53 protein-coding genes (2 of these 53 running past the window's edge) are annotated in these 57671 nt (G+C 63.5%); 27 read left to right on the top strand and 26 right to left on the bottom strand.

Annotation, left to right across the window (positions count from 1 at the left end):
• The 4 genes from MESCI_RS10045 to MESCI_RS10030 form a co-directional block, all read right to left on the bottom strand.
• On the bottom strand, positions 1-4283 hold the 5' portion of the coding sequence (locus tag MESCI_RS10045; RefSeq protein WP_013529839.1) for a YadA-like family protein. It extends 430 nt beyond the left edge of the window; the window shows 4283 of its 4713 coding nt (coding positions 1-4283); it begins with the start codon at positions 4281-4283; the stop codon falls past the left edge of the window.
• Positions 4284-4478: 195 nt separating this feature from the next.
• A complete protein-coding gene (locus tag MESCI_RS10040) occupies positions 4479-4994 on the bottom strand; it encodes a helix-turn-helix transcriptional regulator (protein ID WP_064995671.1) in 516 nt (171 codons plus the stop codon).
• 12 nt (positions 4995-5006) lie between these two features.
• Positions 5007-5594: a hypothetical protein gene (locus MESCI_RS10035; protein WP_013529837.1), complete on the bottom strand. Its 588-nt coding sequence runs from the start codon at positions 5592-5594 to the stop codon at positions 5007-5009.
• A 389-nt stretch (positions 5595-5983) separates the two neighbouring features.
• Positions 5984-6184 carry a hypothetical protein gene (locus MESCI_RS10030; protein WP_013529836.1) on the bottom strand — a complete coding sequence of 67 codons (201 nt, stop codon included), beginning with the start codon at positions 6182-6184 and terminating at the stop codon, positions 5984-5986.
• A gap of 308 nt (positions 6185-6492) precedes the next feature.
• Here MESCI_RS10030 and MESCI_RS10025 point away from each other — a divergent pair, with 308 nt between their 5' ends.
• The 4 genes from MESCI_RS10025 (at position 6493) to MESCI_RS10010 (ending at position 10558) form a co-directional block, all read left to right on the top strand.
• Positions 6493-7956, top strand: coding sequence for a phospholipase D-like domain-containing protein (locus MESCI_RS10025; RefSeq protein WP_013529835.1), 1464 nt, complete (start codon positions 6493-6495; stop codon positions 7954-7956).
• 108 nt (positions 7957-8064) lie between these two features.
• Entirely contained in the window at positions 8065-8913 is an 849-nt protein-coding gene (locus MESCI_RS10020; RefSeq protein ID WP_013529834.1) for an endonuclease/exonuclease/phosphatase family protein, read from the top strand.
• A gap of 62 nt (positions 8914-8975) precedes the next feature.
• Complete coding sequence (locus MESCI_RS10015) at positions 8976-9311, top strand: hypothetical protein (protein WP_013529833.1); 336 nt, start codon at positions 8976-8978, stop codon at positions 9309-9311.
• A 386-nt stretch (positions 9312-9697) separates the two neighbouring features.
• Positions 9698-10558 (top strand): hypothetical protein, encoded by an 861-nt coding sequence (locus MESCI_RS10010; RefSeq protein ID WP_164919874.1) that lies wholly within the window; start codon positions 9698-9700, stop codon positions 10556-10558.
• Between the two features lie 62 nt (positions 10559-10620).
• Here the strand turns inward: MESCI_RS10010 and amaB are convergent, their stop codons facing one another.
• The 8 genes from amaB to MESCI_RS09970 form a co-directional block, all read right to left on the bottom strand.
• Positions 10621-12135, bottom strand: coding sequence for an L-piperidine-6-carboxylate dehydrogenase (gene amaB, locus MESCI_RS10005; RefSeq protein ID WP_013529831.1), 1515 nt, complete (start codon positions 12133-12135; stop codon positions 10621-10623).
• Between the two features lie 185 nt (positions 12136-12320).
• Positions 12321-13595 carry an RNA polymerase sigma factor gene (locus tag MESCI_RS10000; protein WP_013529830.1) on the bottom strand — a complete coding sequence of 425 codons (1275 nt, stop codon included), beginning with the start codon at positions 13593-13595 and terminating at the stop codon, positions 12321-12323.
• Positions 13592-13966: a YciI family protein gene (locus tag MESCI_RS09995; protein ID WP_013529829.1), complete on the bottom strand. Its 375-nt coding sequence runs from the start codon at positions 13964-13966 to the stop codon at positions 13592-13594. The genes MESCI_RS10000 and MESCI_RS09995 overlap by 4 nt, the downstream gene beginning before the upstream one ends.
• A 107-nt stretch (positions 13967-14073) precedes the next feature.
• On the bottom strand, positions 14074-15180 hold the full coding sequence (locus MESCI_RS09990) for a DNA topoisomerase IB (RefSeq protein WP_013529828.1): 1107 nt from the start codon (positions 15178-15180) through the stop codon (positions 14074-14076).
• Positions 15181-15264: 84 nt separating this feature from the next.
• Positions 15265-16149, bottom strand: coding sequence for a transglutaminase family protein (locus MESCI_RS09985; RefSeq protein WP_013529827.1), 885 nt, complete (start codon positions 16147-16149; stop codon positions 15265-15267).
• A gap of 3 nt (positions 16150-16152) precedes the next feature.
• On the bottom strand, positions 16153-18564 hold the full coding sequence (locus MESCI_RS09980; RefSeq protein WP_013529826.1) for a circularly permuted type 2 ATP-grasp protein: 2412 nt from the start codon (positions 18562-18564) through the stop codon (positions 16153-16155).
• A gap of 6 nt (positions 18565-18570) precedes the next feature.
• The gene (locus tag MESCI_RS09975) at positions 18571-21930 is read right to left on the bottom strand and encodes a transglutaminase family protein (protein WP_013529825.1); all 3360 of its coding nucleotides are present in this window, start codon (positions 21928-21930) and stop codon (positions 18571-18573) included.
• A gap of 112 nt (positions 21931-22042) precedes the next feature.
• Positions 22043-23239, bottom strand: coding sequence for an acyl-CoA dehydrogenase (locus MESCI_RS09970; RefSeq protein WP_013529824.1), 1197 nt, complete (start codon positions 23237-23239; stop codon positions 22043-22045).
• A 137-nt stretch (positions 23240-23376) separates the two neighbouring features.
• Between MESCI_RS09970 and MESCI_RS09965 the strand changes: the two genes are divergently transcribed.
• From MESCI_RS09965 to MESCI_RS09955, 3 genes are read left to right on the top strand one after another with little or no spacing between them, the layout of a single operon-like run.
• The gene (locus MESCI_RS09965; RefSeq protein ID WP_013529823.1) at positions 23377-24273 is read left to right on the top strand and encodes a LysR family transcriptional regulator; all 897 of its coding nucleotides are present in this window, start codon (positions 23377-23379) and stop codon (positions 24271-24273) included.
• Between the two features lie 53 nt (positions 24274-24326).
• Positions 24327-24581 (top strand): type II toxin-antitoxin system ParD family antitoxin, encoded by a 255-nt coding sequence (locus tag MESCI_RS09960; RefSeq protein WP_013529822.1) that lies wholly within the window; start codon positions 24327-24329, stop codon positions 24579-24581.
• Between the two features lie 3 nt (positions 24582-24584).
• Complete coding sequence (locus tag MESCI_RS09955; protein WP_013529821.1) at positions 24585-24908, top strand: type II toxin-antitoxin system RelE/ParE family toxin; 324 nt, start codon at positions 24585-24587, stop codon at positions 24906-24908.
• A gap of 17 nt (positions 24909-24925) precedes the next feature.
• Here MESCI_RS09955 and MESCI_RS09950 read toward each other — a convergent pair whose 3' ends face one another.
• The 8 genes from MESCI_RS09950 to MESCI_RS09915 all read right to left on the bottom strand — a co-directional run bounded on the left by MESCI_RS09950 (position 24926) and on the right by MESCI_RS09915 (position 35548).
• Entirely contained in the window at positions 24926-27253 is a 2328-nt protein-coding gene (locus MESCI_RS09950; protein WP_013529820.1) for a Tex family protein, read from the bottom strand.
• A 126-nt stretch (positions 27254-27379) separates the two neighbouring features.
• Entirely contained in the window at positions 27380-28561 is a 1182-nt protein-coding gene (locus MESCI_RS09945; protein WP_013529819.1) for a serine hydrolase domain-containing protein, read from the bottom strand.
• Between the two features lie 37 nt (positions 28562-28598).
• Entirely contained in the window at positions 28599-29795 is a 1197-nt protein-coding gene (locus MESCI_RS09940) for a serine hydrolase domain-containing protein (protein WP_013529818.1), read from the bottom strand.
• A 63-nt stretch (positions 29796-29858) separates the two neighbouring features.
• Positions 29859-30893: an extracellular solute-binding protein gene (locus MESCI_RS09935; RefSeq protein ID WP_013529817.1), complete on the bottom strand. Its 1035-nt coding sequence runs from the start codon at positions 30891-30893 to the stop codon at positions 29859-29861.
• A 23-nt stretch (positions 30894-30916) separates the two neighbouring features.
• Positions 30917-31717: an ABC transporter permease gene (locus tag MESCI_RS09930; protein WP_013529816.1), complete on the bottom strand. Its 801-nt coding sequence runs from the start codon at positions 31715-31717 to the stop codon at positions 30917-30919.
• Complete coding sequence (locus tag MESCI_RS09925; protein WP_013529815.1) at positions 31710-32630, bottom strand: ABC transporter permease; 921 nt, start codon at positions 32628-32630, stop codon at positions 31710-31712. The genes MESCI_RS09930 and MESCI_RS09925 overlap by 8 nt, the downstream gene beginning before the upstream one ends.
• 2 nt (positions 32631-32632) lie before the next feature.
• A complete protein-coding gene (locus MESCI_RS09920; protein WP_013529814.1) occupies positions 32633-33727 on the bottom strand; it encodes an ABC transporter ATP-binding protein in 1095 nt (364 codons plus the stop codon).
• A gap of 141 nt (positions 33728-33868) precedes the next feature.
• Positions 33869-35548, bottom strand: a complete 1680-nt coding sequence (locus tag MESCI_RS09915) for an amidohydrolase (protein ID WP_013529813.1) — start codon at positions 35546-35548, stop codon at positions 33869-33871.
• A gap of 154 nt (positions 35549-35702) precedes the next feature.
• Here MESCI_RS09915 and MESCI_RS09910 point away from each other — a divergent pair, with 154 nt between their 5' ends.
• The 4 genes from MESCI_RS09910 (at position 35703) to MESCI_RS09895 (ending at position 39551) form a co-directional block, all read left to right on the top strand.
• Entirely contained in the window at positions 35703-36464 is a 762-nt protein-coding gene (locus tag MESCI_RS09910; RefSeq protein WP_245265318.1) for a TetR/AcrR family transcriptional regulator, read from the top strand.
• Between the two features lie 26 nt (positions 36465-36490).
• The gene (locus tag MESCI_RS09905) at positions 36491-37522 is read left to right on the top strand and encodes a histone deacetylase family protein (protein WP_013529811.1); all 1032 of its coding nucleotides are present in this window, start codon (positions 36491-36493) and stop codon (positions 37520-37522) included.
• Positions 37523-38073: 551 nt separating this feature from the next.
• The gene (locus MESCI_RS09900; protein ID WP_013529810.1) at positions 38074-38784 is read left to right on the top strand and encodes a helix-turn-helix transcriptional regulator; all 711 of its coding nucleotides are present in this window, start codon (positions 38074-38076) and stop codon (positions 38782-38784) included.
• Positions 38781-39551, top strand: a complete 771-nt coding sequence (locus tag MESCI_RS09895; RefSeq protein WP_013529809.1) for a response regulator transcription factor — start codon at positions 38781-38783, stop codon at positions 39549-39551. The genes MESCI_RS09900 and MESCI_RS09895 overlap by 4 nt, the downstream gene beginning before the upstream one ends.
• Positions 39552-39585: 34 nt before the next feature.
• Here MESCI_RS09895 and MESCI_RS09890 read toward each other — a convergent pair whose 3' ends face one another.
• The 6 genes from MESCI_RS09890 to motA are packed head-to-tail and all read right to left on the bottom strand — an operon-like array spanning position 39586 to position 44424.
• On the bottom strand, positions 39586-40023 hold the full coding sequence (locus MESCI_RS09890) for a hypothetical protein (protein ID WP_013529808.1): 438 nt from the start codon (positions 40021-40023) through the stop codon (positions 39586-39588).
• Positions 40020-41102, bottom strand: a complete 1083-nt coding sequence (flhB, locus tag MESCI_RS09885) for a flagellar biosynthesis protein FlhB (RefSeq protein ID WP_013529807.1) — start codon at positions 41100-41102, stop codon at positions 40020-40022. The genes MESCI_RS09890 and flhB overlap by 4 nt, the downstream gene beginning before the upstream one ends.
• Positions 41103-41111: 9 nt before the next feature.
• Positions 41112-42122 carry a flagellar motor switch protein FliG gene (locus MESCI_RS09880; RefSeq protein ID WP_013529806.1) on the bottom strand — a complete coding sequence of 337 codons (1011 nt, stop codon included), beginning with the start codon at positions 42120-42122 and terminating at the stop codon, positions 41112-41114.
• Between the two features lie 43 nt (positions 42123-42165).
• Positions 42166-42552: a flagellar motor switch protein FliN gene (gene fliN / locus MESCI_RS09875; protein WP_013529805.1), complete on the bottom strand. Its 387-nt coding sequence runs from the start codon at positions 42550-42552 to the stop codon at positions 42166-42168.
• 16 nt (positions 42553-42568) lie between these two features.
• Entirely contained in the window at positions 42569-43516 is a 948-nt protein-coding gene (locus tag MESCI_RS09870) for a FliM/FliN family flagellar motor switch protein (protein WP_013529804.1), read from the bottom strand.
• A 32-nt stretch (positions 43517-43548) separates the two neighbouring features.
• A complete protein-coding gene (gene motA, locus MESCI_RS09865) occupies positions 43549-44424 on the bottom strand; it encodes a flagellar motor stator protein MotA (protein ID WP_013529803.1) in 876 nt (291 codons plus the stop codon).
• Positions 44425-44571: 147 nt separating this feature from the next.
• Here motA and MESCI_RS09860 point away from each other — a divergent pair, with 147 nt between their 5' ends.
• The 16 genes from MESCI_RS09860 to MESCI_RS09785 form a co-directional block, all read left to right on the top strand.
• Complete coding sequence (locus MESCI_RS09860) at positions 44572-46383, top strand: DUF1217 domain-containing protein (protein WP_013529802.1); 1812 nt, start codon at positions 44572-44574, stop codon at positions 46381-46383.
• A gap of 7 nt (positions 46384-46390) precedes the next feature.
• Positions 46391-47113, top strand: coding sequence for a flagellar basal-body rod protein FlgF (gene flgF, locus MESCI_RS09855; protein WP_013529801.1), 723 nt, complete (start codon positions 46391-46393; stop codon positions 47111-47113).
• Positions 47114-47116: 3 nt separating this feature from the next.
• A complete protein-coding gene (gene fliI / locus MESCI_RS09850) occupies positions 47117-48520 on the top strand; it encodes a flagellar protein export ATPase FliI (RefSeq protein ID WP_013529800.1) in 1404 nt (467 codons plus the stop codon).
• A complete protein-coding gene (locus MESCI_RS09845; RefSeq protein ID WP_013529799.1) occupies positions 48507-49346 on the top strand; it encodes a hypothetical protein in 840 nt (279 codons plus the stop codon). Before fliI ends, MESCI_RS09845 begins: the two co-directional genes overlap by 14 nt.
• 80 nt (positions 49347-49426) lie before the next feature.
• Positions 49427-49807, top strand: a complete 381-nt coding sequence (flgB, locus tag MESCI_RS09840; RefSeq protein WP_013529798.1) for a flagellar basal body rod protein FlgB — start codon at positions 49427-49429, stop codon at positions 49805-49807.
• A 2-nt stretch (positions 49808-49809) separates the two neighbouring features.
• Complete coding sequence (gene flgC, locus MESCI_RS09835; RefSeq protein WP_013529797.1) at positions 49810-50226, top strand: flagellar basal body rod protein FlgC; 417 nt, start codon at positions 49810-49812, stop codon at positions 50224-50226.
• Positions 50226-50552 carry a flagellar hook-basal body complex protein FliE gene (gene fliE, locus MESCI_RS09830; protein ID WP_013529796.1) on the top strand — a complete coding sequence of 109 codons (327 nt, stop codon included), beginning with the start codon at positions 50226-50228 and terminating at the stop codon, positions 50550-50552. The genes flgC and fliE overlap by 1 nt, the downstream gene beginning before the upstream one ends.
• A gap of 11 nt (positions 50553-50563) precedes the next feature.
• The gene (gene flgG, locus MESCI_RS09825; RefSeq protein ID WP_013529795.1) at positions 50564-51352 is read left to right on the top strand and encodes a flagellar basal-body rod protein FlgG; all 789 of its coding nucleotides are present in this window, start codon (positions 50564-50566) and stop codon (positions 51350-51352) included.
• A gap of 3 nt (positions 51353-51355) precedes the next feature.
• A complete protein-coding gene (gene flgA, locus MESCI_RS09820) occupies positions 51356-51883 on the top strand; it encodes a flagellar basal body P-ring formation chaperone FlgA (protein WP_013529794.1) in 528 nt (175 codons plus the stop codon).
• The gene (locus tag MESCI_RS09815) at positions 51880-53121 is read left to right on the top strand and encodes a flagellar basal body P-ring protein FlgI (protein WP_013529793.1); all 1242 of its coding nucleotides are present in this window, start codon (positions 51880-51882) and stop codon (positions 53119-53121) included. Before flgA ends, MESCI_RS09815 begins: the two co-directional genes overlap by 4 nt.
• A gap of 9 nt (positions 53122-53130) precedes the next feature.
• Positions 53131-53712 carry a MotE family protein gene (locus tag MESCI_RS09810; protein ID WP_013529792.1) on the top strand — a complete coding sequence of 194 codons (582 nt, stop codon included), beginning with the start codon at positions 53131-53133 and terminating at the stop codon, positions 53710-53712.
• The gene (gene flgH / locus MESCI_RS09805) at positions 53709-54416 is read left to right on the top strand and encodes a flagellar basal body L-ring protein FlgH (RefSeq protein ID WP_013529791.1); all 708 of its coding nucleotides are present in this window, start codon (positions 53709-53711) and stop codon (positions 54414-54416) included. The genes MESCI_RS09810 and flgH overlap by 4 nt, the downstream gene beginning before the upstream one ends.
• Before the next feature lie 17 nt (positions 54417-54433).
• Complete coding sequence (locus tag MESCI_RS09800; RefSeq protein ID WP_013529790.1) at positions 54434-54928, top strand: flagellar basal body-associated FliL family protein; 495 nt, start codon at positions 54434-54436, stop codon at positions 54926-54928.
• Complete coding sequence (gene fliP / locus MESCI_RS09795) at positions 54925-55656, top strand: flagellar type III secretion system pore protein FliP (RefSeq protein ID WP_013529789.1); 732 nt, start codon at positions 54925-54927, stop codon at positions 55654-55656. The genes MESCI_RS09800 and fliP overlap by 4 nt, the downstream gene beginning before the upstream one ends.
• 200 nt (positions 55657-55856) lie before the next feature.
• Positions 55857-56858: a flagellin N-terminal helical domain-containing protein gene (locus MESCI_RS09790; protein WP_013529788.1), complete on the top strand. Its 1002-nt coding sequence runs from the start codon at positions 55857-55859 to the stop codon at positions 56856-56858.
• A gap of 267 nt (positions 56859-57125) precedes the next feature.
• Positions 57126-57671: the 5' portion of a flagellin N-terminal helical domain-containing protein gene (locus MESCI_RS09785; RefSeq protein WP_013529787.1), read on the top strand. It continues 519 nt past the right edge of the window; the window shows 546 of its 1065 coding nt (coding positions 1-546); its start codon is at positions 57126-57128; its stop codon lies off the right edge, out of view.

Here is a 57671-nt window from a genome sequence, read left to right as displayed (position 1 = left end):
CCTTTGACGCCGGGGCCTACATTGGAGATGACGACCGGCGCGTTGACGTCGCCACCCTGCAGCGTGATGGTGTTCGACTTGACGCCGCCCGGGGCGTCATAGGTCACCGCGTTCTGGGTGAGGTTTCCGACGCCGGCTTTCAAATCCTCGATCGCCGTGTTGGTGGCGTAGAGCTGCGAGCCGTTGATCGCATCCGTGCTGCCGGCATCGACGCGCCCGGCGGCGACGTTGGTGATCGTCCGCTCGGCGCCGGCATCGCCGACGCTGACGGTTCCGGTCGGAGTCGTTCCGGCGAAGGTGTAGGTCTTGCCGCCGATGACGGTGCTGGAGGTGCCGACGGCTGTCTGCGTCACCGAGCCGGAGCCGAGCGCCACATCGTTGGCGTTGTTGGCATGCGCACCCTGGCCGAGCGCGACGGCGCCCGCCCCGGTAGCCGTCGAGCCATGGCCCGCAGCCACGCTCTCGGCGCCGCTCGCCACGCTTTCCGGCCCGATCGCCACCGCGTTGGTGCCGCCGGCGATGCTGTCGGCCAGCGTCGAATTGGCGTGGAAGTATTTGATGCCGCCGCCATTGCTGATGGTGGTCAGGGCATTGTCGACGGCCGTCAGGCCGTCATAGACGGTCGAGTAGTTGTTGCCCTGGATAGTGTAGGTCGGGCCGGTGATCGAGCCGTCGGGATTGATCGTGGTAACGCCGCCGAACAGGTCGGTGACGTTTTTCGTCACGCCGCGCAACTGCGAGACGTTGACGCCGTCGGTGTCGGCCGAGCCCGCCGCGACATTGGTCAGCTTGCGTTCGGCCCCGGCGGCGCCGATCGACACCTCGCCGACCGAGGTCTGCGGACCGGCGAGCGCGAAGGCCGTGTAGCCGGCCTGCGCGCCGACCGTGGTGATGGATTGCGCACCGAGCGCCACGCTGTTGATGAAGGTGCTCTGGGCGCCGGCGCCGAGCGCCACCGACTGGACCCCGGACGCCAGCGAATTGGTGCCGAGCGCCAGGCCGTCGGCCAGCAACACATGGGCGTTCTGGCCGATGGCCGTTCCGCCGGGCGCTGTCAGGTCGACGATGGCGCCATTGCCGATGCCGATGCCATTGTCGCCGTTGACGACAGTCGTTGGGCCGACCGCGACCGATTCCGCGCCGACCGCGAGCGAGTCGCCCGCCGCCGAATTGGCGTGGAAGTATTTCGTCGAGGTAACCGATACGGCAGCGATGGCGCCGGCGAGCTGGCGCACCGTCACTGCGTCTTGGTCCTGCGTGCCGTCGGCCACGTTGGTGATCTGCCGGTAGGAGTTGACATCGCCGACCGAAACGGCGCCGAGCAGCGTCTTGTCGCTCGTGTTGTACTGGATGAAGTTGGACGGACCGGCCGCGATCTGGCCGGTGGCCGGAGCGATCGCGCGATCGGAGATCGAACCCGAGCCCAGCGCCACGCTGCCGTCGATGCTGGCCTTGCTGTCGCGGCCGAGCGACAGCGCGCTGATGCCGGTCGCGGTCGCATTGTAACCGACCGCTGTGGACCCGACGCCTTGGGCGAAGGAATCGGTCTGCGCCAGCCCGGCCTCGTTGGTGCGGGCGTAGCGGATGCCTATGCCGTTGGCATCGGTATAGGCCGTCGAGGTGTCGCCGGCGATGTTGTTGAACGTGTTGCCGAGATTGGTGACGCCACTGCCAATATTGGCGATATCGGTGGTGTTCTGCGTCACCTGCTGGTTGGTGGCGAAGAGCTGCGAGCCGTTGACCGCGTCCGTCGAGCCGCCGTTCAACTGTCCGGCCGCGACGTTCTGGATCTGGCGCTCGGCTCCCGCCGACCCGACAGAGAAAGCGCCGGCCGGCGTGGTGCCAGCAAAGGTGTAGTTGACACCGCCGATCGTCGTTCCGGCGACATTTGTCGTTGCGCCAGACGTGGAATTCAGGCCGATCGCCACATCGCCGGCATTGTTGGCCACCGCATTCGGGCCGACGGCGACGGAATCGGTTCCCAGTGCCTGGGAATCCGCCAGCGTCGAGTTGGCGTGGAAGTACTTGATGCCGCCGCCGACATTGATGTTGTTGAGCGTGACGCCGATGGCGTCCACCGCCTGGTTGGTGGCGAAGAGCTGCGAGCCGTTGATGGCGTCGGTCGAGAGCGCGCTGATCCGCCCCGCCGCCAGATTGGTAATGGTGCGCTCCGCGCCTGGTGCACCGATGCTGACCGTCGAGGTCGGATTGGTGCCCTGGAAGGCGTAGGTCGTTCCGTTGACCACACCGCTGGCCGTGCCGACCGCCGTAGTGGTGACCGAGCCCGAACCAAGCGCGACATCGCCGGAGCTTGCCGCCGCTGTCGCGCCATCGCCCAGTGCGACGTTCCCGGCGAGGCCGGCTGCGCCCGCCGTCGAGCCGTTGCCCAGCGCCACCGAGCCTTGCCCGATCGCCTTGTTGCTGTTGCCGATGGCGACAGCGCCGTTGGCCATATTGGCCGCGGTGGCGGTTGCCGTGCCATCGCTGTTGGCGATGTTGTTGGCGCCGCCGGTGAAGGCGCCGGTACCGCTGGCGTAGCTCGGATCGCCGATAGAGACGGCGCCGTCGCCAAAGGCGGTGTTGCCGGACCCGATCGAGACCGCCTTGCCGCCGGTCGCCACCGCATTGGTGCCCATGGCCACCGCCTCGGCGGAATCGGCCTTGGCGCTCGTGCCCATGGCGATGGCGTCCTGCGCGCTCGCATTGGCCGACTTACCAACCGCGGTGCTGTTTATGCCGCTTGCCGTGGCGCCCAGGCCCAGCGCGCTCGCGCTCGCGGCGGTCGCGGCGGCGTTGTTGCCGAGCGCCGTGGCCGAGACGTCAGTGGCCTTGGCTCCCGAACCGGCAGCGACCGAGCCTACGCCGCTCGACGTGGCCGAATTACCCATGGCCAGCGCGAAATTGCCTGAAGCCACGGCGACGTTGCCGAGTGCTGCCGAGTTTTGCGCCGTTGCATTTGCCTGGGGACCAATGGCGACTGCATTAGCCGCTGTGGCTTGGGCCTGGAAGCCGACGGCGGCCGAGCTGGCGCCGCCAGCCGAGGTGCCAATGCCGAGTGCGGTGCTGCCGACACCGCCGGAACTGGCATTGACACCAGCAGCGAGAGAATTGTCTCCTGCCGCATTCGCCCCGGATCCGAGCGAGGAGGCGTTTGCGCCGCTGGCAACGGCCGTATTGCCAACCGCCGTGCTGGCGTCGCCACTCGCAACCGTGGTAGCGCCCACGGCAGTGGCGAAAGCGCCGGAAGAGAGCGAATTGGTGCCGATGGCGATGCTGTTGGGCAGGGCCGTATTGGCTTGCACGCCCGCCTGCGCACCCAGGCCGAATGCGATGGACTGGTTGCCCCAGGCGCTGGCGTTCCGACCCATCGCCGTGGCGCCCGTCCCCGTTGCCTTACTTTGGCGTCCGATCGCAGTGGCATCAACCTGAGAAGCTGTAACATCGGTGCCGATGCCGATGGCGCTCTGGGCCAGCGCTCCCGTTCCGGCGGCGGTGCGCGAGCCGAGATAGACGGCGTTTATCGCGGTTGCGGTCGCCTGGAAGCCGACGGCGACGGCGTTCTGCTGGCTAGCAACAGTGCTGGTGCCTTGTGCAACAGTATCCAGCCCGGACGCCGCTGCGAACTGTCCAATCGCAGTGCTGCGCAGCCCGCTGGCTACGGATCCGTAGCCGGCGGCAAACGCATAGTTGTTGTTGGCTGTAGCCGAGACGCCGACTGCGGTGGAATTCCCGCCCGAAGCGTTGGCGTTGGTGCCCAGCGCGCTAGCCCCGGCTCCAGTGGCACTGGCGGCAACACCGATCGCTACCGTATTGATGTTGTTCGAGATCGTGCCGGACCCGATCGCCACCGCGCCGCCAGTGCCCGTGGCCGACGCAGTCCGGCCGATTGCGATCGAGTATTGAGCCGTTGATTGGGCTTGGAAGCCGAGCGCTACCGCCCAGTTAAGGCTGGCGGTTGAGCCATTTCCGATCGCTACGGCCTCAGGCGCGGTCGCGGACCCACCACCGGCTTGATATTGTGCCAGAGCCGGCGTCGCGGCCATGCCGATCGCGAAGGCGCCCAGGGTTGCGGCCGCCGCCGACATCCCGCCGACGCCCAGCGTTCCCAGCCCCAGGCGCTTGCGCCCCATGCCGAGCGCACGATGCGCCATCCGCAACACCGCCATCAGGCGGCGGCGAACCGAGCGGGAGCGAGCATCGGCATTCGCGATCCAGTGCTTGGCGAAATGCGCCGCGCGACGCTGAACAAGAAGCGAGCCGTTCGAAATCTGATTGTCGGTCATGGTCCCTCTCCGCTGGCCGGCACGAAATGTCTGACAATTCCGCTCCATCGCAGGAAGACATGATTCCTGCGTGCGGTATTTCACGATATTGCTGTCTTGTGAGAAAAGAGGCGAGCAAACCGGCATAGGTTAACGGCTCGTTACCCCTGCCAATGCTTTAGAATCAAGTAATCAAGCAACTCCCTAAGCGCCGTCTCATCTAAACTTCGCGCTAAGCTTTCCCATCCGCGCCTGCAGCGGCGTCATCTGCCGGTATTTCTTCATCACGGTGGTAAAATGGCTCTGGCTCGAAAATCCGCTGGAGTGAGCGATGTCGGCGATCGTCATGCCGCTGTCGGCAAGCAACCTTTCAGCGAAATCAAGCCGCAGACCGAGCACGTACTGATGCGGCGGCATCCCGAACGTCCTCGAGAAAGCCCGCACAAAATGATAGGGTGAAAGACCGCAAACCGCGGCCATCTCGGCAAGCGCTAGCTTGCGCGTAAAGTTCTCGTCCAGGAATTGCCGCACGCGGCTCGCGGCGCGGACGGAAAGCCCGCCTTTTGCGTTGAGCGTCGGTTGTCGCGAATTGGGTCCGGAAACCGGTCCGGGGACACCATCCTCACCCGGCATTTCTTGGCCTCCTGATTCGTCCCGGATGAGGTTCAACCCTAGGCTTCCTTCCGCGTTCCCCTGAAAAACAATTCGTGATTGATCGAAGCCGACCGGCATCGCCAACCCCATTCATGAGAGCGTTCCGGCCGGACGGCGTACAACGCGCGGACTGCATGACATTCCAGACGATTCCTGCGGAGCTTGGGGCGGATTTGCAGCAAGATGTATTTTGGAAAACGCCGCAAGGCGCCTGTTGCGGCCTGGGTGGGTGCGCAGCAGATCGGCCGGGTCGACCGTGCCGAAAGCAGGCGGATCGAGTTCGGCGAGATCGAATTCATGCGCGGCCAATTGCGCCAGCGCTTCGGGAGCGATGGAAACGACGGCGTTCTCCCGGGTCAGGGACCAGGCCGGCTTGCTGTCCACACCCGCCGGATTGACGACGCGACATCCGGTCGGCGTATTGCACCGCGTGATCCGGTCGCTGCCGAGCAAGGCTCTCGATCGGCGTGCGGGCCGCAGCGCAATTCCAGTGGAATGCTCTTTGGCCGGGAATGTCTGCGAGACGGGATCGCGGGCGGAGTCTATGACACTCCGCGCCGCGGTGGGCCTCCAGGGGCCTGCGCTTTCAGGAATTATGTCCAGGACATATCGAGCTGTCCGTTCTCGATTGACGCCCTGGGAATTGCCGCTTTCCCGAGCATCGTCCGCATTTTCCATTGCCTGGCCTCAGCCGCTTGTCTGCCGCCTGAAATCCCCCTTAGCCCGACCCGGATCCAACGTAACGCACATGCTGCGGATAGTGAATAACATCCGTACGCAAACAAAAAATTTTGTTCGGGATAAAAGCCCCTCGGGGCGAGGAACCCAGGCCTTTAGGTCGCGACTACGGGTCAACAGGTCCCTTTGGACCCTTCGGCGCATTGGCTGACGGAGCATCAAACGAAAAACCCGCCTGCTCGGCGGGTCACTGGCGCAAATCAGCACCATGCACGAATATATACCTTAGCTGAGATCACCGTGTCAAGAAAAAATTCCTATCGCGAAAAGCTGCCGACGCAAAAGCCGCGACACAGCCAGCAATGCAGAGCTACCAGATTGGCTACCGGTCATTGCAGATCGTCGCGACGATTCTCATACAAATCCCATGCAAGTTCGACAAACCCCAGAAGAACGTCCTCCTCGCTCCATCCGGCAGCGACGGCCGCCTGGACGATCTCGCGGACGAGAGGCAGCAATTGGCGTTGGCATTCTGCCGACGTGTCGGCAACTACGTCATCGCCGGGAGGTTCATCGAAGTTGAATTTCATCGTTAGGCGCCCCCCTCGCCATCAATCAAAGTGTTCATATCATTAAGTTCATTCATCCTGATATACAATAGAGGTCGCACCAAAGCATAAGAGGCTTCGGAGGCTCTGAGCAGAACAGGATGATGCCAGGCTCTATGCTTCCGCTAGGTCAGGTTTGTCCTTCTGAACAGGGTCCGTTGGGAAGCTTCTACCCATCAATCTCTGCGGCTGGTCGAAACCTTCGGCCAGGGCCGCATGCCACCATCCGGCGAATGCGCGGCAGGACCGGCCGCATTGCCTTCTGCAACCGCTCGCTGGATAGTCTCGGCATGTTGGCGACCCTGGCGACTCACTGGCCGCAAATTCTGGCGATCATCTCCGTGGTGATGGCGACGGTCGGCATCGTCCATGCCGTCATGACCAAGGAAGATGTGCGCGCCGCCACCGGCTGGGTCGGCGTGATGGTGCTGTCCCCGATCCTCGGCGTGCTGATCTACGCCGTCGCCGGCATCAATCGCATCCGCCGTGCCACGATCACCGCCCAGCGCCCGTTTGCCGACGGCGTGGTGTCCGCCAAGCATGAGCGCGACGTCGCTGTCGAAGAGGCCCTGATCGTCGAGCGATACGGGCAACGGTTCACGGGCTTGCGGACACTCGGCGACAGGGTGGCGCGGCGCGCGCTCAACCCTGGAAACGCAATCGATGTGCTGGAGACCGGCGACGAGGCCTATGCCGCCATGTGCGCGGCGATCGACGGCGCCGAGCGCAGCGTCCTGCTCGAGACCTATATTTTCGACAATGACGCCGTCGGCCTGCTCTTCGTCGAGGCGCTGGCCGGCGCCGTCCGGCGCGGCGTCACCGTCCGCGTGCTGATCGATGCCGTCGGCGCCCGCTACTCGGTGCCGAGCATCCTGGGGCATTTGCGCGAGGCCAACATCCCCGCCGACCTCTTCAACGGCAACATCGTCATGGGCCTGCGCCTGCCCTACGCCAATCTGAGGACCCACCGGAAGATCCTGGTGGTGGACGGCATCGCCGCCTTCACCGGCGGCATGAACATCCGAAAAGGCTTCTCCGCCGAATTCGCCGGCTCCAACAGCGCCAGGGACACACATTTCCGGGTGACCGGCCCGATCGTCGCCGACCTCTTTTCGGTCGCCGCCGAAGACTGGCGCTTCGCCACCAACGAGGCGCTGAAGGGCGACGCCTGGCGCATTGCCCCGCTGTCGCCATCGCCAGGCGCACCGATGATGGTGCGGGCAGTCGCTTCCGGCCCGGATGCCAGCAACGAGACCAACCACAAGCTGCTGATCGGTGCGTTCTCGGTCGCCCGCAAGTCCATACGCGTGATGTCGCCCTATTTCCTGCCGGATCGGGAACTGATCAGCGCCCTGATCACCGCCGGCAGGCGCGGGGTCGAGATAGACATCGTGGTGCCGGCGGTGAACAATCTCTTCCTCGTCGACCGCGCGATGATGGCGCAGTTCGATCAGGTGCTCAAACACTATTGCCGTGTCTGGCGAACCGAGGGACCATTCGACCATTCGAAGCTGCTTTCGATCGACGGCGTGTGGGCCTATGTCGGATCTTCCAATCTTGACGCCCGATCGCTGCGGCTCAATTTCGAGATCGACTTGGAGGTGCTCGATGCCGGCTTTGCCAGCGAGATCGAGGCGCGGATCGGGTCGGCGATTGCCTCCGCCGTGCCGGTAACGCTGGAAGCCTTGCGAGCCCGGCCGTTCCTTATCAGGCTGTTCGACCGGGCATTGTGGCTCGGTTCACCCTATCTCTAAGGCGGAGGTGCGCTTGAGGAACTCGTCTGTCATGGAACATACGCCGAAATTGCCTATTTTGACTGTATCCGGCTTCTGAATTGAAGCCAGCGAGAACGAGCAGCACAGATGCACAGAATTGGACGCAGCCTCCCGGCAAGCATGCTTCTGTCCCTTCGTGACCGCCGGATGCAGAAAGCTAACGCCGCCGCACTCAAGACGACAGCCACCACCGGCACGCTGGTTGCCTCCTACAATGTCCACAAATGCATCGGCGTCGACAGGAAGTTCGATCCGGACCGGACCATCCGCGTCATCCGCGAAATCGATCCGGATGTCATTGCCCTGCAGGAAGCCGACAACCGCTTCGGCGACCGTGATGGTCTTCTCGACCTGCCGCGGCTCGAACGGGAAACCGGACTGGTTCCGGTGCCGATTTCCGCCACCGGCAAGGGCCATGGCTGGCATGGCAACGTCTTGCTGTTCAAGAAGGGCGTCGTTCGCGACGTGCACCAGATCAAGCTTCCGGGGCTGGAGCCGCGCGGCGCGGTGGTGGCGGAGATCGACCTCGATGGAAGCCGGACGCTGCGCATCATCGCCGCCCATCTTGGCCTGCTGCGCCGCTCGCGCTCCCAGCAGGCGCGCGTCGTGCTCGACCTGATGAACAGCCCGGACGAAAGACCGACCCTGCTGCTCGGCGACCTCAACGAATGGCGGCTTGGCAACCGCTCCGCTCTCAACACGCTGCATGCGACGTTCGGCCCGCAGCCGCCGGCGGTCCCCACCTTCCCGTCGAACCTGCCGCTGCTGGCGCTCGACCGGATCATGGCCAACCGGCATGGCATGATTGCCGCCATCGACGCGCATGACACGCCGCTTTCACGCGTTGCCTCCGACCACCTGCCGCTGACAGCTTTCGTGCGACTGGAGCGGGTGGACGATAACGCCTTGATGTCTCCCGCGTCGCAAAGAGTGTAAAATTAGTCGGAACGCCCAGTTCTTCCGCGAGTTACCATGTCTTGAACGTGTAGGAGGACGAGATGAAGAAGTTGATTCTGGCTTCCCTGTTGGCATTGGCCGCGACAGCGGCGATCACTGCGCCGACGCGAGCGGCAAGCGTGACCATCCAGTCCGACGACGACGACAGATATCTGCCGGATGACGATTCCGACAGTGGGATCGTTATTCGCCGTCACCACCGGGATCGCTATTCCGACAATCAGTATGATGGCGACCGGAACGTTCAGTATGACGATGGCGGATACCGGTACGGCGAATATCGCCGCCACCACAGGCATCATCGCTGCCATATCGAACTGGTCAAGCACTGGCGCCACCACCACAGGGTGATCGAAGAGGTCCGCGTCTGCGGCTGATCCCGATCGTACCAACCGGCCGGCCAAAGCCGGTCGGTTTGGTCGCGTATGGTGGCGAGAGATGCCGCCATCGACCAGTTGGAAACGCTACTGCAGACGACTGACGCGCGGCGCGGTTCGCGCAGCTGGATTACCTGGCTGATCTTGTCGCGATTGCGCTTGGCACGGTAACTCACTCTCCACCATCCTCGTCAAGCCGCAGATCACCGGCGCGCTTCCCAGGGCATGGCAATCGGCTAGCCGATCCCACCATGGACCGGTCGTTGCCCGACCCGTGTTCGGGTTGGGCTTGCTCTTCGCATTTGGTGCCTCTGGACACAGCCGTGGAAGGCTGAAAAATGTGGAGCGCAACTCGGCTTTTGGAGTTGAACCGGAACACCAGGAGGATGGCGCTGAAATTGGAAGATATTGCCGGCCATCCGGCGTTGCATCGCTACGTTCAGGAACAGTCCCTGGCGCTGATCCGAATCTATGAGGAGAGCCCTCGCCTGGCTTCCATTTTCGCCACGCAGCAGCGTTGGCTGATGGGTCATGTCGGCCTCGCCATGCATTTCAGGCGCGATCCGCACGACCGCCGCAAGGAACTGACGGTATCGCGGTTCATCGAGTTCGTGCACCAGCATGCGGTCGCCAGCCGCAACACGGCGGACGCCTTCATCAAGGAGATGCTGCACTACCACATCGCCGAGTATGTGTCGGGTGGCGACGGCCGTACGCACCCTTTGCAGCCGACGGCGGCAACCGTGCAGACCTTTACCGGCTGGGTCCTTGCCCATCTGCGGACGCTGGATCGCCTCGACGGCGCTGACCGCTTGACCAGGTTCCTCGAACACCCCGAGATGGTTGCCGGGCTGCAGCCTCTGGTGGCGGACGGCCTGCTTGCCTCCAAGCCGGTGCGCGAACCCAACCAGACCTTTTCCCTGTTCATCTGGCTCAACAATGGCGGCATCGTCATGGACTGGCTGATGTCGGGCATCGACCCCGATCACGCCGGCCTGGACCAGATTCCGACCAGCGTGGTTTCGATCGGAGATTTCGCCAAATGGCTCAAGCTCTCGCGGACCCATCTGGCCCGCAAGCTGCGCGCTGCCGAGAATCTCGGCAGCATCGGCTGGCTCGGCCAGCGCGGCCATTCGGTGATGTGGGTGTCGAATACATTCTACCAGGAATACATGACAGTCCAGGCGGCCAAACTGGCCATCGTCGACACCGCTTTCAATGCCTGTTTTCCGCCGGCTGGAAGCTGATCGGTGCGGCATCCCCGTAACGGGGATGCCTTTCAATGCGGGCGATCAAAATCCCGAAGTTCTCAGTCGATGTCGAACGACACGCCCTGGGCGAGCGGCAGCGCCTTGGAATAGTTCACCGTGTTGGTGGCGCGCCGCATATAGGCCTTCCATGCGTCGGAGCCGCTCTCGCGGCCGCCGCCGGTTTCCTTTTCGCCGCCAAAGGCACCGCCGATCTCAGCGCCCGAGGTACCGATGTTGACATTGGCAATGCCGCAATCCGATCCGTCGACACCCAGGAAACGCTCGGATTCCTGCAGGTCGCGGGTGAAGATCGACGACGACAGGCCTGCGCCCACGGCATTGTGCTCGTCGAGCACGGCGTCGAAATCCGAATATTTCATCACATAGAGGATCGGCGCGAAGGTCTCTTCCGTGACAGGGGCCACCTGCTTGGGCATCTCGACCAGCGCCGGGTGCACGTAATAGGCATCCGGGTGCCCGTTCTCGACCCGTGCGCCGCCGGTCACCTTGCCACCATGGGCGGCGGCTTCCTTCAGCGCCTTCTGCATGGCCTCGTATGCCGCCTTGTCGATCAGTGGCCCGACCAGCGAGGAGGTCTCCAGCGGATTGCCGACAGACACACTCTCGTAAGCCTTCTTGAGGCGCGGAACCAGGGCGTCGTAGACGCTGTCATGCACGAACAGGCGCCGCAGCGTCGTGCAGCGCTGGCCGGCCGTGCCCATCGCTCCAAAGGCAATCGCGCGCAGCGCCATGTCGAGATCGGCGCTCGGGCAGACGATGCCGGCATTGTTGCCACCGAGTTCGAGCACTGCGCGGGCAAAGCGCTTGGCCAGCCGCGGGCCGACGTCGCGGCCCATGCGGGTCGAGCCGGTCGCCGAAACCAACGGCACTTTGGGGTGATCGACCAGGATCTCGCCGACGGCGCGGTCGCCGATCAGCACCGGCGCCAGGCCATCAGGTGCGTCCGCGCCGAAGCGCTTGACCGCACGCTTGAAGATGGCCTCGCAGGCAAGTGCGGTCAGCGGCGTCTTTTCCGACGGCTTCCACACCACCGCGTCGCCGCAGACCAGCGCCAGGGCGGCATTCCAGGACCACACAGCGACCGGGAAATTGAAGGCGGAAATGACGCCGACGACGCCGAGCGGATGCCAGGTTTCCATCATCCGATGGCCCGGGCGCTCGGTGGCGATGGTCAGGCCGTACAATTGCCGGGAGAGGCCTACGGCGAAATCGCAGATGTCGATCATCTCCTGCACTTCGCCGAGCCCCTCGGACGGGATCTTGCCGACCTCGATCGATACCAGCCGGCCAAGCTCGGCCTTGTGCGCGCGCAGTTCCTCGCCGAGCAGCCGCACCAGTTCGCCACGCCGCGGGCCCGGCACCATGCGCCAGGCCTGGAAGGCCTTGTGCGCGGCATCGATCACCTTGGCCGCGTCAGCCGGCGAGATCGTCTTCAGCGCCGCGATCTGCTCGCCCGTCACCGGGCTGCGCACGATCAGGTCGCCGCCGACGAGCGCCTCCTTGGTCACGCCCAGTTTCGCCAGCAGTTCGGTCGTTTCCTTGCCTATCGTCATTCTTGTCCCTTTCAGATCCCGTCGCCATCATATGGCGCTGGGTTAAGCCTTCGCCGTGTCGCCCGTGTGCCGAAAGGCACTTCAGGCGCAGTCATGGCGTGGCATTACTCGTTTCAGGGGAAAATCGCCACCCCGGCATGGTCCAAGCCCAAACTACACGATTGAGCCAGATGGGGAGGTGACGCTCAGTTTGCCTTTTTCGCCGGCGGGCGCACCGCACCGTCCTTGATCAACCGGTCGATATGCATGCGGATATGGGCAGCCTCTGCCGCCGTGTTCGCAAGCGCTATGGCGCGGTCGAAGGCGACGCGCGCCTCGTCGCCCCGGTCGAGCTGCATCAAGAGGCCCCCCTTGAGCCCGAAAAAGTGGAAATAGCCGGAAAGCCGTTCTTCCAGCGGCTCGATCATGGCCAGCGCCTCCCCCGGTCCACGCACCTTCGAGACCGCGACGGCCCGGTTGAGCGTGACCACCGGCGACGGCTGCATCTGCTCCAGCAAGCGGTAGAGCAGGTCGATCTCGTTCCAGTCGGTATCCTCGGCCTTTTCGGCCCGCGCATGCAGCGCGGCAATCGCCGCCTGCACTTGGTAAGGGCCGGGCTTGCGATGGCGCAGCGCCTTGTCCACCAGTGCCAGCCCCTCATCGATCATCTTGCGGCTCCACAGGCTGCGATCCTGGTCTTCGAGCAGCACGATCTCGCCGCTCTCGTCGAAACGGGCCGGTGCGCGCGCATGCTGCAGAAGCAACAGCGCCGTCAGCCCCATGATCTCCGGCTCGGTCTGGAACAGCCGCAGCAACAGCCGTGCCAGCCGGATCGCTTCCTCGCACAGCGGCGCGCGCGCCGGCGCCTCGCCGCTGTTGGTCGAATAGCCCTCGTTGAAGACCAGGTAGACCATGGCGGCGACGGCGGCGAGCCGTTCCGAGCGCTCGACCGCGCCAGGCGTCTCGAACGGCACGCCGGCGTCCGCAATGCGCGCCTTGGCGCGAGTGATGCGCTGCTCCATGGCGCTTTCGCCAACCAGGAAGGCGCGCGCGATCTGCTTGACGGTGAGACCGGAGACGATGCGCAGCGCCACCGCGATCTGCTGTGTTGCCGGAAGATCGGGATGGCAGCAGATGAACAGCAGCCGCAATATGTCGTCGCGGTAGTGCGCCCCGTCCAGCCGCTCGGCGATATCGCTCTCGGCGTCTTCCAGATCGGAAACCTGGTCTTCCTCCGGCATCGGCGCCTGCTTGGCGCGCTTGCGCACCGCATCGATGCCGCTGTTGCGGCCGACAAAGATCAGCCAGGCCGCCGGGTCGCGCGGCGGCCCGTTCTGCGGCCAGTTCTTCAACGCCCTGAGGCACGCGTCCTGGAAAGCTTCCTCCGCCGTATCGAGATCGCGGAAATAACGCAGCAGCGCGCCCATCGCCTGCGGGCGGGCGGCGCTGATCGCGGAGCTGATCCAGGCCATTTCGGTCATGCGGAAACCGTTGTTGGGTTGAAGACCGAAACCGGCCGGATTTCATAGGAGCCGCCGCTCGGGTTGACCTCGGAAAGCTCGCGGGCGAACTCCACCGCCTCGTCGAGATCGGCGCATTCGAGCGTGTAGAAGCCGAGAAACTGTTCCTTGGTCTCGGCGAACGGCCCGTCGATGACGACCGATTCGCCTTTGACCTTCCTCAACGTCGTCGCGGCCGTGGTCGGCAGAAGCCGTGCCACCGGGCCGAGCCGACCAGCCTTGGCGTACTTGTCCTGAACGTCGAGGAGATTGGCCATGACCTCGTCGTCCTGTGCCTTGCTCCAGGAGCAGACGACATCTTCGGAGGCATAGCAGAGGATTGCGTAGAGCATGGCTGGTCCTTTTCTCTGTCAAAGGACGAAACAGTAAGACCGATCCCGACATGACGTCGATAAAAAAATCCAGATGTGACGGATTTGGCCCCCGTCGGCCGCGTCGGTCAGCTTTCTCCCAGTTTCAGCCATCGCAGCACGAGAGCTTCCTCGTCATCGAGACCGGCAATCGCCCGTTTGCGCTTGTTGGCCTGCGCCATTTCATCCAGCAACCGTCCCTCGGACCACGCTTCGAAGACCCGCGGATGGATATAGCATTTGCGGCAGACGGCACGCGTATTACCCAGCCGTTCGGCAACCTTGTCGATGACGCTGTTCATCGCCCTGTTTCGCTGCGTCTGGCTTTGCGGCAGTTCCGTTTGCGCAAACAGTGACGCGGCGTGAATGGTGCCGCCCCAGGTGCGGAAATGCTTCGAACTGAAGGCGTCACCGACCGCCTCACGGATATAGCGGTTGACGTCCTCGGAGCGGACCGGCCGCCTGTCGCCGTCCTCATCGAGATACTGGAACAGCTTCTGGCCTGGCAGGTCCTGCGCGCCACGCACAATCCTGGCGATGCGGCGGTCGGCCAGCTTCAGCTTCCACTCCTTGCCCGACTTGCCCTTGAAGGCAAAGCGCAGGCTTGAACCGACAATATCGACATGCCGGTCGCGCAACGTGGTCAGCCCGAAGCTCTTGTTGTCGCGGGCGTAGGCGGCATTGCCGACGCGGATCATCGTGTTGTCGAGCAGCCAGACAACCGCGGCGACGACCCGCTCGAACGGCAAGCCACGACGGCGCAGATCGCTATCGACCCTGTGCCGCAGGTCCGGCAGGCTCTCGGCGAATGCGACAAGGCTCGAATATTTGGCACCATCGCGCTCTTCGGCCCATTGCGGATGATAACGATATTGCTTGCGTCCCCGCTGGTCCCTGCCGGTTGCCTGGATATGGCCGTCCGCGTCGGGCGAAATCCACACATCCGTCCAGGCCGGCGGAATGACGATCGCCTCGATGCGGGCCTTGGTGGCGTCCGAAACCGTCCGTCCGTCCGGTCCCTTGTAGGAAAACCCCTTGCCTGTCTTCAGCCGCCGGATACCAGGCTCGGCATCGCTGACATAACTAAGCGACGCATGATCGGCCGAGCTTTGTGCCCCGTTTTTGAACACGCCATCTGGCGATACAGCGTCCTCGCCAGCCAGTCGGCCGGGCGACATTCCGGATTTCTGCAACATGTCGGCTCCACGCGAATTCCGTAGATAAGCCACTGGCCGACCGCTGGTTCCACGCGCCGTCCGAAAACGGTGTCGAGCCTGCCTTCAGGCTTTCTCGAGCACAACCGGAATGACATCGACAGCCTGCTCGCCGACCTGTCCCCCCGTGGTCTTGAGCACGCCGACGATCGGCGCCACGTCCGAATAGTCGCGGCCGTAGCCGACGGTGATATGGTCGTTGCTGGCCCGCATGCCGTTGGTCGGATCGAATTCCTGCCAGCCTGCGTCGCGCCCGCACCAGACCTTGACCCAGGCATGCATGGCATCGGCGCCTTCCAGCCGGGGCTTGCCCTTCGGCGGGATGGTGCGCAGGAAGCCGCTGACATAGCCAGCGGGAATGCCGAGCCCGCGCAGGCCGGCGATCATGATATGCGAAAAGTCCTGGCAGACACCGCGCTTCAGCCTGAAGGCATCGCTGGCCCGGGTCCGCACCGTCGTCGCCTCGCCGTCATAGGTGAAATCACGATGAATGCGATGGCACAGGTTCATGGCCGTGCTGGCGGCGGAACCGGCGATGCTGCTGCGTGCGTAGGCAGTGATCGCATCGTCGATGCCGGCATGGGTGCTGGCCGTCAGGAAATGGTGCGGTGCATCAGGTGCCAGAGACCGCACCGCGGCGAGTTCCTGCCTGAGCCGGGCGATATCGGGCGACACGTCGAGCCCGGGCTCGGGCCGAGACACCGACACGCGGGCGCTCATCCTGATGTCGAGCGCATCATGCGCATCGCGAAAGGCGATCGAGGTGACGTTGTTGCCGAAGAAATCGGAAAAGTCGGAACGCTCGTTGGGCGCCGGCGCAAAGGACAGTGATGCGGCGATGACGCGCTGCACGCCTGATATCGTCGACGGCAGCACGCGCACCTGATGACGACCGCCGCCGGCAGCGGAAGCGTAATCATAGTGGAGATGAAGCCTGATATCGTAGAGCATGATTTATCCGAAATAGGCTTTGGCGAGGCTGTTGTAGAGGCCGCCGATTTCGTGGGCGAGCTCGTCCAGCGCCTTTGCCGTCATATCCGAAGGCTCCTTGATGGCGATCTGGGTGTTGAGCTGCAGGATTTCCTTCGCCGCCGGCGACATTTGCCCCTCCCCGCCGAGCGACGGCAACAGGCCGATTTCGGCCTTCAGCCTTTCGAGCTGGAACAGGATGGAGCGCGGGTTAAGCGGATCGAGCGCCAGCAGGTCGATCACCGTGCGCCGGCCGGCCTGCACCGGATATTGGCGGCGATGGGTCATCACGCTGTCGCCGATCTCCAGCATCATGTCTAGCGCGCCGTCCGGCGCCTTGGCGCTGGTCAGCCGCGACAGCGTGCGGGAGATCTGGATGCCGCGCTCCAGCCGGCGGCCGATCTCGAGGAAACGCCAGCCGGCGAAGCGGTACATGTTCTCGTGCAGCAGGCCGGAAAAGCCGGCGAGCTTACGCAGGATGACTGTCATCGCCCGGGTCGCGTCGTCGCCGGGCGCGACCGTCGTTGCGAACTGATGGATGGTTTTCGACAGGTCCTTCAGCGCCAGCCAGCCGTCGGGCGAGAAGCGGTCGCGGATTTGCCCGGCGCTGTAGACCGCGCTATCCAGCGTGCCGATCAGCCCTGACGGGATCGCCGTCTCGACGTCGATGCCGAAAGGTTCGAGATAATCCCTGATGTCGGCGAGCAGCGGCATGTCCGGGTCGGACGTTTCGGCGAGCCGCACATGGTAGGCGCGCAGGATGCGCACCGTGTCTTCCGAGCGCTCGATATAGCGGCCGAGCCAGGTCAGGTTCTCCGCCGCGCGACTGGGCAGGCTGCCGGGCCTGGTGCGGCTGAAACTGTCGCCTTCCTGCGGCAGCAGCGTCTCGCGCTCCACCGGTTTGTCGCTGACAACCCAGACATCCGCTGCCTGGCCGCCACGCTGCATGGCGATCGCCGTCGGGTCGAGCGACAGGCCGATGCGGGCAAAACCGCCCGGCATCACCGTCCAGCCCTCCGGCGTTCGCGCCAGGTAGACGCGCAGGCTCGCTGGCCGCGGCTCCAGCCACCCGCCGACATAGACCGGCGTCGTCGAAAGCGTCACCGCTTCCTGGCCGACGAAATCGCCGCCATCGCGTTCGATGCGCGCCACCAGCTCCGCCCGCTCTCCGGCCGACAGCGCCGAGCCGAGCTTCGTTGAATCGTCATCCTCGAAGGCAAGTCTCGTCGACAGCGCCGGCCCGATCACCATGCGATCGATGTTGGCCAGCACATGCGCGCGTTCGGTTGCTTGCCCGCACCACCATGTCGCGACGCTTGGCAGCAGCAATTCCTCGCCCCGCAAAGCCCGTGAAATCTTGGGCAGGAAGGCTAGCAGCGCACGCGTCTCCATCAGGCCGGAGCCAAGCGCATTGACGGTAGCAACCGCGCCCTGGCGGATCGCCTCGACCAGGCCCGGCGTGCCGATCTGCGAATCCGGGCGCAGTTCGAGCGGGTCGGCGAAGGCGGCATCGAGCCGCCGCCACAACACGCTGATCGGCATCAGGCCGGAAACCGTGCGCACCATGAGCCGGCCGCCTGAAACGGTCAAATCCTCGCCTTCGAGCAGCATGATGCCAAGGTAGCGGGCGATGTAGGCGTGTTCGTAATAGGTTTCGTTGAGCGGCCCCGGCGTGAGGATGGCGACGCGGCCGTCGGTCTCCTTGGCCATGCCGATCAGCGCGTCGCGAAAACGGCGGAAAAAGCCGGCAAGACGGTGCACATGCATCTCGCCATAGATGTCGGACAGCGCGCGTGTGGTGGCGACGCGGTTTTCCAGTGCGAAACCGGCGCCGGACGGCGCCTGCGTGCGATCGCCAAGCACCCACCACTGGCCGTCAGGTCCACGGCCGAGCTCGAAGGCGCAGAAATGCAGGAAGTGGCCGCCGGCCGGCTTGGTGCCGACGACAGGCCGCAAATATTCGGGGCTGGCGGCGATCAATCCCGCCGGCAGGATGCCTTTTTCGACCAGCCGGTTCGGCCCGTATATATCGGCGATGGTTTCCTCGAACAGTTCGGCGCGCTGCACGAGGCCGGCGCTGATCGCCGCCCACTCGCTCTCTTCGATGAGAACCGGGACATGCGCCAGCGGCCATTCGCGTTCATTGGCGCCGGCCTTGTCATAGACGCGGTAATAAACGCCGGCATCGCGCAGATACTGGTCGGCGCGGGCAAAGCGCTGGCCGAGCTTTTCAGCACCGAGTTCCTCGAGCGCCTCGACAAAATGCTTCCAGGCCGGGCGAGGATTGCCCGATGCGTCGACCATCTCGTCGACGACGCCGTCGATAGGCTGGTAGTGCTCCAGCAGTCTGTGGGTCTGCGGCTTGCCGCGTCCCCTCTTGTGATTCCCCTTTGCCATTGCTGATCAGAGTCTTGCCGGCCGCCGAAGGTCAAGGGTCATCGGGAAATCTTCCGCCGGTTGTTCTTCACGGATCACATAGGCGGATGGCGTATGACCACGCGGTTCGAAGCGGGCGAGCCGCCGAGCTTCCGCCTCGTTGCCATTGACCGGAAAGGTGTCGTAATTGCGCCCGCCGGGATGGGCGACATGGTAGACGCAGCCGCCGACCGCACGGCCCGACCATCGGTCATAGATGTCGAAGACCAGCGGCGTGTTGACCGGCAGCGCCGGATGCAGGCCCGATGCCGGCTGCCAGGCCTTGAAGCGCACGCCTGCCACCGCCACTTCGCGATTGTCAGTGACCTTCATCGGCACGATGCGGCCGTTGCAGACGACTGCGTGGCGCTCCGGGTTCAGCCCTTCGGTCTTGACCTGCAGCCGTTCGACCGAGGAATCGACGAAGCGCACGGTGCCGCCGATCGCGCCTTGCTCGCCCATGACATGCCACGGTTCCAGCGCCTGGCGCAGTTCCAGCTTGATGCCGGCATGCTGAACCTCGCCGCAGAACGGAAAGCGGAATTCGAGCTGGGCGTCGAACCATTCGGGACGGAACTCAAAACCGTTGAGCTTGAGGTCGTCGAGCACGTCGAGGAAATCGGCCCAGACATGATGCGGCAGCATGAAACGATCGTGCAGAGAAGTGCCCCATCGCACGAAGCGGCCGTCGAGCGGGTTCTTCCACGCACGTGCGATGATGGCGCGCACCAAAAGTTGCTGCGCCAGCGACATGCGTGCATTGGGCGGCATCTCGAAGCCGCGGAATTCGACCAGCCCCAGCCGGCCGGTCGGTCCGTCGGGCGAGAACAGCTTGTCGATGCAGATTTCCGAACGATGCGTATTCCCGGTGACGTCGGTCAACAAATTGCGGAACAGCCGGTCGACCAGCCATGGCAAGGGTGCGTTGCCCTGGTCTGGATGCGGCACCTGCGCCATAGCGATCTCAAGCTCGTAGAGCGAGTCGTGACGTGCTTCGTCGAAGCGTGGCGCCTGGCTGGTCGGCCCGATGAACAGGCCGGAGAACAGGTAGGACAGCGACGGATGGCGCTGCCATTGCAGCACCAGGCTCTTCAGCAGGTCCGGCCTTCGCAGGAACGGGCTGTCATTGGGTGTCGCACCGCCGACCACGACATGGTTGCCGCCGCCGGTACCGGTGTGGCGGCCATCGATCATGAACTTGTCTGCGCCAAGCCGTGTCTGCCGCGCCTCCTCGTAGATCGCCGTCGTCGTCGCCACGCAATCCTGCCAGTTGGATGCAGGATGGATGTTGACCTCGATGACGCCTGGGTCAGGCGCGACGCGGATGACGTTGAGGCGCGGATCGTGCGGCGGGCCATAGCCTTCGATGTGCACGGGAAGGCCTATCGCCTTCGCCGCGTTCTCGGCCGCCGCGACCAGTTCGAGATAGTCTTCCAGCGCCTCGACCGGCGGCATGAACACGCAAAGCCGCCCATCGCGCGGTTCGACCGAAAGTGCGGTGCGCACCGCGCCGCCGATCTCGGTGATCTCCTGCTCGACCCGCTCCTGCTGGCCGGTCGCAGCGGTGAACGATGCCGCCTGCTGGCGGCGCGCCATCTCGTCGGCGCCTTCCAGTTCGGCTGGAGCCGGTCCGGCCAGTATGGCTTCACGCGCGGGCAGCGGGCCGCGTGGCAGTGACGGATCGACCGGCACTATATAAGGGAATTGCTCCGGCGGCACATAGGGCAACGTGCCGAGCGGCAGCCGGTAGCCGACCGGTGAATCGCCTGGCACCAGGAACAGCCGGCCACGCCGCGTCTTCCATTTTTCCGAACGCCAGCGCGGATCCGATGCCTGGCTGTTCCAGCGCTGGACGGGGAGCACATAGCCGGACGGTTTGGTCAGCCCGCGCTCGAACACTTTCGCCATGCGGCTGCGTTCTTCCGGATCCTCCAGCCTGGAGTTGGACGGATCGACATTGTCGGGCAGCTTGCCTTCCTTGAGCAGCCATTCGGCCGGATCCTCATAGGCTTCGCTGACCATGGCTTTGTCGATGCCGAGCTCGCCGGCAATCGCGGTGAGCAGGCTTTCGGCCTGCTTCGGGCCGATATCGGCCTCGCTCTTTTCGCGTGCGATCAGCGACGGATCGCTCCACACCGGCTGGCCGTCGGCACGCCAGTAGAGCGAAAAGGTCCAGCGCGGCAGGCTTTCGCCCGGGTACCATTTGCCCTGGCCGTAATGGAGAAAGCCGCCCGGCGCAAAGCGCTCGCGCAGTTTACGGATCAGTTCGTCCGCCTTTTCGCGCTTGGTGGGACCGACGGCGGCGGTGTTCCATTCGGCCGACTCGAAATCGTCGATCGACACGAAAGTCGGCTCGCCGCCCATCGTCAGCCGCACGTCGCCGGCGGCAAGTGCTTTATCGACCTTGTTGCCCAGAGCGTCGAGCGCCTGCCAGCTTTCGTCCGAAAATGGCTTGGTGATGCGCGGATGTTCGGCGATGCGGTCGACCCGCATCTCGAAGCCGAATTCGACATTGGCGAAGCTCGCCATGCCGGAAATCGGGGCCGCGTTGCGGAAATGCGGCGTGGCGGCCAGCGGCACATGGCTCTCGCCGGTGAGCAGGCCCGAGGTCGGATCGAAGCCGATCCAGCCGGCGCCGGGAAGATAGACCTCGCACCACGCATGCAGATCGGTGAAGTCGACGGCGGTTCCGGCTGGACCGTCCAGCGCCACCAGATCGGGCTTCAACTGGACCAGATAGCCGGAAACGAAGCGCGCCGCGATGCCGAGATTGCGCAGGATCTGCACCAGCAGCCAGCTCGAATCCCGGCACGATCCCTTTTTCGCGGCCAAGGTCTCTTCCGGCGAGAACACACCGGTTTCCATGCGCACGATATAGGCGATCTCGCGCTGCAGCCGCGCGTTGAGATCGACCAGGAAATTGACGGTGTTGGCAGCGCTGCGATCGATGGTCTTCAGCAGCGCCGACAGCAGCGGTCCCGCCGGCTCCGGAGTGCGATAGATGGCGAGATCGTCGCGTATCTCTTCCGGATACTCGAACGGAAACGCCTCGGCCGACGGCTCGACGAAGAAATCGAACGGATTGTAGACCGTCATGTCGGCGACGAGGTCAACCTCGATCTTCAACTCCGTCACTGGCTCCGGAAAGACGAAGCGGGCGAGGAAATTGCCGTAAGGATCCTGCTGCAGATTGACGAAGTGGTTCGCCGGCTCGACCTTGAGCGAATGGCTCAGCACCTTGGTACGGGAATGCGGCGCCGGCTGCAGCCGGATGATCTGGGGCCCGAGAACCACCGGCCGGTCGTATTTGTAATGGGTCAGGTGGTAGACGGCTGCCAGAATTGCCATGGGGCCCCGGAATTCAGCGTTTCAAACGATTTCGCTGAACCCTGACACATCTGGCGACCATTCTCCAAGCAGAGATGTTGCGGTGCACCTAATTTAAGCAACGGTTACCGGCTCAGAAAAATGCCTGCAACCCCGTCTGCGCCCTTCCCAGGATCAGCGCATGCACGTCATGCGTGCCTTCATAGGTGTTGACCGTCTCCAGGTTCTGCGCGTGGCGCATGACGTGGTAGCCGATCTGGATGCCGTTGCCGCCATGCATGTCGCGGGCCTGGCGGGCGATGTCCAGCGCCTTGCCGCAATTGTTGCGCTTGACGATCGAGATCATTTCCGGCGCCATCTTGCCTTCATCCAGCAGCCGCCCGACGCGCAAGGACGCCTGCAATCCCAACGCAATTTCGGTCTGCATGTCGGCAAGCTTCTTCTGGTAGAGCTGCGTCCCGGCCAGCGGCTTGCCGAACTGCTTGCGGTCGAGACCGTATTGGCGGGCGCGGTGCCAGCAATCCTCGGCGGCGCCCATCGAGCCCCAGGAAATGCCAAAGCGAGCCCGGTTGAGGCATCCGAACGGTCCGCCAAGGCCCTTTGCGTTGGGCAGCAGCGCGTCCTCGCCGACCTCGACGCCTTCCATCACCACTTCGCCGGTGATCGACGCCCGCAGCGACAGCTTGCCGCCGATCTTCGGCGCCGAAAGCCCTTTCATGCCCTTTTCCAGCACGAAGCCACGGATCTCGTCCTTGCCGTTCTCCCCCTTCAGCTTCGCCCAGACGACGAACACATCGGCGACGGGCGCGTTGGAAATCCACATCTTCGAACCGGACAGCTTGTAGCCGTTGGCGGTCTTCTCAGCGCGCGTCTTCATACCGCCCGGGTCGGAGCCTGCATCCGGCTCGGTCAGGCCGAAACAGCCGATCCACTCGCCGCTGGCGAGCTTGGGCAGGTACTTCTTGCGCTGTTCGTCCGAGCCATAGGCATAGATCGGATACATCACCAGCGACGACTGCACTGACATCATCGACCGATAGCCGGAATCGACGCGCTCTACTTCGCGTGCGACCAGCCCATAGGTGACGTAGTTCGCGCCAAGCCCGCCGAATTCTTCAGGGATGTTGATGCCGAGCAGGCCGGCCTCGCCCATTTCACGGAAGATCGCGGTGTCGAAGGTCTCGTTGAGGTAGGCGTCCTCGATCCGCGGCGCCAGTCTGTCGGCGGCGAAGGCGGCCGCCCCGTCGCGCACCATGCGCTCGTCTTCCGAAAGCTGGCCCTCGATCAGGAACGGGTCTTCCCAGACGAATGCGTTCTTGTCGGCGGCCATGACGTTCTCCCAAACCAATGCTTGTCGCTCAAAACGATGACACGCATGAAGCAAAATGTTGGCCCGTTCTATCGGCCTGTGCCTCGAAAAAATCAAACGAAATTGATTCACCGATCAATGAGCATTAAGAATGGATCATGAGTGTCCAGCGCCGCCTTTTGCCCAACATCAGCGCCCTTGCCGCCTTCGAGGCTGTGGCCCGGCTCGGCAGTTTCACCGCCGCCGCCCAGGAGCTAGATCTGACCCAGGGCGCGGTCAGCCGCCAGATCAAACTTCTGGAAGATCAGTTCGGCCGCCGGCTGTTCGAACGCGATAGCCGCAATGTCAGGCTGTCGGCATCGGGCGAGATCTACGCCGAGGCAGTGCGTTCAGCACTTGGGCAATTGCGTGACGCAGCCCTTGGATTGATGAGCAATCGGCATAGTGGCATGCTGAACCTTGCCATTTTGCCGACCTTCGGCACGCGCTGGCTGATGCCGATGATCCCCGATTTCGTCGAAAACAATCCCGATATCACCATCAATTTCGTCACCCGCGTCGGCCGCTTCGACTTCGCCAGGGAGAGGCTGGATGCCGCCATCCACTACGGCCTGCCGGACTGGCCGGAGGCCGACTCGACACTGTTGGTGCGCGAAACCGTGGCGCCGGTCGTGTCGCCCGAATTCCTCGCCGGCCGCGCCATCGCCGCACCGGCCGATATCGGCCGCCTGCCGCTGCTGCACATGGCGACGCGTCCTGGCGCCTGGACCGAATGGTTCGAGCATCAGGGCCTGAGCGCGCCGACCGGACCCGGCATGCAGTTCGAACAGTTCGGCACCGCCGCCCAGGCCTGCATGGCGGGGCTCGGTGTGGCGCTGCTGCCGTTGATCCTTATTGCAGGCGAATTGCAGCGCGGCCAGCTGGTGCCGGCGCCAGGCCAGCCCATGCAAAGCCGCAGTGCCTACTATCTCGTCGTCCCGCACGACAAGCGCGGCCATCCGCCGGTCGCCAGTTTTCGCGACTGGCTGCTCGGTCAGGTCGCACGTCAAATTTGACTTGGCCGGTTTATCAAAAATTGATAATATTGGATAAAGCGAAAGGAGAGACCATGCCTGCAAGCTACAGCATCGGCACGCGCTATGAGACATTGGTTCGCGAGTTGGTGGAAAGCGGCCGCTATGCCAGCGCCAGTGAGGTTATGCGCGATAGCCTGCGCCTGCTGGAAGAGCGCGAAGAACAGCGCAAGGCAAAGCTTGCTGCGTTGCGCGCGGATATCCGCAAAGGCGTGGAAAGCGGCCCAGGTATCCCTGCCGAAGAGGTATTTCAGCGGCTGGAAGCAAAATACCGCGGCGGAAAGCCGTGAACTATGGCGGTCATATTTGCGCCAGCCGCCGCGCAGGACGTCGAAGAGATCAGCGACTACATCCATGCTGAAAATCCGGCTGCGGGTCGGCGCTTCATTGCCGCGCTCAGGGAACGCTGTAGCCGCATTGCAGACGTGCCGCATGGCGGCGTCCCCCGCCCGACCCTATGGCCCGGCCTGCGCTCCTTTGCATTTCATCGCTATGTTATTTTCTACACCACCGACGGCGATGAGGTGCGTGTCGAGCGCGTCTTGCATGGTGCCCGCGACACTCAATGGCTCTTGAACTCCACGCCTCCCTGTCTCGTTGGGCTGGAACACTCATAGGGCTCGTCGCAGAATAGCTACTTTCGCTTCAGCGCATCCGCCAAAGCAGCACCGAACGCTCCCTGTTGCGCCGGCCGCTCCGGCTGGCGTTGCTGGGGTGCCGGCGAACGTGGTGCCGGCCTGCCGCCACCATTGTCGCGCGGTCCGCTGCGCGGAGCACCACCCTCGCCGCTATCCTTGCGCATGGAAAGCGCGATGCGCTTGCGCTTGATGTCGACATCGACGACCCGCACCTTCACCACGTCGCCGGCCTTGACCACCTCATGCGCATCCTTGATGAACCGATCGGCCAGCTGCGAGACATGCACCAGCCCGTCCTGATGCACGCCGATATCGACGAAGGCGCCGAAGGCGGCCACGTTGGTGACCGTGCCTTCCAGCAGCATGCCGGGCTTCAGATCCTTGATGTCGTCGATGCCGTCGGCGAAGGTCGCCGTCTTGAAGCCTGGGCGCGGGTCGCGGCCGGGCTTTTCCAGCTCCGCCAGGATATCGCGCACCGTCGGCAAGCCGAAACGCTCGTCGACGAAGACGCGTGGGTCGAGTGCCTTGAGCGGGGCGCTATCGCCCATCAACGACCGCACATCGCGCCCGCAGGCAGCGACGATCTTCTTCGCCACGCCATAGGCCTCCGGATGCACCGACGAGGCGTCGAGCGGCTCGCTGCCATTGGCAATGCGCAGGAACCCGGCGGATTGTTCGAAGGCCCGAGGTCCGAGCCGCGGCACCTTGAGCAGGTCCTTCCGGCTGGCGAAGGGCCCGGTCGCATCGCGATGCGCAACGATCGCGTCGGCCAGCGATGCGCCCAGACCTGAAACGCGCGCCAAAAGCGGCGCCGAGGCAGTGTTGAGATCGACGCCGACGGCATTGACCGCGTCCTCGACCACCGCTTCCAGCGAGCGGCCGAGACGGTACTGGTCGACATCATGCTGGTACTGGCCGACGCCGATCGATTTGGGTTCGATCTTGACCAGTTCGGCCAGCGGATCCTGCAGCCGCCGGGCGATCGACACGGCGCCGCGCAACGACACGTCGAGACCGGGGAATTCCGCCGCCGCCGTTGCCGATGCCGAATAGACCGAGGCGCCGGCCTCGCTGACGATCACTTTCAGTGGCTTGGGGCCACCGTCCGCCGGCATGTCGGACAGCATGTCGGCCACCAGCTTTTCCGTCTCGCGGCTGCCGGTGCCGTTGCCGATCGAAATCAGCTCGACCTTGTGCTGGCGGATGAGCTTGGCGAGTTCCGCCTGCGTGCCGCGCACATCGTTTCTGGGCGGAAATGGATAGACCGTCGTCGTTGTCAGCACCTTGCCGGTGCCGTCGACCACCGCCACCTTGACGCCGGTGCGGATGCCGGGGTCGAGCCCCATCGTGGCGCGCGAGCCGGCGGGAGCGGCCAGCAGTAGATCCTTGAGGTTGCGGGCAAAGACGTGGATCGCTTCCTCCTCCGCCCGCTCGCGCAGATCGCGCATCAAATCGAGCGTCAGGTGCAGCGACAGTTTTATACGCCAGGTCCAGCCCGCCACCTCCATCAGCCATCTGTCACCCGGAAGGCTGCCGCCGATGGCATAGGCATTGGCGATCATCCGCTCGACCGGCTTCACCGGGGAGGTGTCATCGGCATCGACCTCGATGTCGAGCGACAGCACTTCCTCGTTGCGGCCGCGCAGCATCGCCAGCGCGCGATGGCTCGGCACATTTGCCCAACGCTCGACATGGTCGAAATAATCGGAGAATTTCGCGCCGGCCTCCTGCTTGCCGTCGACCACCCTGGCCCGCATGAAGGCGCGCTCCTTCATGTAGCTGCGCAATTTGCCGACCAGATCGGCATTCTCGGCGAATTGTTCCGAAAGGATGTCGCGCGCGCCCTCGAGCGCCGCCTTGGTATCGGCCACCTCTTCGCTGACATAGGCCAGCGCCAGTTCGGCAGGCACCAATGAGCGGTTCGCCAAGATGGCTTCGGCCAGCGGCCCCAGCCCGCGCTCCCTGGCGATCTCGGCCTTGGTCCGGCGTTTGGGCTTGTAGGGCAGGTAGATGTCCTCAAGTTCCGCCTTGGTGGTGGCGGCGACGATCTTGCCTTCAAGCTCCTCGGTCAGCTTGCCCTGTTCGCGGATCGAGCCAAGGATGGTGTCGCGGCGCGCGTCGAGCTCGCGCAGATAGGCAAGGCGTTCGGCAAGATCGCGCAATTGCGTGTCGTCGAGCCCGCCGGTGACTTCCTTGCGGTAGCGCGCCACGAACGGCACTGTCGCGCCCTCATCGAGCAGTTCGATCGCCGCGGCCGCCTGTTCGGGCCGCGCGCTGATCTCGGCCGCGATGATGGCTGCAATGCGCTTGATGTCGGATGCCATGTCGTTCCTGCTCTCATCCAAAGAGCGGCGACCATAGGCGCAGACGTCCGGCCCGCCAACCGCCGCGCTTCGATCAGCCCGGCGGTCCACAGGAAAGCGTGCGCCAATGTGGCGATCGCGGCGCGCCTAGATTATCCGGCTGAGCGCCTCGAAGAACGCGACGATCTCGATATCGAGCGGATCGTCGACAGGCTGCGGCTGCGACGACATCTTGGCGATCACCACTTCGGTCCTGGGATCGACATACAGCCACTGGCCATGAATACCGATGCCGCAATAGGCGCCGTTCTCGTGTCCAGTCTGGTACCATTTGTTCCGGTAACGGCCTTTGGGAAACAGTGGCAGCATCGCGCCGCGCTGCCAGACGTCCGCACTGCCGCCAGTGCTGGTCGTGTCGCGCACCCAGGCTTCCGGTACGATGCGGCGGCCATTGGCCATGCCACCTTGCCGCATCATCTCGCCGACACGCGCCAGGTCGCGCGGCGTCACCGAAATGCCGCCGGCCGTGCGCGCCGTGCCTTCCATGTCGACGCCGATCGAGGCTTCGCTGACAGCGCCGAGCGGCAGCCACAGCTTCTCGCGCATCAGGTCGGTGAACCGCTGGCCCGACGCACGCTCGAGCAGCAGGCCGAGCAGGTCGGAATTCGGCGAGCGGTAGCGGAAGGTCTGGCCATGCGGCTCTGCAAGGCGTTGCAGGGTCAGGATGAATTCGCGCAGGCTCTCCGTGCCGCCGCCCGGATTCCACAGCGTGGCACGGCGATAGCGGGCGAAAGCACTTTCCGGATCGAGATAGGCTTCCTCGAAATCGAGACTGACGCTCATATCGAGCACATGCCGCACGCTCGCATCGCCATAGGCCGAGCCGGCGGCTTCGGGGATGTAGGCCGTCACCGGCGCTTCCGGGTCGAACACCCCCTCGCCTTCTAGTATGCCGGCAATGATGGCGGTCAGCGACTTGCTGATCGAAAAGATGATGTGGCGGGCGCCGAAATCCATATGCGGCGCGAACCAGTCGCCGACGATCCTGCCGCCTTTCATCACCGTCAGTGCGTCGGTGCTCGAACGTGCGAGAAAATCAGCCACTGTCTCCGGTGTGCCGGCGATCGCGACCTTCTCGCCGAGCAGGCCGCCCATATCGCGCACGGGGGTTTCGACAACGCCCGACGTCGCCGTCACCCGGGCGGTCGGCACCAGTTCGCCGAGATTCTGGAACGACCACCGGTTGAACGGGTTCTCGCGCCAATTGGCGAGCACGACCTGGTTGCGCCGGAAGCCATAGCGGGTCTCGAACACGGTTTTGCCGGTCATGGCGTTTCCTTCCGGGTCGTTTCTTCTTTGTGGGGGCTCAGCGAAGTGCCGTGGCGATAGCGTGCACGGCTTTCAGCGTCGCTATGGAATAGGCACCATTGGCGAAATCCGGCCAGGTCGAAAGCTTCACCACGACCATTCCGGTGTTCCAGTCGATATGGATCATCTGACCGAACACGCCGCGGCACATCAGTGCGCGCGAGCGCGGGTCCTCGATCCAGAACTGGTTGCGATAGCTGCCCTCCGGCAGGCTGGGGCTGAAGTCCGGCCCATGCCTGCCGTTGCGCGTGTCCTCGACCCAGCCGGCCGGCACGACGCCGCCACCATTGTCGAGGATCAATTGGCCGAAGCGGCCATAATCGCGCAGCGTCGCGTTGAAACCGCCGTCGGCCACCGCATAGCCGGCGCTGTCGACCGTGAAGCAGGCGCTTTCATCAGCGCCGAGCTTTTGCCAGAGTTCTTCCGAAACCAGTTGCGGCAGCCGTTTGCCTGTCACCCGCTCCATGATGAAAGCAAGCACGTCGGTCTCGATCGAGCGGTATTCGAATTGAGCCCCGTGCGGACGGATCGTGTCCTTCAAGCCCAGGATCAGCTCGAACATGTGCGAGGGCCAGCGAAAATCCGGATCGCTGCCCGGCGGCACCGGCTTCCAGCCGGTGGCGACATCGACCTGGCCGATGTCGGAATAGCGGTCGGTATATTCCTCGGAGAAACGGACGCCGCTGGTCATGTCGAGCACATGCTGCACATTGGCGCCGGCCCAGCCGGTGGCGCCGAGCTCCGGCAAATAATCCGTGACCGGCCTGGCCGGATCGATCAGGCCGCGCCCGACCAGTATGCCGAACACCGAACCGGTGACGGACTTCGCCATCGACTGCGACAGGTGCAGCGTGCGCTCGTCCATGCCGTTGAAATAGCGCTCATAGGCAAGCTTGCCGTCCTTGAGCACCAGAAAACCGTCCGTATAGGTCTCGTCGAGCAGCCCGGCGAGTGTCGTCGGCTTGCCCTCGCTGTCCTCGACCGCCAGCCCGTCAAGATCGACCACGGCGCGTTCGAGACGGCGGCGATGGCCGTTGCCGCGCCAGACTTCGGCGGTCGGCAGAATTTCACGGATGTGCTGGAACGCCCAGCGGTTCCACGGCGGCCGGTCCCAGTCGAGCTTCGGCGGCACCATGGCGGGCGGCGAGCCCTGCATGATCGGCGGCCGCGGATCGCTGTTGCGATAGGAGTCCATGAAAGCCATTCCCGGAAAAGAAAAGACCCGGCGGCATGTACCGCCGGGTCCGTCATGCAGCGATTACTTCTGCAGTTCGGTCCAGATCTTGGTGTAGATGTCCTGGATTTCAGGCGCGCACATCTTCTGGAATTCGCCCTGTGGCTTCGCTGCGGCCGGAATGACGACTTCCGGCGCATCTTTCATGTCGGCCGGCATGTATTTGTCCGAGCCGGTGATGGCGTTGGCATAGCGGTGGAAGGCCGAGAGGCCCGCCGCGTTTTCCGGATCCATGATGAAGTTCTGGAACAGCTTGGCGTTGTCGACGTTCTTGGCTTCCTTCAGGACGACCACGTTATCGCTCCACAGGCCGTAACCTTCCTTTGGATAATTGTAGTGGATGGCCGGATTGGCCAGCCGCTGGCGCAGCGCCGAGCCGTTCCAGTCGCTGGTTGCCTTGAAGTCGCCGGCGCCCATCTTCTCGATGGTGTTGTATTCCATGGCGATCCAGTTCGGCTTGGCCGCGACCAGCGTGTCACGCACCTTCTTCAGCACCGCCTTGTCGTCCGTGCACTGCTGGCCGCCGACATATTTGATCGCCGCGAAGATGACGTCATTCATCTCGGGAACGACGTTGACCTTGCCCTTCAGCTCGTCCGGCGTGTTGAAGATGATGCCCCAGCTGTCGGCCGGTCCCTTGTAGGCGTCGGTGTTGACGACGACGCCCACCGTGCCCAGCGCCCACGGCACCGAGTATTTGCGGCCTGGATCGAAGTCGGGGTTGGCCCATTCGGGCGCTACATTCTTGAAGTTCTCCATCTTGCCGGGGTCGGTTTCCAGGACAAGGCCTTCCTTGATCCAGATCGGCACGTAGGTCTGCGAGGGTACCGCAATGTCGAAGCCGGTGCCGCCCTGCCGGACCTTGGCAAGCGCGGTGTCGTTTGAATCGTAATCGGTGATGGTCACCTTGACGTTGTATTTGGCCTCGAACTTCTTGATCACGTCGGGGCTGGTGTAGTTGCCCCAATTGTAGATGTTGAGCACGCCGTCGGCGCGGGCCAAGCCCGTCGAGGCGAGCAACGCCAACCCCATGGCGGTTGCTGTTGTCTTCCAGTTCATGGTTTTAACTCCCATTTTTCGGTTCAGTCTCGTTTCCTGCTGACGAAGAAAAACAACGTGACGATGGCGACCGAAAGCAGCAGGAAGGCGGTCGATATCGCGTTGATCTCGGGTGTGATGCCGCGGCGGATCTGGCCGAGCATGTAGGTGGGCAGCGTGTCCTGGCCGCCCGATTTCACGAACTCGGTGATGACGACGTCGTCGAGCGAAATGACGAAGGCCAGCATCAGCCCGGCCAGGATGCCGGGCCACAGGAGCGGCAGCGTGATGCGCCGGAACGTCTTCCAGGGCGTCGCGTAGAGGTCGGCTGCGGCACGCTCCAGCGTCAGGTCCATATTCTCAAGCCGCGCCCGGATCGGCAAATAGGCAAAGGGAATGCAGAACGCCGTGTGCGCGGCGACCAGATAGCCGATGCCGGAATAGCCGGTGAAGATCTTGATGCGCGAGAAGAAGATCAGCAGCGCCACGCCGGTGACGATCTCGGGCACCATCAGCGGCTGGTTGATCGCCGCATACTTGAAGGTGAGGCCGGGATAGGACGCGGTGCGGGTGGTGGCGAGCGCCGCCATGGTGGCAAAGATCGTGGAGAGCACCGCCGCGATGGAGCCGATCTGGAAGGAACGCAGCGTGGCATCGACGACCTGCGTGTTCTGCCATGCCGACTGGAACCATTTCAGCGAAAAGCCGCCCCATTCGGAGGTCGAGCTCGCCGCGTTGAAGGCATAGATGACCAGCACGATGATCGGCAGATACAGCACGATAAAGCAGGTCGCGGCGATCGCGCTGAATCCTGGCTGGTGCTTGATGGAAAAGTTCTTAGCCATGACGCACCCCCGACTTGCCGGCATTGCGCACATAGGCAAGCAGCGCCACCATGACGATGATCATGACGGCGATCGACAGCGCCGAGCCGAGTGGCCAGTTGCGGCCCTGCCCGAACTGCAATTCGATCAGGTTGGACAGCATCATGTTCTTGCCGCCGCCAAGCACGCTCGGTGTCACATAGGCGCCAAGCGCTGGAATGAAGACCAGGATGGAGCCGGCGATGACGCCCGGCTTGACCATCGGAAAGATAATCCGCCGCAGCACCTGGAAGCGCGTGGCGTAAAGGTCGTAGCCCGCCTCGACCAGCCGGAAATCCAGCTTTTCCATGCTGGCGTAGATCGGCAGCACCATCAGCGGCAGGTAGACATAGGCCATGCCGATCAGGATCGCCGTGTCGGTGTAGAGGATCTGGATCGGCGCCGAGATGATGCCGAGCTTGAGCAGCATTGTGTTGATGATGCCTTCGTTGCGGATGATCTGCAGCACTGCGAAGGTGCGGATCAAAAGGTTGGTCCAGAACGGAATGGTGATCAGGAACAGCCAGAGATCGCGGGTCTTTTCGCTGCGCGTCGCCATGAAATAGGCGGTCGGGAAACCAAGCACCAAGGTGGCGATCGTCGTCACCACCGAGAGCTTGATCGAGCGCAGGAAGATGGTGACGTGGGCGGCGGCGATCGAAAGCGTGTCGTCGAAGATATCGCGTTCCAGAAACACCGCTATCCAGGCTTCCGGCGAGAATTGCCACTTCACGTCGCCATAGGAGCCTGGCGTCAGGAACGAGTAGACGAGCACGATCAGCAAGGGGCCGGTCGCTGCGAGGAAAATGACCAGCAGCGCTGGCGCTGACAAAAGCCAGCGGTCGCGGACATCGCGCCGCTCCGCTGCCTTGGCGACTTCTTCCGCGGTCGCCATCGTCAGTCCTTCAGGACCTGGGCGGCATCGCTGCCGATGAGGATGCCGACCGCGTCGCCCTTCTCGAAACCGCAGCCCGCGCTGCGCGTGTTCTGCTGGCGTACGGTGAAGAGTTCGCCGCTGTCGAGATGAACATGGATGTGGGTGTCGGTGCCGAAATAGACGATATTATCGACCCTCCCCGACAGTTCGCCCTTGGCCTTGGTCAGCTTGGCGTGTTCAGGCCGAACCACGACCGTGGCATTGGGCTTGGGCTGGAAACCCTGGGCCACGGTCGCCTCGATGGTCGCACCGGACTTGAGCGTGGCGCGCGCCTTGCCGTTGGCCATCTCGCTGATGGCGGCCGTCAGGAAGTTGGTTTCACCGATAAAGTCGGCGACGAAGCGTTCGGCCGGCTTGTCGTAGATATCCCAGGGCGAACCGACCTGGAGGATCTTGCCCGATGACATGACCGCGATGCGGTCGGACATGGTCAGCGCTTCTTCCTGGTCGTGGGTGACGAAGATGAAGGTGATGCCGGTCTCGTGCTGCAGCCGCTTCAACTCGATCTGCATCTCCTTGCGCAGCTTGTAGTCGAGCGCCGACAGTGGCTCGTCGAGCAAAAGCACCTTCGGCTGCGGTGCCAAGGCGCGGGCCAAGGCCACGCGCTGCTGCTGGCCGCCGGAGATCTGGCTGGTGCGACGACCGGCGAGTGCCTCCATCTTGACCAGCTTCAGCATCTCGGCGACGCGCGCCTTGATCTCGGCCTTCGGCTTACCCAGCATTTCCAGGCCAAAGCCGATATTGTCGGCGACCGTCATGTGCGGGAACAGCGCATAGGATTGGAAAACGGTGTTGACCGGCCGTTTGAAGGGTGGCAGCGGCGCGATGTCCTGGCCGTAGAGCAGGATTTCACCGGCGGTTGGAAAATCGAAGCCGGCGATCAGCCTGAGCAACGTCGTCTTGCCGCAGCCGGATGGCCCCAGCAACGTGAAGAATTCGTTCTCGCGGATAGATACCGAGACCGTGTCGAGGGCAGCCACCTGCCCCTCACCTGATCCGAAAATTTTGCTGACGTTTACTACTTCAATCGCATTCCGATCCGGTTTGTCCGGCACGATTACGCCTCACTGTTGACCCCGCTCTTGCTGGCGGAGCTCTTCCCCTGTTCGATGTGACCACATGGCCGGTGGGTTGGCAAGCCCGGCATTGGGTCACAGTTCAGTCAGTCATTGAGGCCTGCAAGCCCCATGCCATAGTCAGGCCTGATAGGTGATCTTGCCGCCGCAAATCGTCGTCACCGGCCGCACCTTGTGCAGATCGGCCGGGGCGGTGTTCTCGATATCCATCGACAAAACCACCAGATCGGCCATGTAGCCCGATCTCAGCGTGCCCTTGCGGTGCTCGGCGAATTCGGCGTAGGCGCCCTCGATCGTGTAACCGGCGATCGCTTCATGCAGTGAGAAACTCTGGTCCGGGTCGCTTTCTGCCCATGGTTTGCGCAACACTGCCGCCTGAATGCCCAGGATCGGATCGATCGGCGACACCGGCCAATCGGATGCGAAGACGACATGCGCGCCGGCATCCTTCAAGGTCCGCCAGGCATAGCTCAGCGGCCAGCGTGCCGGCCCGATGCGCGACACCGTCGGCTCCAGCGGAAAATCCATGGCGCCGGGCGGATGCGGCGGTTGCATGGAAGCAATGACGCCGAGTTCTGCGAAACGCGGCACATCCGATGTGGTGGTGACCTCGATGTGCTCGACCCGATGACGGCTGTCGCGCTTGCCGTTCGCCTTCTGCGCCGCCTCATAACCGTCCAGCACCGCGCGCACCGCGCCGTCGCCGATCGAGTGCACGGCGATCTGCAGCCCGCGCCTGTCGGCCGCGACGGCCAGATCGATGAATTGTTGCGGCGTGAACAGCGGCTCGCCCACCCAGTCGGGCCGGTCGGCGTATGGCTCGACCATGACAGCTGTCCAGGAGTCGAGCACCCCGTCGTAGAACACCTTGACCATGCCCGACGACAGCCATTCGCTGTTGTAGCTTTCGGCCATACCAGATGCCTTGTCGAGCATGTCGAGCGTCATGAAATTCTTGTAGTGGAACGGGATCTTGACGCGGCAGGGCAAGCCTTCCTCGGCTTCGATCTCGGCCAGCAGCTCAAGCTGATAGAGGTTGCCGTCCATGTTCTGGATCGAGGTGATGCCGTGGCGGGCGCACCAGGCGAGCCCGCGCCGCATAATGTCGCGATCGGCGTCCCGCTCGGCCGCCGTCGGCATCGGGTCCGGCTCGCCGCCGGTCGACAGCCCCAGCCGCACCCGGCTTTCGCCGGCAAGGTCGAGCACCGGGCCAAAGGCCTCGCCTTCGCGCAATTCGCCGGCGGCCAGTCCATCGTCACCCATGACAATCTCATTGCCAGGGCCGAGCGTGCGCCCCTGCAGGATGCCGGCCATTTCCAACGCCTTGGTGTTGGCCCACATGGTGTGATGGTCGGGCGCCGCCATGCAGAACGGACGATCGGGCAAAATGGCGTCGAGGTGACGGCGCGTCACGCGCTCGCTGCCGAGCACGGTGTAGTCGACGCCTTGGCCGACCAGCATCTTCGCGTCGGGCCGGGTAGGCGCATAGTCGCGGATCGCCTTCTGCAGCGCCTCGAAGCCATGGATACCGGTGAGTTGAAGGTGGGCAAGTTCAGCCCCGCCCGAAAACAGATGCATGTGGGCTTCGATGAAACCCGGCAGGACGGAGCCGCCCTTGGCGTCGATTACCTTGGTGGCCGGTCCCTTGAACTCTTCGATGGAGGCGCGGCTGCCGATGGCGATGATTGCGCCGTCCTTGACGGCGACGGCCTCGGCGGTGGGATTGTCGTCGTCGATGGTCAGTACACGACCATTGATGACGATCAGATCCGCATTGTGACCTGCACCTGTGACAGACATCGCGACTCCGCGCTTTTGACGACTGACTGAGACCGACAACCTCTTGGCCAACGACCTGCCACTCCACCGGAGCGGCGCCATGGGACGAAAAAGAATGCCAGCGCGCTGTCTTGGAAATTCCCCTTGTCATCCCAAGAGGCAGCGTGGATAAAGAATGCGACTGATTATTCGCGTTTGTCAACATACCGAATCTGGAATGTGTCGTGGACAGCAAGCTCCCACCATGTTGAGACCGGGCGGGGAACGAGGACATCGGACGGTGAAGCGCAGTCTCGACCGCAAAACCAGGATAGCGCTCGAACCGCGCAAACAGCCGCGGCAACAACGCTCCAGCAAGGTGGTCGACCGGATTCTCGACGCAGCGCTGGTCTTGACGCGGGAGCAAGGAACCAAGACGCCGACGACGCTCGCCATTGCGCAGCGCGCAGGCTTGTCGGTTGGTTCGATCTACCAATACTTTCCCAACAAGGAAGCCATTCTTCTGGACCTCGCCCGGCGCTGGCTGTCATCCTTTCCCGAGGTGATCGCCAAGCGTATCAAGGTCGCCCCGCCCACCAACCGTGAAGAGTTTCGGCAGGAAGTGCGCAAGCTCTTCATCGACACGTCCAGACTCTACCTCGAAAACGCCAGCCTGATGCCGGTGATCGAGGCCATTTCAGGCAACGCCGACCTCAGGCCGATCCAGAACGAATATGACGAGCAGATCATCGCGCTCTACGCCGCATGGCTGCAGCATGTGAACCCGGCGCTTGAAGACAAGATCGCCAGCCGGCTCGGCGTGCTGATGATGGACGTCGGGCACGCCTGCCGGCTTGTCGGGCTGAAAAGAGACCGCAAGACATACGACCTCATCGAGGACGATGTGGAAAGAATGTGGCTCGCTCTGGTGAGCCCTTATCTCAATCTTGAATCTTGACTGATTTCGCACTTCGAGAGGAATTTATGAAGACTGTTTTCTCCCCCCTTCACGCCGGCCATGCCGGTCAAATGGAACTGGTCACATCAGCCATCGTGCCGGGTTTCGAAAAGCCATCGAGGGCCGAATTCATCAAGGCACGGGTCGAAAGCGAGAAACTGGGTCCCATCATCGCGCCGCACGAACATGACCTCGCCGCCGCCAAGCGCATCCACAAATCAGACTATATCGACTTTCTCCCGATGGTCTGGCCGCAATGGCTGGAAGCAGGCCTCACAGGCACGGCGATGCCCTTCACCTGGCCGACGCGCGGCCTGCGCGGCGACGTGCCGCCAAAGCGCGTCGACGCGCTGCTCGGCTATTATTCCTTCGATGCCGGCGCCACTTTCGTCGAAGGCACGTGGGCCGCGATCAAGTCTTCCTACGACGTAGCGCTGACCGCCGCCGGCCTGCTCAAGGATGGCGAGGCTTCCGCCTTCGCGCTCTGCCGTCCGCCCGGCCACCATGCCGGGGCTGGCTTCATGGGCGGCTACTGCTACATCAACAACGCCGCCGTCGCCGCGCAATGGTTCCGCGACCACGGCGCCAAACGCATCTCGATCCTCGATGTCGACTACCATCACGGCAACGGTACGCAGGAGATCTTCTACGACCGTGCCGACGTCCAGGTGCTCAATCTGCATGGCGATCCGATGGTCGAGTACCCGTTCTTCCTCGGCCATGCCGACGAACGCGGCGCGGGTGCCGGCGAAGGCTTCAACATCAATTATCCGATGCCCTTCGGCACCGACTGGGATGCATGGAACGCCTCGCTCGAGGATGCCTGCGGCAGGCTCGCCGCTTATGCACCGGATGTCGTCATCGTCTCGCTGGGTGTCGATACGTTCGAGAAGGACCCGATCAGCCAGTTCAAGCTGAAGACGTCTGATTATCCCAAGATCGGCCGCCGCATCGCCAGGCTCGGCCTGCCGACGCTGTTCGTCATGGAAGGCGGCTATGCCGTCGAGGAGATCGGCATCAACGCGGTCGGCGTGCTGACCGGGTTCGAGGATCGGTAAATGCCTGTCGTCCAGGAGCATCTGGCGATTTTGGGACAACGACAGGCATAAGCAAAGGACCACCGGGACCGGGCGGCAACATCGCCCGGCTCCCACTATCGGGCCAAGGCACCAGTCTTCGGCACAGCAACCGGCGCGCCCGTCTGTCCAATGCTCCCGACCCTGGCGAAATCGACCAGCCGCCGAGGTGGCCGGCGAAGATTTTCGCGTCCCGGTCTTCTGTCCAGGGCGCGAAAACCGACTTGTGAGTCGCACATGAGTCCACCGGATTCGATTTTGTCAAATCGCGTTTGATGTCAGATTCAACTGCGGGTAGATTAGACCCGAATCAGCCGGTCCTGGGGGGCGCGGCGACCACCCAAAGTCTTTTGTTCCGGAGCTTTTCCGGCACCAGACGCGGACGGCTTCGCGTTCCCTGAATGGATTCGGGATTTGGTTCGGTGCAGCCCTGCGCCACGCGTGTGTCTTCGTCAAAGTAATGCGTATTCGGGTTCGGCGGCTGGCTTCCAGTATCCGGACAGCAGAAACGATTCCGGCCAAAAGCAACAAGAATGAGCAGTCCCGCCGCACGTCTTCAATCCGACACATTGGGCTCGCGCCTGACGTCGCGCGGCGATCTCACCAGCTTTTTCATGCAACTGACCGCCGAGATCGGCGCCGACAGCTACATGTTGGTCGCCATCGTCCACGACCAGGACCGCAACGATGCGCGCATCGTCTCCTCCAACTGGATTTTCGATGCCATCGAGCTGATCGGCAAGCGATTGATCGCCGGGCTTGCGCAAGGCGCGCTCACCGTCGCGCCAGGCATCCGCCCACAGCCCCTGGTGGCATCTCGGGCACCAGAAGCAGACGGATTGGTCACCGGCGAGGAAGCCCGCCTTCTCGACGTGCTCGGCCATGCCGAAATCTATTCGCTGCGCCTCAATGTCGGCCGCCAGCGCCTGTTTGCCCTGTTCTCTGCGGCGACCGCCGGCAGCATCGACCAGCCGGCGCTGATGCGCGCGCAGCTGAAATGCTGCTACGCGCTCTCGCACATCCCGCAACTGATTGCCGCCGCCGCCATGCAGGACCCGTTGTCGGATCGCGAGCGCGAATGCCTGTTCTGGGTTTCCGAAGGCAAGACCACCGACGAGGTCGCCGTCATCCTTGGCGTCTCCTCCAACACCGTCAACAGCTACATCACCCACGCCATCCAGAAATTCGCGGCCAGCAACCGCGCGATGGCCATCGCCACGGCGATCAGGAGCGGCATCATTTGAAACACGCCGATATCAAGGAAACGGCCGAAGCCCTTTTCAACGAGCAGCGCAACCCGTTCGGGGCCTTCACCCTTGGCTCCGAAACCCATCACGCGGTCACCATTCCCGATGCCGTGCGCCGCTGCCGCTGGATCGCCGTTGACATGAATGCCTCGGCTTTCGGCCTCTTCTTCGTAAGCCCCTCGCCCGAGCGGGCGCGGCTCGTGCCATGCTTCGATTCCGATTATCCCGGCATTGCGGTGGCGACCAAGTTCATCTCAGGCGCCAACGGCGAGGAGATCGTGCGCCACACCCGCATCTCGACCGAACCGCGCTGGTGGACGGATGACGGCGTCCCTGCCACGGCGGAGCTGTTTGGCGATTTCGCCTGGACCGAGCGGATGGCGGCGCTGGTGCCCGGAACCAGCGGCATCGCTTTTCCCGTGCACGCCGACCGCGGCCAATGCGGTCTTGTCGTGTTCCTGGGCTCGGAGATGACCTTGCAGCAGGATGCGCTCTACGAAGTACACGCCCGCTGCTTTTCGCTGTTCGCCGCCGTCGCCCGCATCCGTCCGGGCGATGCCGGCCGCATGCGTGCAATCTCCAAGCGCGAACTCGAATGCCTGAAGCTGACCGCCAACGGCAACACCAGCGAGGAGATCGCGCGACTCCTGAAACTGTCGGTGCACACCGCCAACCAGTATCTGACCCAATCGACCCAGAAGCTCAACGCCGTCAATCGCAACCAGGCCGTTGCCAAGGCGCTGCGGCTGGGCTTGATCGAATAGGGGAATTCGGCAGCGCTTCGAAAGCGACCGACGGTCAGCGATAGGCCAGCGGCTCGACCTTGCGGATACGCGCCTCTTCGATCACCGCTTCGAGCAGCGCCGTGTTGCGCTCCGGGTCTTCGCCCGGCTTCTCGAACGATACGTAGTTGACCGCCACCGACGCGCCGAGCTCGCTCAGCGTCAGCTGGAAATAGACGGTGACGCCGGGCGGCCTCAGTTCCAGATCGAGCACGATGCGCGGGCTGCCGCTCCAGTCGACATGCGCCTCACCACCATGGCCGAGCCGCAGAGTGCCCGGCATGAAGAACAACTCAACCGCTGAATCGACCAGGTCCGACAGGCACGCGAAATGCTCCAGCCGGATAAAGGCGATGTAGTCGGCGACATCGATCAGCCTCAGTTCCCTCACCACCTGCTCGATGGCGCTGGCGACGATGATCTCGCGGGATTTTGCGTGCGGTTGCCGGTTCATGAAATCTGTCTGCGCTCAGCCTTTTTCGAGTAGACGATCCGCACCAGTTCGGCGACGGCCTGGTAGAATTGTGACGGGATCACATTATCGACCGAAACTTGCTTGTACATGGAGCGGGCGAGCGCCACGTCCTCGAAGACCGGGATGTTGTGTTCCCGCGCGATCTCGCGGATCTTGAGCGCCACCAGATCCTGGCCCTTGGCCAGCACCATGGGCGCCGAGTCCTCGTCGCGCACATATTTCAGCGCGATCGAGAAGTGCGTCGGGTTGGCGATGATCAGCGTTGCGCGCGGCACCGCCGTCATCATCCGTTTGCGCGCCCGGTCGCGCGCCAGCGAGCGCAGCCGCGACTTGACGATCGGGTCGCCCTCGGACTGTTTGAACTCGTCCTTGACCTCCTGCTTGCTCATGCGCAGATCCTGCTTCCAGTGGAAACGCGACCAGACGATGTCGACTGCCGCGATCAGCCCCATGACGAAGACGATGGCCACCAGGATGTCGACGGCGATGCCGCGGATGACGAGACCGAAGGCGATCGGATTGGTGATCATCCCGGCGAGCAGCTTGCGGTGGTCTTCCGACAGGGTGAAGCTCAGCACGACGATGGCAAACCCGACCTTGCCGAGTGACTTCAGGAACTCGACCCAACCCTGGATGCCGAACAGCCTGTTCCAACCCTTGGCGATCGAAATGCGCGAGAGTTGCGGCCGGACCCGCTCGCCTACGAATTGCGGCATGTTCTGGAACACCGAGGCGCCGACGCCGGCGACGGTCAGCAGCACCATCAAGCTCAGGACGGCGCGGCCGACCTCGAGCAGGACGATCTTGTAAAGCGCGATGACGTCGGTCTCCGTGTCCATCGGCCAGGCTTCCGGCTTCTCCAGGAACATCGACAGGAACATGCCGAGATCGATGATCGCATCCTTGGCGTAGAAGACGGTGAACACCAGTATGGCAACGAACGAGGCAAAGAGCGCTGTCTCCCGCGAATGGGGCAGCTTGCCCTGTTCGATGGTGTCGCGGATCTTCTTTTCCGTCGCCTCTTCGGTTTTCGAATCCTTGTCGACCGCGTCAGCCATGGCGCGGTCCTAGGCGGCGTCTTGGGTCGAGGGGAGTTCGAAGGCGCCTTCGCGCGACAGCCGGATCGTCGTCGTGACGATCGTCTTGCGGGCCGCCATGATGTCGGCGAGGGGGATCCCGTCCGAGCCCTGCCCGAGTTCGGCTTCGATCATGCGCCGCGAGCGGGCGCCGATGGCCGACAGCACCGATTCCGCGAGGGCGGCCGACGTGCCACGCAAGGCCAGCGTGACCAGCTCCGTCGATAGCCCGTCGAACAGCAGCACCCGCGCTTTCTGGGTGAGCAGCGGCAGATCGTCGAAAGCAAACAGCCGGGCTCGCACGCCGTCGAGATCAGGCGTGCCGGCGGCTTCCAGATCCTGCATCACCTCCTCGAGCAGCGGCTTGTCGAGTTCGTTGAGGACGCTGGCGACACGCGCCTGCCCGGCCGAGGTATCCTTGGTCGAGGTTTCGGCCAGCACACTGGTGCGCAGCCGGTTTTCGACGATCCTGGCGGCAGCGTCGGGAACATTGGCCATCGTCACCATGCGCTTGATGATTTCTCCACGCATCGGCTTGGTCAGTGTCAGCAGCACGCTCGCCGCCACCTGCGGCGCCAGCTTCGACAACACCATGGCCGCTGTCTGCGGATGCTCACCGGCCAGGAAGGCGCCAAGCCGCGCCGGCTCGAGCTTTTCGAGCTCGGGCCAGATCGGCGGCGGACCTTCCGGTGCGACCTCGAATTTCCTGTCGCCCATGATCGCGCTCATCTCTTCGGGCGAGAGCGATTCGTTGAGGATGGTGTCCATCCTGTCGGCGGAATCGAGCAATCCCGCCCCTTCGGTGAACTCGGCCTCGAACTCAGCGACGATGCGCTCAAGATCGCTTTGCGGAATCGTCCGCAGCAGCCGGGCGCCCTCGATCAGGGCCTTCAGTTCTTCCTGCTTGAAGAATTTCAGCAGGCGGCTGGCCGACGGCTTGCCCATCGCCACAAGTATGGCGGCCGCCTTCTGCGCGCGGGTCAAGGTCACCGGCGTCGTCATGCCACTCGCCTCCGCTGCCACCGGCAAGCCCCGCAAACCATGTCTAGGCGCCCTTCGTGCCGGCGATGATTTCGGTCAGCCTGATGCCGAAGCGCGAAGGATCGCTTTCCAGCACGGTGATCTCGCCGCGCGCGATCTTGCGGCCGTTGACCACGACGTCGACAGGTTCGCCGATGCGGCGATTGAGCGCCACGGTCGACCCTTTTTGCAGCGCCATCAGATCGGAGACCGGCATCTCGGTGCTGCCGAGGATGATCTGGATATCGACGGGGATGTTCATGATCACGCTCGAATTGGCCGACGAGGCCGCCCTGAACGCCGCATCGGGGCGTTGCTCCTCTTCATGCAGGACCCCGCGCAATTCTTCGATGGCACGGTCGAGTTGCTCGTCCGGCTGGTCGAGGTCGGCTTCCGCCTTGGTTTTGGCCATGATCGTCTCCAAATGCTCAGGCGCGTCCGGCGGCAGCCGGCATCAGCCCGTCGATAAAGTCCTGCCCGGCATCGTAAGGTTGCCTGATCCGGACGGTGTAATTCTGTCCCAGTTTGCCGAACTCGCATACGAACAGCGTCTTGCCCCGTGCGCTGAGACGCGCCTGGGACTGGGCCGTTTCCTCGAATTCGATGACATCGCCGATTTCGAAACCGGCGAGGTCGCCGAGAGTCAGCCGCGCCAGCGGCATCGTGGCCTCGAGCGCCACGGTGGAGCGCATCACCTCTTCCGAAAAGCGGGCGCGCCAGCTGGGGCCGTGATCGTCGTCGCTGACAGGCACGGCTCCGTCGCGGCTGGCCAGCACGACGCGCTGCGGCATCGTCACCGTCACGGTGCCACTGTCGGCCGGCGTCGAGATGCCAAGCACGATGCGGATTGCCGCGCCATCGCGCAGCACGTACCGCTTCGCCTCGGTGCCCGACATTGCCCGCGGCGCGGGCAGGCGCAGGTCGAGCGAACGCTTTCCCGATCCGTTGAGGGCCTGTGCGACCTGCTGGAACACCATGGTCGAAACATCGATTTCGATTTGCGACAGATCGCGTTCGATCGGCGATGCCGGCAGATCCGGGTCGCCGCCGAACAGCGTGCAGACCATGATGGCGATCGCCGGAGCATCGATCACCAGGGTCATCGCATCGGAGGACGCCGACGAGCCGATCACGGTCATCGCAAACGTGTCGCCGGCACGCGAACGCGCCTCGGGAACGCGGCTGACCTCGATCGCTTTGAGATCGACGACGACCGGAACGCCAAACTCGCTGGTCAGGGTTTTCTGCAGCAGCGGCACGGCGCGTTCGGCCATGGCGCGGCCTGCGTCGATGACCTGCGCGGCCTCGCCGCTGTCGCCGACCAGACGCTCGATGATCAGCGAGCGCGCTTCCGCTGGACTGCCCAGGCTGGTCATGACAGTGCCGGGACCGATCTGTCGCGCATCGTTCAGGCGGCCTTCTTTTCGACGGTGCCGGTATTCATCGTGCTCTGCTCGACCGCGTCGATCGTCGGCCGTTCATAGGACGAGATGGTCTTGCGGCCGAACTCGATCGCCACCTGCGGCAGCGCGCCGTTCATGTAGGCCAACAGCGTCTGCTTGACGATGATATAGAGGCGGTTCTTCTTCTCGCGCACTGTCTTGATCTTGGTGGCGACCGGTCCGACCACCGAATAGGACAGGAAGATGCCGAGGAACGTTCCGACAAGTGCGGCACCAATCAAACCGCCGAGAATTTCCGGCGACTGGTCGAGCGCGCCCATCGCCTTGACCACGCCGAGCACGGCGGCGACGATGCCGAGCGCCGGCAGGCCATCGCCCACCGCCACCATCGCGTGATAGGCCTTCATCTTGTCGGACCTGATGGTCTGGATTTCTTCGTCCATCAGCGCCTCGATCTCGTGCGAGCGGGCATTGCCGATGATGATGATGCGGCAGTAGTCGCAGATGAAATGCGTCAGGTCGTGGTTATGCAGCACGGTTGGGAACGCCTGGAAAATCGCCGACTCTTCCGGATTGTCGATATGCGCCTCGACCTCGCTGCGGGATTTCGAGCGCAGCTCGCGCATCAGCGAGTGCAGCACGCCGAGCGTTTCGAGATAGTCCTGTTCCTTCGGCACCGCCTGCTTGAAAGCTTCGAGAATGCCCTTGCCGGTATCCTTGACCGTCTTCATCGGATTGGCGACGAGGAAGGTGCCAAAAGCCGCACCACAGATGATCACTGCCTCCCAGGGCTGGATCAGCACGTGAAGATGGCCGCCCATGGCCATGAAGCCGCCAAGGACGCAGCCGAGCGTTACCACCAGTCCAATCAGAATGCCCACGACAGGTCCTTCCGCATTTCACATCAGGAGCTAGGGATAGCCCCCGTGCCTTGTGTGAGGCTTGAATCGAAGGCGTCGGAGACGATTCAGTTTCGCGCAAGGAAGTAGGGGTATTGTCCGGACATAGCTTCGGCCGGAGGCACCTCTTTGCTTAATACCTTTACCAGCTACCAGCTCATCACCAGGGACATTTCAAAGTCGATCGACAGGATCGAGCAGCAGCCCGTGGTTGATCGCGACACCAAGTATTATCTGGACAACATCACCAAGGTGAAATCGATCGACGATTTCGTCAAGAATGACCGTTTGTTCAAATATGCCATGAAGGCCTACGGGCTCGAGGACATGGCTTACGCCAAGGCCTTCATGGTCAAGGCACTCAAAGAAGGCGTCTCCGATCCCAACAGCTTCGCCAACAAGCTGACCGACAAGCGTTACGCCGAATTCGTCAGGGCCTTCAATTTCGCCGCCAACGGCACCAGTACGACTGTCTACAACAAGGCGCAGCAACTGGTGACCAGCAACTATGCGCTGCAAGTCCAGATCGGCGCCTCGCAGAAGGGGCTCCCTTACTACCAGAGCGAAACCGCCTACTACGTCACCAACATCGCCAAGGTTAAATCGGTCGACGACCTGATGGGCGACAGCCGCCTGCTGACATATGCGATGGCCGCTTTCGGACTCGACGCCGCAACCGAACCTGCCGCAACCGTCAAGGCGATGCTCGAAGGTGGCGTCAGCGATCCCGACAGTCCTGCCAACAAACTGCCCGACAAGAGCTACGCCAAATTCGTCGCAGCCTTCGACTTCGCCCAGTATGGCGATCAGACGACCATGCGCGACGATGTCCAGCAGGCGGTGCCGAAAGGATACATGGCCGGAGCCGGACTGACATTGGTCGAGCCAAGCGCGCAATATATCAAGGGCGAGGCCGACTATTACGCGGCAAACATTTCCAAGGTGACGTCGATCGACAACCTCATGGCGGACAAGCGCCTGCTCACCTTCGCCATGGCTTCCTACGGACTTGATGCGTCAACCGAAACGCCGCAGCAGATCCGCACAATGCTCGAGGGCGGCGTCAGCGACCCCGAAAGCCCAGCAAACAAGCTGACGGATAAACGGTACGCCAACTTCGTCACGGCCTTCAACTTTGCCCAATATGGCGATCAGACAACGTCGCGCGACGAAGTGCAGAAAGACACGCCGAAAATCTATACGACGGAGTCGGCGCTTGGCCTGATCGCGCCGAATGCGGACTACATCAAGTCGGAGACCGCGTACTATCTTGCCAACGTCACGAACGTGAAATCCGTCGACGACCTGATGGCCAACAGCCGATTGTACAACTACGTGCTCTCGGCCTACGGACTGGACCCGGCGACGGAAAGCAAGGACCTCATCCGCAACGTTCTTGCCGGTGGCATTCGCGACGCCGACAGCGTCGCCAACAAGATGACCAACAAGGCCTATGCCGGGCTGGCCGCCGCCTTCAACTTCGAACAATACGGCGAAGCGGCCACCACCATCAATCCGGCGCAGCAGCCGACCGTCGACAAATACATGCGCCAGACCCTCGAAGAGGATGCCGGCCAGACCAACCAGGGCGTGCGGCTGGCGCTTTATTTCGATCGCAAGGCCCCAACCATCACCAGTTGGTATGACGTGCTGGCCGACACTGCGCTTGCCAGTGTCGTGCGCACCGTGCTCGGCCTGCCCGATTCCTTCGCCACCGCCGATGTCGACAAGCAGGCGCAGCTGTTCGAGCAGAAACTCGACATCTCGGATTTCTCCGACCCCGAGAAACTCGGCAAGTTCCTGACGCGCTTCACCAGCATGTACGAGATCAACAACCCGACTTCATCGGCCGTCACCTCGGTCAGCGTGCTGTTTGCCCAGCCACTCACCGTCGGCATCTCCACCGACCTGATGATGGCCATGCAGAAACTGAGGTTCTGAGACCATCATGCGGGACAGCCTGTACGTCGCTCTTTCATCGCAGATCGCGCTCGAGCGGCGCCTCGACACCATCGCCGACAACGTCGCCAACGCCTCCACGATCGGCTTTCGCGCCACCGGCGTGAAGTTCGAGGACGTCGTCTCTGGCACCGGGCAGAAATCGGTGTCATTCGCCTCCCCGGGCAAGACCTACCTTTCCGGCGCCCACGGTGCCTTGAGCGAGACCGGAAATCCCTTCGATTTCGCCATCCAGGGCGATGCCTGGTTCGCTATAGAGACGCCGGTCGGCACCGTCATGACCCGCGACGGCCGTTTTTCGATGAACGAGAACGGCGAGCTGATGTCGATCGAAGGCCACCCGGTGCTCGATGCCGGCGGCTCGCCGATCCAGCTTGACCCCCGCAACGGTCCGCCCAAGGCCGGGGCCGATGGTTCGTTGCGCCAGAACGATCAGCTTGTCGGATCGATCGGCCTCTACAATTTCGATCCAGGCGCGAACTTCGTCCGCTATGGCAATTCCGGCATTGTTCCGGCACGCACCCCGGAGCCTGTCACCGATCGCTCCGATATCGGCGTTGCCCAAGGTTTTCTCGAAGAGTCCAATGTCAATCCGGTGCTGGAGATCACCAGGTTGATCATGGTCCAGCGCGCCTTCGAGAACACGGCCGCCCTGATGCGCCAGACCGACTCGTCCACCGACGAGGCGATCAAGACGCTCGGCTCGAAATAGTCCATGTCGCTCGACCAGCCATCCCTGCGGGCACTCGAAAGACAACTCCAGCCGGCACCGGAAGACCGGCTTGCCGCCCTGGAACGGGTCTGGCGGCGTTTCGCCGACGCCGAGGCACTGCTCAAGCGCGGCGGCCGCGTCATCGAAGTCACGCCCACGCACTACAAGGTGCACGGCCTTTCCAGCTTCGCCAGGCTGGGTGACATCGTCGAGCAGCCCGGCCATGCCGGTGCGCGCCGCGGCGAGATCGTCAAGATCGGCCGCGACGAGGCCGTCGTGGCACCCTTCGAACGCAGCGCCGATTCCGGCATCGGTGATGCCGTGTTCCGCCGCGGTCCGCTTGTGGTGGCACCGCATGCCTCATGGCGCGGCCGCACCATCGACGCACTCACCAGGGCGATCGATGGCGGCCCGCCGCTCGCCCGGGGAGACGACACATCGCGCGGCGCCCAGACGACGCCGGGCGCCATGGCGCGGCAACGCGTCGGCACTGCCTTCATGACCGGCGTCAAGGTCATCGATATCTTCACGCCGCTCTGCTTCGGCCAGCGCCTCGGCATCTTTGCCGGCTCCGGCGTCGGCAAGTCGACGCTGCTCGCCATGCTCGCCGGAGCCGACGCATTCGATACCGTCGTGGTGGCGCTCATCGGCGAACGCGGCCGGGAAGTCCGTGAATTCCTCGAGGACACGATCGGCGACAGCATGGCCAAGACCATCGCCGTCGTCGCCACCAGCGACGAAAGCGCCATGATGCGCCGGCGTGCGCCGGACACCGCCATGCGCGTCGCCGAGCATTTTCGCGACCAGGGGCATCGCGTTTTGCTGGTGCTGGATTCGATCACCCGCTTCGCTCACGCCTTGCGTGAGGTGGCGACGGGAACCGGCGAGCCGCCGGTCGCCCGCGGTTATCCGGCCTCGGTGTTCACCGAATTGCCCAAGCTGCTCGAACGCGCCGGGCCGGGTACGGAAGGCAAGGGATCGATCACCGCCATCATTTCCGTACTGGTCGACGGCGACGATCACAACGACCCGGTCGCCGATTCCGTGCGCGGCATCCTCGACGGCCATGTCGTGCTCGACCGCACGATCGCCGAACAGGGTCGCTATCCCCCCGTCAACCCGCTGTCGTCCATATCGCGGTTGGCCGGAAAGGCCTGGAGCGTCGAACAGCGCGCGCTGGTGACAAGGCTGAAGTCGATGATCTCGCGCTTCGAGGACACACGCGATATCCGCTTGCTCGGGGCCTATCAGGGCGGCGTCGATGCCGAACTCGACATCGCCGTGCGCCAGGTGCCGCTGATCTATGAAGCGCTGACGCAAGGGCCGAAGGATCGCCCCTCAGCCGACCCGTTCTCCGATCTCGCCCGCCACCTCAAGAGCAAGCTGAACGCCGATGCCGGAGACTGAACGCGAATACACCGAGCGCATCCTGCGCGACATGATCGCCGAGGCCAATGCCGCGCAGCAGGCAGAGGCTGACACAGCGAGAACTGCCAAGGCAAAGGCCGCCCGTGCCATCGCGGCCAAAGCCGAGGCCGTTCTGGCCAGAGCCGTCAAGCCAATCCTGCCACGGGCTGGCAAAGCCGATCCTGATCTGGCCAGGCCCATCGAACCCGCTCTGTCCCGGGCTCCCCAGGCGGTGGCTGCCGAGATGACGCAGGCCAGCCGGGAATCGCTGATCGACGGCCTGTTCCCGCGCACCGAATGGCCGCAGCCGCCAAAGGCGCCGTTTCCCCGACTGGAGAGGAAGTCCGACCGACGCAGCGATTTCGTCATTGCCGCGCTCGGCATCGCGCTCGGCCTGATCTGCGCCCTGTTCCCCTGGTATATCTTCTTCAACCAGGACCAGTTTGGCGTCCAGGCGATGAAGTTCGGCGGCACAGGCTCTAATTCCGGGCGAGCGGGCGGCGGCGTGGTCGCCGAACGCAGCGCGCCGCTGACGGCAAAGGACGTTCCCGCGGCCAATCTCGATCTTCTTGCCACGGGGACGGTGCGGGATGATGCCGATCCCGCAGCCGCATCCGACGAGCAACCGTTTCCGGCCGACGCGGCGAAATTCCGCATGGTTCATGTCGCCAACGGCCGCGCCATGATCCAGGACGACGCTGGCCTCTGGATGGTCCAGCGCGGCTCGATACTGCCGGATTCCAGCAAGGTATCCTCCATCGAGCAGCGCAACGGCAAATGGGTCATGGTCACCAGTGCCGACCAGGTGATCGAACTGTCCCGATAAACGATCTCCGGCTTCCGGCCATCCGCAAGGCCCGCGCAAGACTGGCGGCCTAGTCTCTGGGTACCTGCTCGGAGATTCCCATGGAGCCCGTTTCCCTTTTCGACCTCGCCGCCAAGCAAGCGCAATGGCTGGCCGTGCGCCAGTCGGCCGTCGCCGGCAACATCGCCAATGCCAACACGCCAGGCTATACGGCAAACGACGTCGAGCCATTCGAAAAAGTGCTCGACCGCGCCGCCGTATCGCTGCAGGCCACCCAGGCCGGCCATCTCGGCAATGCAGCGACCAATGCCGGCTTCACCATCAAGCCGCAGGAAGATGACGGCGTTGTCATGCCGTCCAAGAACTCGGTCGTGCTGGAAGACCAGTTGCTGAAGGCCGGCGAGGTGCGCCGGTCCTTCGAGCTCAACACGGCGATCGTCAAGGCGTTCCATTCGATGATGATGATGGCGGTGAAGAGCTGACCATGGACGCACTGACCGCAGCCCTCAAAGTCGCAGCATCCGGCCTCGGCGCCCAGTCGGAACGCCTGCGCGTGGTTTCCGAGAACCTCGCCAACGCCCAGTCGACGGGCACCGCGCCCGGCTCCGACCCTTATCGCCGCAAGACCATCAGCTTCGTCTCCGAGCTCGACCGGGCCTCCGGCAGTTCAACGGTTGCAGTGAACTCGATCGATCGAGATCCCAGTGACTTTCCAGTCGAGTTCCAGCCCGGCAACGAGGCCGCCGACGAGAAGGGCTACGTCAAGATGCCCAACGTCAACGTGCTGATCGAAATGGCTGACATGACCGAGGCCAATCGCTCCTACGAGGCCAACCTTCAGGTGGTCAAGCAGGCCCGCGACCTGATTTCCATGACCATCGACCTGATGAGGAACCAGTAATGATCAGCGGTATCGGAGCCCTTCAGTTCAAGCCGTCGATCGGCGGCGACGACGCGGCGACAAGCCTGCTCCAGGGCGGCGCGACACCGTCAGCCGGTGGCAATGTCGGCACCTCCTTTGCCGAAGCGCTGAGCCAGGCAGCCTCCAAGACCGTCGACACGATGCAGAACGCCGAGCAGGTATCGATGCAGGCGCTCAAGGGCGATGCCGACACCCGCCAGGTGGTCGACGCCGTGATGAGCGCGCAGCAGGCGCTTCAGACCGCAGTCGCGATACGCGACAAGGTGGTCTCCGCCTATCTCGAAGTCAGTCGAATGGGCATCTGAGGAATTCCGCCATGAAAGCACTCGCCATCGCCGCCACCGGCATGAATGCCCAGCAAACAAATCTGGAAGTGATCGCCAACAACATCGCCAACATCAACACCACCGGCTACAAGCGCGCCCGTGCCGAATTCTCCGACCTGCTCTATCAGGTCGACCGCACGCAAGGCGTGCCCAACCGCTCCAACGCCTCGCTGGTGCCGGAGGGCGTCTCGATCGGCCTCGGCGTCAAGACGACGGCGGTGCGCAACGTGCACACCCAGGGCGAACTGACCAGCACCGGCAACAGTTTCGACCTGGCGCTGACCGGCAGGGGCTGGTTCCAGATCGAGGGTGCCGACGGCGGCACGCTCTACAGCCGCGCCGGCGCTCTCAACACCAACGCCACCGGCCAGTTGGTGACGGTCGACGGCGCTGCGGTCATTCCGGCAATCAATGTTCCCGTTGATGCCGTCGAGGTCATCGTCAACAAGACCGGCCAGGTCTTCGCCCGCATCGACGGCCAGACCGACCTGCAGAACCTCGGTCAGCTTCAGATCGCCAATTTCGCCAACGAGGCCGGCCTGGCGCCGCTCGGCGACAATCTGTTCCAGGAAACCACGGCTTCGGGGCCCGCGAATGTCGGCGTGCCTGGCGATCCCGGTTTTGCCACCATCCAGCAGGGCTATCTCGAAGCCTCCAACGTCGACCCGGTCAAGGAAATCACCGAGCTGATCTCGGCGCAGCGCGCCTATGAGATGAACTCCAAGGTCATCCAGGCCGCCGACGACATGGCCTCCGTGGTCTCCAAGAACATCAGGTAACGCATGATGTCGACGCCCGGCCTCCTGTCTGCATTCCGCCGCACCGCGCTCGTCCTTGCGCTGGTGACCGGCACGATGCCGGCTTTTGCCCAGGAATCGGCCAACCAGTCGGCCAACCGGATCGCCAGCAATCAAGCTGGCGGCGAGGTGGTGCTTATTCCGAGCCGGGTTATCTATCCCGGCGAGACCATCAACCTGGCTGCCCTGAAACAGGTCACCCTTGTCGTCGGCAAGCACAAGCCGGAGGCGGTCGCCACACGGGCCGAGGAACTGGATGGCAAGGTCGCCAAGCGCACCTTGCTGCCCGGCCGCTACATTCCCTCCGCCGCCATCCGCGAGGCCTGGCTGGTCGAACAGGGTGCCTCCGTGCAGATCTTCTTCATCGCCGGCGGCCTGACGATCTCGGCGACCGCCGTAACGCTGCAGCCAGGAGCCGCGGGCGACCTCGTCAAGGTTCGCAACATCGACAGCGGCAAAATCCTGTCCGGCACGGTGATGGCGGATGGAACCATCCAGGTCAGCGCTTCATGATGCGCGGGCTTACCTTGATCCTGGCAGCCGTGCTTGGCCTGCAGCCGGCGCTGGCCGACGGCCTGACACCGAAGGCCAAGCGCGAGCTCGCCGCCAAGAATGGCGGCGTCTACAACGATCCCGAATATGATCCGGCCACCACCAGCCGCATGTTCCGGGTTTCGACCGGGCCGAGTTCGCTGCCGCCGGGCCAGGTCGCCTCGCGTATCAAGGACATCGCCCAGCTGCAGAGTTCGCGCGACAATCAGCTCGTCGGCTACGGCCTGGTCATCGGCCTTGCCGGATCGGGCGACAGCCTGCGCAACTCGCCATTCACCGAACAGTCGATCCGCGCGATGCTCGAAAACCTCGGCATCGCCACCGAAGGCGGCAGCGCGCGCGCCAAGAATGTCGCCGCCGTCATCGTCACCGCCAACATGCCGCCCTACGTGCAGTCGGGCGCCCGCATCGACATCGACGTCTCCTCGATGGGCGACGCGACCTCGCTTTCCGGCGGCACGCTGATCATGACGCCGCTGAAGGCGGCGGACGGCGAAATCTATGCCGTCGGCCAGGGCTCGGTCATCGTGTCCGGCTTTACCGCGCAAGGACAGGCCGAGCAGCTGACGCAAGGCGTGCCGACCGCCGGCCGCGTGCCCAACGGCGCCATCGTCGAGCGTGCTGTCCAAGCCGAATTCGACGATCAGGCGATCCTGACGCTGCAGCTGCGCAATCCCGATTTCTCGACCGCAATCCGCATCGCGGATGCCATCAACGACTACACCGGCCAGCGCTTCGGCATGCGGGTGGCGGCCGAGCGCGATTCGCGCACCGTCCAGATCAGGAGGCCGAAGGGTGTCTCGGCGGCGCGCTTCTATGCCGAAATCGAGAATTTGGTGGTCGAATCCGACACGCCGGCCCGTGTCGTGATCGACGAGCGCACCGGCACCATCGTCATCGGCAATGACGTCAAGATCTCACGGGTCGCCATCAGCCACGGCACGCTCACCGTGCGCATCACCGAAGCGCCGCGCGTCGTCCAGCCCGAACCCTTCTCCAAGGGCGAGACCGCGATCGAACCGTTCACCGCCATCGACGCCAGCCGGCCCGACGCCCGCGTTGCCGTGCTTGACGGACCCGATCTCCAGACCCTCGTTTCCGGCCTCAACCGCCTCGGCGTCAAGCCGGACGGCATCATCGCCATTCTGCAGGGCATCAAGTCGGCCGGGGCCCTGCAGGCCGACCTGGTTCTGCAATAGGCGATGCCGATGACGCGCTCCTTCCCACGCCACGACAGACACCGCAAAGCCGCGATCCTGCTTGCGACCGCTTTTCTCGCGGCTCTGCCCTTTGCCGGCGGCACCGCGCGCGGCGAGGAGACGGTCCGCCAGGTCCTGCCGGGAGCACAGGTGGCGGCGGCGCCGCAGCAACTGACACGGGAAAAGGCGCCGGACCAAAGCGAGATCGAGCGCTTCTGCTCAAACATCGCCGATGCCGCCCGCGACCGCCGCTATGTCCTGCAGGCGCAGGAACTGAAGCAGCTCCAGGCTGGCATTGACGAGCGCATGAAAGCTCTTGATGCAAAGAAAGCTGAATACGAGACCTGGCTGAAGCGGCGCGAGGTTTTCCTGGCCCGGGCCGAGGACGGCGTCGTCCAGATCTACGCCGGTATGAAACCGGACGCCGCCGCCGAGCGGCTGGCCATCGTCAACGCCGACCTGGCTGCGGCTATATTGATGAAGCTCGATTCACGCAAGGCGAGCGTCATCCTCAACGAAATGGACCAGAAGGCGGCGGCGACGCTCACCGGCATTATGGCCAGCGCAGCCCGAAGGGTAGATCCGTCATGATCCGGAAGATGCTTGTCCTGTGCGCGGTTGCCATGCTGTCCGGTTGCGGAACCAACCTCAAGGAGGTCGGCAGAGAGCCGGCCCTGTCCCCGGTCGGCTCCGGCATCGATGGCGGCAGCACCGGCTCGCTCTATCGATATCCGCAAACGCCGCCAGCGCCGGTCAAGAAATTCTCGTTGTGGGACGACCGCCAGAGCCGGCTGTTCACCGACCCGCGGGCGCTGTCCCAGGGCGACATCCTGACGGTCAAGATCAAGATCAACGATCGCGCCAACTTCAAGAACCAGAACGACAGGAGCCGCACCGCCAATCGCAAGCTCGGTTATGACCTCAGCGCGCAGTGGGACAAGTGGAGCACCGCCGGCAAGGGCGCCGGGGCTCTCAGCTCCACCACCGACACGACGGCTGACGGCGAGATCAAGCGCTCGGAAACGCTTGAACTCAATGTCGCGGCGATCGTCACCGATGTGCTGCCCAACGGCAATCTGATGATCACCGGATCGCAGGAAGTGCGCGTCAATGCCGAGCTCAGGGTGCTGACGCTCGCCGGCATCGTGCGGCCGGCCGATATCGGCGCCGAAAACACCATCCCCTACGAACGCATCGCCGAGGCCCGCATCTCCTACGGCGGACGCGGTCGCATCACCGAGGTCCAGCAACCTGCCTACGGCCAGCAGATCCTCGACCAGGTTCTTCCGTTCTAGGATCGGGGCAGGGCGCCGTGGCAAATATTGAACAGGTTCAGCCGCGCAAGGGTCCCTCCCCTGTCATTCAGGCCGGCATGCTGCTGCTTGTGACGGCGGCCGCCATTGGCGTGGGTTGGATGTCCGGCGGTTATCTCAAGGGCGTCGGCGCACCGGCGTCGGTACCGGTCGCGCCTGAGAACGAAGGTAAGATCATGCAGCCCGCCGCAGCCGAGCAACCAGGCCTGGGCCCGATGCTTGTCGTGCTGGCGCCGATCACCACCAACATCGCCTCGCCTGCCGGCACCTGGATCAGGATGGAGGTGTCCGTCGTCTATGACGCGCCGCAGCCACAGGCAATGTCGGATGACATCCACCAAGATCTCCTGGCCCTGGTGCGCACGTTGAAGATGCATCAGATCGAGGGAGCCAGCGGCTACCAGCACCTGAAGGCCGACCTCGAAGAACGCGCCGCGATCCGCAGCCAGGGTCACGCCAAACAGGTACTCATCAGGACATTGCTGCTCGAATGAGAAAGTTCCTTCTCGCCACCGCCATGATCGCCGCCGCCACCTCCATCGCGGCGGCTCAGCAGCTCGATCTCGGCGGCATCGGCAAGGCTGACGGCACCACCGTCGGCTACATCATCCAGATGTTCGGCCTGCTGACTGTTCTGTCGGTCGCGCCGGGCCTGCTGATCATGGTGACCAGCTTCACCCGCTTCGTCATCGCCTTCTCGATCCTGCGCGCCGGCATCGGCCTGCAGTCGACACCGGCAAACCTCATCCTGATTTCGCTGTCGCTGTTCATGACCTTCTATGTCATGGCGCCGACCTTCGATCAGGCCTGGAACACCGGCGTCAAGCCGCTGATGGACAACCAGATCACCCAGACCGAAGCCTTCGACAAGATTTCCGATCCGTTCCGCACCTTCATGCTGCACAATGTGCGTGACAAGGATTTCGACCTCTTCGCCGATCTCGCCCGCGAGCGCGGCCAGACCGTTTCGCGCGACACCGTCGACCTGCGCATCCTGGTGCCCGCCTTCATGATCTCGGAGATCCGGCGCGGCTTCGAAATCGGCTTCCTGATCGTGCTGCCATTCCTGGTCATCGACCTGATCGTCGCCACCATCACGATGGCGATGGGCATGATGATGCTGCCGCCCACTGTGGTGTCGCTGCCGTTCAAGATCCTGTTCTTCGTCCTGATCGACGGCTGGAACCTGCTTGTCGGCAGCCTGGTGCGCTCCTTCAACTGACTCTGCCGCGCCGGCTCGAAATTCCAGCAATATATTTTCGATTAACCGTCCGGTTTAGCCCTTTGGTAGGGACTTGCCCGCATATTCGCTCGCAGATGGCGGGTGATCGATTTCAGAGATCATTGGCATGATGCCGCACCGTCATACCGGGAGGCCCGGTATGTCAAAAAAACACCTGTAAAAACCAAGGTACGAGTACCATGTCCAGCATCATGACGAACTCCGCCGCGTTGACGGCTCTGCAGAGCCTTAACGCCACCAGCAAATCCCTCCAGGACACCCAGGCCCGCATCTCGACCGGTTATCGCGTCTCGCAGGCCTCGGACAACGCCGCTTACTGGTCGATCGCCACCACGATGCGCTCCGACAACCAGGCAATGTCCACCGTTTCGGACGCTCTCGGCCTCGGCGCCTCGAAGGTCGACACCGCCTATACCGGCATGAACAGCGCGATCTCCACCATCAACCAGATCAAGGCAAAGCTGCTGGCTTCCTACGGCCAGACGGACGCCTCGAAGGAAAAGACCCAGACCGAAATCACCGCTCTTCAGGCGCAGATGAAGTCCTACGCCGACGGCGCCACCTTCTCCGGCACCAACATGCTGTCCGTAGACAGCGGCTCAACAGCCACGACGGCTGCCGATGTGAAGATCCTTTCGGCCTTCAACCGTGACGCGGCCGGCGCATCTTCGATCTCGACCATCGACGTCAAGGTGGAAAGCATCAAGCTCTATGAAGCTGGTACCACCTCGGGCCTCGCGAAGGGCATCCTTGACACGTACCGCCTCGGCAGCGACGGCAGTGTGGCCGCAGCGGTCTCCGGCACGCAGACAGCTCTAGGGGCGGCTGCACTGGCCACCGACACCTATTCGGCCGCCTCGCTTTCCATCTTCTCGGGTGGCACGGCTGCCAGCGATTCGCAGATCAAGCAGATGCTGACCGTCATCGACTCCGCGCTCGCCGATATGACCAACTCGGCCACCACGCTCGGCGCCGCCAAGAGCAGTATCGACCTGCAGAAGACCTTCACCTCGGACCTGATGGACTCCATCGACCGCGGCGTCGGCCAGCTCGTCGATGCCGACATGAACAAGGAATCGACCCGTCTGCAGGCCCTGCAGGTCCAGCAGCAGCTCGGCGTGCAGGCGCTGTCGATCGCCAACGGTTCCTCGCAGTCGATCCTGTCGCTCTTCCGCGGCTGATCGCCTCCGCTCAACCACGGTTCGCACTAGAAATTCGGGCCGCGCCAAAAGCGCGGCCCTATTTGCGTTTGCTCCAGCCCCGCACAATCCTCGATCCTTAACTCTCAAAAGCCAGCTTTTAACAGGCTGTTAACCATGCCGCGCTAGTTATGGTTAACCAATAGCTTACGACAGTTGGCGAATCGGTCCGACCGGCACGATGCCAATCGTTGAACAGGCCCATCCGGCATGTCTGAGCATGTCGGCTTTTGAGAAGGAGCGACTTTCTTGGCGAGCATCATGACCAACGCCTCGGCGTTAACCGCACTTCAAAGCCTCAGCGCCACCAACAAGTCGCTCGAACAGACACAGGCCCGCATATCGACCGGCTATCGGGTCTCGCAGGCTTCGGACAACGCCGCCTATTGGTCGATCGCCACCACCATGCGCTCGGACAATTCGGCCCTGTCGACGGTGCAGGATGCACTCGGCCTCGGCGCCTCGAAAGTCGATGCCGCCTACACCGGCATCACCAACGTGCTGACGACGATCGGCCAGATCAAGACCAAGGTGTTGTCCATGGTCGGCCAGACGGATGCCGCCAAGGCGAAGACCCAGACCGAGATCAAGGCGCTTCAAACGCAGATGAAGTCCTTTGCCGATGCGGCCACCTTCTCCGGCTCGAATTTCCTCGCGGTGACCTCCAAGCAGGTCACGTCCGCCAATGATGGCGTCCAGCCCGACTCGCAGATCGTGTCCTCATTCAATCGCTCTTCATCCGGCGCTGTCTCGATCGGAACGATCAACATCAATGTCGAGGGCACCAAGCTTTTC

Source organism: Mesorhizobium ciceri biovar biserrulae WSM1271 (assembly GCF_000185905.1).
GTDB lineage: Bacteria > Pseudomonadota > Alphaproteobacteria > Rhizobiales > Rhizobiaceae > Mesorhizobium > Mesorhizobium ciceri.
The sequence above is the reverse complement of the archived record's forward strand: the minus strand, read 5'-3'. Positions and strand labels throughout refer to the sequence as shown.

What these genes read in the sequence shown, in the direction of transcription:
- flgH (WP_013529791.1), top strand. Translation starts at nt 53,709, where the DNA reads ATGATCCGGAAGATGCTTGTCCTGTGCGCGGTTGCCATGCTGTCCGGT.
- MESCI_RS09970 (WP_013529824.1), bottom strand. Translation starts at nt 23,239, where the DNA reads ATGGCCGCCGACAAGAACGCATTCGTCTGGGAAGACCCGTTCCTGATC.
- fliI (WP_013529800.1), top strand. Translation starts at nt 47,117, where the DNA reads ATGTCGCTCGACCAGCCATCCCTGCGGGCACTCGAAAGACAACTCCAG.
- flgF (WP_013529801.1), top strand. Translation starts at nt 46,391, where the DNA reads ATGCGGGACAGCCTGTACGTCGCTCTTTCATCGCAGATCGCGCTCGAG.
- flgA (WP_013529794.1), top strand. Translation starts at nt 51,356, where the DNA reads ATGATGTCGACGCCCGGCCTCCTGTCTGCATTCCGCCGCACCGCGCTC.
- MESCI_RS10010 (WP_164919874.1), top strand. Translation starts at nt 9,698, where the DNA reads ATGGCGCTGAAATTGGAAGATATTGCCGGCCATCCGGCGTTGCATCGC.
- MESCI_RS09910 (WP_245265318.1), top strand. Translation starts at nt 35,703, where the DNA reads ATGCGACTGATTATTCGCGTTTGTCAACATACCGAATCTGGAATGTGT.
- MESCI_RS09940 (WP_013529818.1), bottom strand. Translation starts at nt 29,795, where the DNA reads ATGGACTCCTATCGCAACAGCGATCCGCGGCCGCCGATCATGCAGGGC.
- MESCI_RS09900 (WP_013529810.1), top strand. Translation starts at nt 38,074, where the DNA reads ATGAGCAGTCCCGCCGCACGTCTTCAATCCGACACATTGGGCTCGCGC.
- flgB (WP_013529798.1), top strand. Translation starts at nt 49,427, where the DNA reads ATGGAGCCCGTTTCCCTTTTCGACCTCGCCGCCAAGCAAGCGCAATGG.
- MESCI_RS09925 (WP_013529815.1), bottom strand. Translation starts at nt 32,630, where the DNA reads ATGGCGACCGCGGAAGAAGTCGCCAAGGCAGCGGAGCGGCGCGATGTC.
- MESCI_RS09915 (WP_013529813.1), bottom strand. Translation starts at nt 35,548, where the DNA reads ATGTCTGTCACAGGTGCAGGTCACAATGCGGATCTGATCGTCATCAAT.
- MESCI_RS09990 (WP_013529828.1), bottom strand. Translation starts at nt 15,180, where the DNA reads ATGTTGCAGAAATCCGGAATGTCGCCCGGCCGACTGGCTGGCGAGGAC.
- MESCI_RS09790 (WP_013529788.1), top strand. Translation starts at nt 55,857, where the DNA reads ATGTCCAGCATCATGACGAACTCCGCCGCGTTGACGGCTCTGCAGAGC.
- MESCI_RS09880 (WP_013529806.1), bottom strand. Translation starts at nt 42,122, where the DNA reads ATGACGACGCCGGTGACCTTGACCCGCGCGCAGAAGGCGGCCGCCATA.
- flgG (WP_013529795.1), top strand. Translation starts at nt 50,564, where the DNA reads ATGAAAGCACTCGCCATCGCCGCCACCGGCATGAATGCCCAGCAAACA.
- MESCI_RS10025 (WP_013529835.1), top strand. Translation starts at nt 6,493, where the DNA reads ATGTTGGCGACCCTGGCGACTCACTGGCCGCAAATTCTGGCGATCATC.
- MESCI_RS09965 (WP_013529823.1), top strand. Translation starts at nt 23,377, where the DNA reads ATGAGTGTCCAGCGCCGCCTTTTGCCCAACATCAGCGCCCTTGCCGCC.
- MESCI_RS09995 (WP_013529829.1), bottom strand. Translation starts at nt 13,966, where the DNA reads ATGCTCTACGCAATCCTCTGCTATGCCTCCGAAGATGTCGTCTGCTCC.
- MESCI_RS09945 (WP_013529819.1), bottom strand. Translation starts at nt 28,561, where the DNA reads ATGACCGGCAAAACCGTGTTCGAGACCCGCTATGGCTTCCGGCGCAAC.
- MESCI_RS09905 (WP_013529811.1), top strand. Translation starts at nt 36,491, where the DNA reads ATGAAGACTGTTTTCTCCCCCCTTCACGCCGGCCATGCCGGTCAAATG.
- MESCI_RS10020 (WP_013529834.1), top strand. Translation starts at nt 8,065, where the DNA reads ATGCACAGAATTGGACGCAGCCTCCCGGCAAGCATGCTTCTGTCCCTT.
- fliN (WP_013529805.1), bottom strand. Translation starts at nt 42,552, where the DNA reads ATGGCCAAAACCAAGGCGGAAGCCGACCTCGACCAGCCGGACGAGCAA.
- flgC (WP_013529797.1), top strand. Translation starts at nt 49,810, where the DNA reads ATGGACGCACTGACCGCAGCCCTCAAAGTCGCAGCATCCGGCCTCGGC.
- MESCI_RS09890 (WP_013529808.1), bottom strand. Translation starts at nt 40,023, where the DNA reads ATGAACCGGCAACCGCACGCAAAATCCCGCGAGATCATCGTCGCCAGC.
- MESCI_RS10000 (WP_013529830.1), bottom strand. Translation starts at nt 13,595, where the DNA reads ATGACCGAAATGGCCTGGATCAGCTCCGCGATCAGCGCCGCCCGCCCG.
- MESCI_RS09845 (WP_013529799.1), top strand. Translation starts at nt 48,507, where the DNA reads ATGCCGGAGACTGAACGCGAATACACCGAGCGCATCCTGCGCGACATG.
- MESCI_RS09985 (WP_013529827.1), bottom strand. Translation starts at nt 16,149, where the DNA reads ATGCTCTACGATATCAGGCTTCATCTCCACTATGATTACGCTTCCGCT.
- MESCI_RS09980 (WP_013529826.1), bottom strand. Translation starts at nt 18,564, where the DNA reads ATGGCAAAGGGGAATCACAAGAGGGGACGCGGCAAGCCGCAGACCCAC.
- MESCI_RS09975 (WP_013529825.1), bottom strand. Translation starts at nt 21,930, where the DNA reads ATGGCAATTCTGGCAGCCGTCTACCACCTGACCCATTACAAATACGAC.
- MESCI_RS10035 (WP_013529837.1), bottom strand. Translation starts at nt 5,594, where the DNA reads ATGGAAAATGCGGACGATGCTCGGGAAAGCGGCAATTCCCAGGGCGTC.
- fliP (WP_013529789.1), top strand. Translation starts at nt 54,925, where the DNA reads ATGAGAAAGTTCCTTCTCGCCACCGCCATGATCGCCGCCGCCACCTCC.
- MESCI_RS09870 (WP_013529804.1), bottom strand. Translation starts at nt 43,516, where the DNA reads ATGACCAGCCTGGGCAGTCCAGCGGAAGCGCGCTCGCTGATCATCGAG.
- MESCI_RS09815 (WP_013529793.1), top strand. Translation starts at nt 51,880, where the DNA reads ATGATGCGCGGGCTTACCTTGATCCTGGCAGCCGTGCTTGGCCTGCAG.
- MESCI_RS09950 (WP_013529820.1), bottom strand. Translation starts at nt 27,253, where the DNA reads ATGGCATCCGACATCAAGCGCATTGCAGCCATCATCGCGGCCGAGATC.
- MESCI_RS09955 (WP_013529821.1), top strand. Translation starts at nt 24,585, where the DNA reads ATGGCGGTCATATTTGCGCCAGCCGCCGCGCAGGACGTCGAAGAGATC.
- MESCI_RS09935 (WP_013529817.1), bottom strand. Translation starts at nt 30,893, where the DNA reads ATGAACTGGAAGACAACAGCAACCGCCATGGGGTTGGCGTTGCTCGCC.
- MESCI_RS10015 (WP_013529833.1), top strand. Translation starts at nt 8,976, where the DNA reads ATGAAGAAGTTGATTCTGGCTTCCCTGTTGGCATTGGCCGCGACAGCG.
- MESCI_RS09930 (WP_013529816.1), bottom strand. Translation starts at nt 31,717, where the DNA reads ATGGCTAAGAACTTTTCCATCAAGCACCAGCCAGGATTCAGCGCGATC.
- flhB (WP_013529807.1), bottom strand. Translation starts at nt 41,102, where the DNA reads ATGGCTGACGCGGTCGACAAGGATTCGAAAACCGAAGAGGCGACGGAA.
- MESCI_RS10030 (WP_013529836.1), bottom strand. Translation starts at nt 6,184, where the DNA reads ATGAAATTCAACTTCGATGAACCTCCCGGCGATGACGTAGTTGCCGAC.
- MESCI_RS10040 (WP_064995671.1), bottom strand. Translation starts at nt 4,994, where the DNA reads ATGCCGGTCGGCTTCGATCAATCACGAATTGTTTTTCAGGGGAACGCG.
- MESCI_RS09960 (WP_013529822.1), top strand. Translation starts at nt 24,327, where the DNA reads ATGCCTGCAAGCTACAGCATCGGCACGCGCTATGAGACATTGGTTCGC.
- fliE (WP_013529796.1), top strand. Translation starts at nt 50,226, where the DNA reads ATGATCAGCGGTATCGGAGCCCTTCAGTTCAAGCCGTCGATCGGCGGC.
- amaB (WP_013529831.1), bottom strand. Translation starts at nt 12,135, where the DNA reads ATGACGATAGGCAAGGAAACGACCGAACTGCTGGCGAAACTGGGCGTG.
- MESCI_RS09810 (WP_013529792.1), top strand. Translation starts at nt 53,131, where the DNA reads ATGACGCGCTCCTTCCCACGCCACGACAGACACCGCAAAGCCGCGATC.